Source organism: Phreatobacter stygius (assembly GCF_005144885.1).
Taxonomy (GTDB): domain Bacteria; phylum Pseudomonadota; class Alphaproteobacteria; order Rhizobiales; family Phreatobacteraceae; genus Phreatobacter; species Phreatobacter stygius.
This window is the reverse complement of sequence record NZ_CP039690.1, coordinates 508,395-564,093: the sequence shown is the minus strand read 5'-3', so window position 1 is coordinate 564,093 and position 55,699 is coordinate 508,395. Positions and strand designations below refer to the sequence as shown.

General features: G+C 67.2%; 53 protein-coding genes (2 of these 53 only partly in view). 16 read left to right on the top strand and 37 right to left on the bottom strand.

The genetic code is table 11. The annotated features are described in order from the left end of the window. Positions 1 to 1,471, top strand: the 3' portion of a protein-coding gene (locus E8M01_RS02660) for an amidohydrolase family protein (protein WP_136958691.1). 143 nt of this gene lie to the left of the window's left edge; the window shows 1,471 of its 1,614 coding nt (coding positions 144–1,614); the start codon falls outside the window, past its left edge; the stop codon is at positions 1,469 to 1,471. Next, a complete protein-coding gene (locus E8M01_RS02655; RefSeq protein ID WP_246088574.1) occupies positions 1,468 to 2,544 on the top strand; it encodes a CobW family GTP-binding protein in 1,077 nt (358 codons plus the stop codon). Before E8M01_RS02660 ends, E8M01_RS02655 begins: the two co-directional genes overlap by 4 nt. A 75-nt stretch (positions 2,545 to 2,619) precedes the next feature. Here E8M01_RS02655 and E8M01_RS02650 read toward each other — a convergent pair whose 3' ends face one another. Next, positions 2,620 to 3,840, bottom strand: a complete 1,221-nt coding sequence (locus tag E8M01_RS02650; RefSeq protein WP_136958690.1) for a helix-turn-helix domain-containing protein — start codon at positions 3,838 to 3,840, stop codon at positions 2,620 to 2,622. 82 nt (positions 3,841 to 3,922) lie between these two features. Between E8M01_RS02650 and E8M01_RS02645 the strand changes: the two genes are divergently transcribed. Then, the gene (locus tag E8M01_RS02645) at positions 3,923 to 4,231 is read left to right on the top strand and encodes a hypothetical protein (protein ID WP_211596694.1); all 309 of its coding nucleotides are present in this window, start codon (positions 3,923 to 3,925) and stop codon (positions 4,229 to 4,231) included. A 168-nt stretch (positions 4,232 to 4,399) separates the two neighbouring features. Then, on the top strand, positions 4,400 to 5,164 hold the full coding sequence (locus E8M01_RS02640) for a DUF899 domain-containing protein (RefSeq protein ID WP_136958689.1): 765 nt from the start codon (positions 4,400 to 4,402) through the stop codon (positions 5,162 to 5,164). Positions 5,165 to 5,186: 22 nt separating this feature from the next. On the opposite strand, the gene E8M01_RS02635 is transcribed toward E8M01_RS02640, so the two are convergent. Then, entirely contained in the window at positions 5,187 to 6,161 is a 975-nt protein-coding gene (locus E8M01_RS02635; RefSeq protein ID WP_136958688.1) for a helix-turn-helix domain-containing protein, read from the bottom strand. A 262-nt stretch (positions 6,162 to 6,423) separates the two neighbouring features. On the opposite strand from E8M01_RS02635, the gene E8M01_RS02630 reads away from it, so the two are divergent. Then, on the top strand, positions 6,424 to 7,278 hold the full coding sequence (locus E8M01_RS02630; RefSeq protein ID WP_170181745.1) for a T6SS effector amidase Tae4 family protein: 855 nt from the start codon (positions 6,424 to 6,426) through the stop codon (positions 7,276 to 7,278). A gap of 28 nt (positions 7,279 to 7,306) precedes the next feature. Here the strand turns inward: E8M01_RS02630 and E8M01_RS02625 are convergent, their stop codons facing one another. From E8M01_RS02625 to E8M01_RS02600, 6 genes are read right to left on the bottom strand one after another with little or no spacing between them, the layout of a single operon-like run. Then, complete coding sequence (locus E8M01_RS02625; protein WP_425467697.1) at positions 7,307 to 8,035, bottom strand: N5-glutamine methyltransferase family protein; 729 nt, start codon at positions 8,033 to 8,035, stop codon at positions 7,307 to 7,309. Between the two features lie 4 nt (positions 8,036 to 8,039). After that, positions 8,040 to 8,306, bottom strand: coding sequence for an acyl carrier protein (locus E8M01_RS02620; RefSeq protein ID WP_136958686.1), 267 nt, complete (start codon positions 8,304 to 8,306; stop codon positions 8,040 to 8,042). A 38-nt stretch (positions 8,307 to 8,344) separates the two neighbouring features. Next, positions 8,345 to 9,898 carry a class I adenylate-forming enzyme family protein gene (locus E8M01_RS02615; protein WP_136958685.1) on the bottom strand — a complete coding sequence of 518 codons (1,554 nt, stop codon included), beginning with the start codon at positions 9,896 to 9,898 and terminating at the stop codon, positions 8,345 to 8,347. Beyond that, positions 9,898 to 11,925 carry an asparagine synthase (glutamine-hydrolyzing) gene (asnB, locus tag E8M01_RS02610; RefSeq protein ID WP_136958684.1) on the bottom strand — a complete coding sequence of 676 codons (2,028 nt, stop codon included), beginning with the start codon at positions 11,923 to 11,925 and terminating at the stop codon, positions 9,898 to 9,900. Before asnB ends, E8M01_RS02615 begins: the two co-directional genes overlap by 1 nt. Before the next feature lie 5 nt (positions 11,926 to 11,930). Further along, entirely contained in the window at positions 11,931 to 12,938 is a 1,008-nt protein-coding gene (nadE, locus tag E8M01_RS02605) for an NAD(+) synthase (protein ID WP_136958683.1), read from the bottom strand. Then, positions 12,935 to 15,160, bottom strand: a complete 2,226-nt coding sequence (locus E8M01_RS02600; RefSeq protein ID WP_136958682.1) for an AMP-binding protein — start codon at positions 15,158 to 15,160, stop codon at positions 12,935 to 12,937. The genes nadE and E8M01_RS02600 overlap by 4 nt, the downstream gene beginning before the upstream one ends. Positions 15,161 to 15,493: 333 nt before the next feature. On the opposite strand from E8M01_RS02600, the gene E8M01_RS02595 reads away from it, so the two are divergent. Continuing rightward, positions 15,494 to 16,666: a cytochrome P450 gene (locus tag E8M01_RS02595; protein WP_170181744.1), complete on the top strand. Its 1,173-nt coding sequence runs from the start codon at positions 15,494 to 15,496 to the stop codon at positions 16,664 to 16,666. A gap of 185 nt (positions 16,667 to 16,851) precedes the next feature. On the opposite strand, the gene E8M01_RS02590 is transcribed toward E8M01_RS02595, so the two are convergent. The 10 genes from E8M01_RS02590 to E8M01_RS02545 form a co-directional block, all read right to left on the bottom strand. Beyond that, complete coding sequence (locus tag E8M01_RS02590) at positions 16,852 to 18,051, bottom strand: IS4 family transposase (protein WP_136958680.1); 1,200 nt, start codon at positions 18,049 to 18,051, stop codon at positions 16,852 to 16,854. A gap of 250 nt (positions 18,052 to 18,301) precedes the next feature. Then, a complete protein-coding gene (locus tag E8M01_RS02585) occupies positions 18,302 to 19,129 on the bottom strand; it encodes a creatininase family protein (protein ID WP_136958679.1) in 828 nt (275 codons plus the stop codon). A gap of 17 nt (positions 19,130 to 19,146) precedes the next feature. Continuing rightward, positions 19,147 to 19,842 (bottom strand): ABC transporter ATP-binding protein, encoded by a 696-nt coding sequence (locus tag E8M01_RS02580; protein ID WP_136958678.1) that lies wholly within the window; start codon positions 19,840 to 19,842, stop codon positions 19,147 to 19,149. Then, on the bottom strand, positions 19,829 to 20,590 hold the full coding sequence (locus E8M01_RS02575) for an ABC transporter ATP-binding protein (RefSeq protein WP_136958677.1): 762 nt from the start codon (positions 20,588 to 20,590) through the stop codon (positions 19,829 to 19,831). Before E8M01_RS02575 ends, E8M01_RS02580 begins: the two co-directional genes overlap by 14 nt. After that, on the bottom strand, positions 20,587 to 21,540 hold the full coding sequence (locus tag E8M01_RS02570; RefSeq protein ID WP_136958676.1) for a branched-chain amino acid ABC transporter permease: 954 nt from the start codon (positions 21,538 to 21,540) through the stop codon (positions 20,587 to 20,589). The genes E8M01_RS02575 and E8M01_RS02570 overlap by 4 nt, the downstream gene beginning before the upstream one ends. Then, the gene (locus E8M01_RS02565) at positions 21,537 to 22,406 is read right to left on the bottom strand and encodes a branched-chain amino acid ABC transporter permease (RefSeq protein WP_136958675.1); all 870 of its coding nucleotides are present in this window, start codon (positions 22,404 to 22,406) and stop codon (positions 21,537 to 21,539) included. Before E8M01_RS02565 ends, E8M01_RS02570 begins: the two co-directional genes overlap by 4 nt. After that, entirely contained in the window at positions 22,403 to 23,614 is a 1,212-nt protein-coding gene (locus E8M01_RS02560; RefSeq protein ID WP_215908849.1) for an ABC transporter substrate-binding protein, read from the bottom strand. Before E8M01_RS02560 ends, E8M01_RS02565 begins: the two co-directional genes overlap by 4 nt. Before the next feature lie 321 nt (positions 23,615 to 23,935). Beyond that, positions 23,936 to 25,165 (bottom strand): gallate dioxygenase, encoded by a 1,230-nt coding sequence (locus E8M01_RS02555; RefSeq protein ID WP_136958674.1) that lies wholly within the window; start codon positions 25,163 to 25,165, stop codon positions 23,936 to 23,938. A 197-nt stretch (positions 25,166 to 25,362) separates the two neighbouring features. Further along, positions 25,363 to 25,791, bottom strand: a complete 429-nt coding sequence (locus E8M01_RS02550; protein WP_136958673.1) for a nuclear transport factor 2 family protein — start codon at positions 25,789 to 25,791, stop codon at positions 25,363 to 25,365. Positions 25,792 to 25,803: 12 nt separating this feature from the next. Then, positions 25,804 to 26,502: a cysteine hydrolase family protein gene (locus E8M01_RS02545; protein WP_136964414.1), complete on the bottom strand. Its 699-nt coding sequence runs from the start codon at positions 26,500 to 26,502 to the stop codon at positions 25,804 to 25,806. 123 nt (positions 26,503 to 26,625) lie between these two features. On the opposite strand from E8M01_RS02545, the gene E8M01_RS02540 reads away from it, so the two are divergent. After that, positions 26,626 to 27,870: a LysR family transcriptional regulator gene (locus E8M01_RS02540; protein ID WP_215908848.1), complete on the top strand. Its 1,245-nt coding sequence runs from the start codon at positions 26,626 to 26,628 to the stop codon at positions 27,868 to 27,870. A 25-nt stretch (positions 27,871 to 27,895) separates the two neighbouring features. Here E8M01_RS02540 and E8M01_RS02535 read toward each other — a convergent pair whose 3' ends face one another. From E8M01_RS02535 to E8M01_RS02515, 5 genes are all read right to left on the bottom strand, one after another. Then, complete coding sequence (locus E8M01_RS02535; protein WP_136958672.1) at positions 27,896 to 29,071, bottom strand: 4-hydroxybenzoate 3-monooxygenase; 1,176 nt, start codon at positions 29,069 to 29,071, stop codon at positions 27,896 to 27,898. 178 nt (positions 29,072 to 29,249) lie between these two features. Continuing rightward, on the bottom strand, positions 29,250 to 29,702 hold the full coding sequence (locus tag E8M01_RS02530; RefSeq protein ID WP_136958671.1) for a PaaI family thioesterase: 453 nt from the start codon (positions 29,700 to 29,702) through the stop codon (positions 29,250 to 29,252). 225 nt (positions 29,703 to 29,927) lie between these two features. Then, complete coding sequence (locus E8M01_RS02525) at positions 29,928 to 31,325, bottom strand: amidase (protein WP_136958670.1); 1,398 nt, start codon at positions 31,323 to 31,325, stop codon at positions 29,928 to 29,930. Beyond that, a complete protein-coding gene (locus tag E8M01_RS02520; RefSeq protein ID WP_136958669.1) occupies positions 31,322 to 32,455 on the bottom strand; it encodes an NAD(P)/FAD-dependent oxidoreductase in 1,134 nt (377 codons plus the stop codon). The genes E8M01_RS02525 and E8M01_RS02520 overlap by 4 nt, the downstream gene beginning before the upstream one ends. 239 nt (positions 32,456 to 32,694) lie before the next feature. Further along, positions 32,695 to 33,714, bottom strand: a complete 1,020-nt coding sequence (locus E8M01_RS02515; RefSeq protein WP_136958668.1) for an alpha/beta fold hydrolase — start codon at positions 33,712 to 33,714, stop codon at positions 32,695 to 32,697. 149 nt (positions 33,715 to 33,863) lie between these two features. Between E8M01_RS02515 and E8M01_RS02510 the strand changes: the two genes are divergently transcribed. Then, on the top strand, positions 33,864 to 34,277 hold the full coding sequence (locus tag E8M01_RS02510) for an Rrf2 family transcriptional regulator (RefSeq protein ID WP_136958667.1): 414 nt from the start codon (positions 33,864 to 33,866) through the stop codon (positions 34,275 to 34,277). A gap of 54 nt (positions 34,278 to 34,331) precedes the next feature. Here E8M01_RS02510 and E8M01_RS35740 read toward each other — a convergent pair whose 3' ends face one another. The 3 genes from E8M01_RS35740 to E8M01_RS02500 form a co-directional block, all read right to left on the bottom strand. Then, positions 34,332 to 34,460, bottom strand: coding sequence for a hypothetical protein (locus E8M01_RS35740; RefSeq protein WP_281287834.1), 129 nt, complete (start codon positions 34,458 to 34,460; stop codon positions 34,332 to 34,334). Positions 34,461 to 34,585: 125 nt separating this feature from the next. Further along, complete coding sequence (locus tag E8M01_RS02505; protein WP_246088573.1) at positions 34,586 to 35,500, bottom strand: lipid A biosynthesis lauroyl acyltransferase; 915 nt, start codon at positions 35,498 to 35,500, stop codon at positions 34,586 to 34,588. 13 nt (positions 35,501 to 35,513) lie between these two features. Further along, a complete protein-coding gene (locus tag E8M01_RS02500) occupies positions 35,514 to 36,536 on the bottom strand; it encodes a zinc-binding dehydrogenase (protein WP_136958666.1) in 1,023 nt (340 codons plus the stop codon). A gap of 311 nt (positions 36,537 to 36,847) precedes the next feature. Here E8M01_RS02500 and E8M01_RS02495 point away from each other — a divergent pair, with 311 nt between their 5' ends. The 7 genes from E8M01_RS02495 to E8M01_RS02465 all read left to right on the top strand — a co-directional run bounded on the left by E8M01_RS02495 (position 36,848) and on the right by E8M01_RS02465 (position 43,788). Next, the gene (locus E8M01_RS02495; RefSeq protein ID WP_136958665.1) at positions 36,848 to 37,129 is read left to right on the top strand and encodes an acyl carrier protein; all 282 of its coding nucleotides are present in this window, start codon (positions 36,848 to 36,850) and stop codon (positions 37,127 to 37,129) included. Between the two features lie 28 nt (positions 37,130 to 37,157). Further along, positions 37,158 to 37,631 carry a 3-hydroxyacyl-ACP dehydratase FabZ family protein gene (locus tag E8M01_RS02490; RefSeq protein WP_136958664.1) on the top strand — a complete coding sequence of 158 codons (474 nt, stop codon included), beginning with the start codon at positions 37,158 to 37,160 and terminating at the stop codon, positions 37,629 to 37,631. 26 nt (positions 37,632 to 37,657) lie between these two features. After that, a complete protein-coding gene (locus E8M01_RS02485) occupies positions 37,658 to 38,860 on the top strand; it encodes a beta-ketoacyl-ACP synthase (RefSeq protein WP_211596693.1) in 1,203 nt (400 codons plus the stop codon). Positions 38,861 to 38,871: 11 nt separating this feature from the next. After that, positions 38,872 to 40,149 carry a beta-ketoacyl-ACP synthase gene (locus E8M01_RS02480; protein ID WP_246088572.1) on the top strand — a complete coding sequence of 426 codons (1,278 nt, stop codon included), beginning with the start codon at positions 38,872 to 38,874 and terminating at the stop codon, positions 40,147 to 40,149. Next, positions 40,149 to 40,898, top strand: coding sequence for an SDR family NAD(P)-dependent oxidoreductase (locus E8M01_RS02475; protein ID WP_136958662.1), 750 nt, complete (start codon positions 40,149 to 40,151; stop codon positions 40,896 to 40,898). The genes E8M01_RS02480 and E8M01_RS02475 overlap by 1 nt, the downstream gene beginning before the upstream one ends. A 25-nt stretch (positions 40,899 to 40,923) precedes the next feature. Then, positions 40,924 to 42,231 carry an O-antigen ligase family protein gene (locus tag E8M01_RS02470; RefSeq protein ID WP_136958661.1) on the top strand — a complete coding sequence of 436 codons (1,308 nt, stop codon included), beginning with the start codon at positions 40,924 to 40,926 and terminating at the stop codon, positions 42,229 to 42,231. A 120-nt stretch (positions 42,232 to 42,351) separates the two neighbouring features. Next, positions 42,352 to 43,788 (top strand): mannose-1-phosphate guanylyltransferase/mannose-6-phosphate isomerase, encoded by a 1,437-nt coding sequence (locus E8M01_RS02465; protein ID WP_136958660.1) that lies wholly within the window; start codon positions 42,352 to 42,354, stop codon positions 43,786 to 43,788. Here E8M01_RS02465 and E8M01_RS02460 read toward each other — a convergent pair. The 11 genes from E8M01_RS02460 to E8M01_RS02410 form a co-directional block, all read right to left on the bottom strand. Continuing rightward, positions 43,773 to 44,711 carry an NAD-dependent epimerase/dehydratase family protein gene (locus tag E8M01_RS02460; RefSeq protein ID WP_170181743.1) on the bottom strand — a complete coding sequence of 313 codons (939 nt, stop codon included), beginning with the start codon at positions 44,709 to 44,711 and terminating at the stop codon, positions 43,773 to 43,775. The two genes, E8M01_RS02465 and E8M01_RS02460, sit on opposite strands and share 16 nt — an antisense overlap. Continuing rightward, complete coding sequence (locus tag E8M01_RS02455; RefSeq protein ID WP_136958658.1) at positions 44,708 to 45,718, bottom strand: MraY family glycosyltransferase; 1,011 nt, start codon at positions 45,716 to 45,718, stop codon at positions 44,708 to 44,710. Before E8M01_RS02455 ends, E8M01_RS02460 begins: the two co-directional genes overlap by 4 nt. Before the next feature lie 161 nt (positions 45,719 to 45,879). Further along, on the bottom strand, positions 45,880 to 46,890 hold the full coding sequence (locus E8M01_RS02450; protein WP_136958657.1) for a glycosyltransferase family 2 protein: 1,011 nt from the start codon (positions 46,888 to 46,890) through the stop codon (positions 45,880 to 45,882). After that, positions 46,887 to 47,816, bottom strand: a complete 930-nt coding sequence (locus E8M01_RS02445) for a Gfo/Idh/MocA family protein (RefSeq protein ID WP_170181742.1) — start codon at positions 47,814 to 47,816, stop codon at positions 46,887 to 46,889. The genes E8M01_RS02450 and E8M01_RS02445 overlap by 4 nt, the downstream gene beginning before the upstream one ends. Next, positions 47,813 to 48,385: a dTDP-4-dehydrorhamnose 3,5-epimerase family protein gene (locus E8M01_RS02440; RefSeq protein WP_136958655.1), complete on the bottom strand. Its 573-nt coding sequence runs from the start codon at positions 48,383 to 48,385 to the stop codon at positions 47,813 to 47,815. The genes E8M01_RS02445 and E8M01_RS02440 overlap by 4 nt, the downstream gene beginning before the upstream one ends. Before the next feature lie 133 nt (positions 48,386 to 48,518). Further along, positions 48,519 to 49,877, bottom strand: a complete 1,359-nt coding sequence (locus E8M01_RS02435; RefSeq protein ID WP_170181741.1) for a rhamnan synthesis F family protein — start codon at positions 49,875 to 49,877, stop codon at positions 48,519 to 48,521. A 60-nt stretch (positions 49,878 to 49,937) separates the two neighbouring features. Beyond that, positions 49,938 to 51,137 (bottom strand): IS256 family transposase, encoded by a 1,200-nt coding sequence (locus E8M01_RS02430; protein WP_136958310.1) that lies wholly within the window; start codon positions 51,135 to 51,137, stop codon positions 49,938 to 49,940. Between the two features lie 278 nt (positions 51,138 to 51,415). After that, complete coding sequence (locus tag E8M01_RS02425; protein ID WP_136958653.1) at positions 51,416 to 52,564, bottom strand: DegT/DnrJ/EryC1/StrS family aminotransferase; 1,149 nt, start codon at positions 52,562 to 52,564, stop codon at positions 51,416 to 51,418. A 204-nt stretch (positions 52,565 to 52,768) separates the two neighbouring features. After that, positions 52,769 to 53,530, bottom strand: coding sequence for an ABC transporter ATP-binding protein (locus E8M01_RS02420; protein WP_136958652.1), 762 nt, complete (start codon positions 53,528 to 53,530; stop codon positions 52,769 to 52,771). 10 nt (positions 53,531 to 53,540) lie between these two features. Then, the gene (locus tag E8M01_RS02415; RefSeq protein ID WP_215908847.1) at positions 53,541 to 54,458 is read right to left on the bottom strand and encodes an ABC transporter permease; all 918 of its coding nucleotides are present in this window, start codon (positions 54,456 to 54,458) and stop codon (positions 53,541 to 53,543) included. A gap of 116 nt (positions 54,459 to 54,574) precedes the next feature. Next, a complete protein-coding gene (locus tag E8M01_RS02410) occupies positions 54,575 to 54,778 on the bottom strand; it encodes a hypothetical protein (RefSeq protein WP_136958651.1) in 204 nt (67 codons plus the stop codon). A gap of 318 nt (positions 54,779 to 55,096) precedes the next feature. On the opposite strand from E8M01_RS02410, the gene E8M01_RS02405 reads away from it, so the two are divergent. Then, positions 55,097 to 55,699, top strand: the beginning of a protein-coding gene (locus E8M01_RS02405; protein WP_170181740.1) for an FG-GAP-like repeat-containing protein. 1,782 nt of this gene lie beyond the right edge of the window; the window shows 603 of its 2,385 coding nt (coding positions 1–603); it begins with the start codon at positions 55,097 to 55,099; the stop codon falls past the right edge of the window.

Below are 55,699 nucleotides of genomic sequence, written 5' to 3'. Positions count from 1 at the left end.
CACCGTCATCGACGGCACCGGGGCGCCGCCGATCGGGCCGACCGACATCGTGGTGGAGAACGGCCGCATCGTCCTGATGAAAAAGGTCGGCTCGGCCAAGACGGTGATCAAGGAGGCGGCCCGGCCGCCCGGCGGCGATCACGAGATCGATTGCCACGGCAAGTTCGTCACGCCGGGCTTCGTCGATTGCCACGGCCATGCCGGGGTTGCCTATCATGCCGCCAATGGCTGGGTGCCGCCGGTCGACTATGTCTACAAGCTCTGGCTCGCCCATGGCGTCACCACGGTGCGCGAGATGGGCTCGTTCAACGGGCTCGGCTGGATGCTCGACCAGAAGCAGCGCTCCGAGGCCAACAGCATCGCCGCGCCGCGCCTGTTGTCCTATGTCTATTTTCCCGCCGTCAACGACATGCTGAAGACCGTGCATACGCCCGACGAAGGGCGCGCCTGGCTGCGCCAGGCCAAGGCGCGCGGCGCCGATGGCGTGAAGTTTTTCGGCGCGCCGCCGGCCATCATGGAGGCGGCCCTCGACGAATGCCGCAAGCTGGGGCTTCGCACCGGCTGCCACCATGCCCAGACCGCGGTCACCCGCATGAACGCGCTGACCACCGCCGGCTGGGGGCTGGGCAGCGCGGAACATTATTACGGCCTGCCGGAAGCCCTGTTCGAGGACCGGGTCGTGCAGAACTATCCGCACGACTATGATTACAACGACGAATATTTCCGCTTCTCGGTGGCCGGCCAGATGTTCCAGCAGGGCGCCAAGCCTGGCTCGGCCAAATGGAACGAGGTTCTGGACAAGTTCCTGGCGCTCGATTTCACCTTCGTCCCGACCTTTACGATCTATGACGCCAACCGCGACCTGATGCGGGCGCGCCAGGCCGACTGGCACAAGGCCTATACCTGGAAGTCGATGTGGAACTATTTCCAGCCGCAGCGCGGCGGCCATGGCTCCTATTGGTATCGCTGGTCGACCCAGAACGAGATCGAGTGGAAGGAAAACTACCGACTCTGGATGACCTTCATCAACGAATACAAGAACCGCGGCGGGCGGGTCTGCGCCGGCTCCGATTCAGGCTTCATCTTCCAGATCTTCGGCTTCGGTTATATCCGCGAGCTGGAGCTCTTGCAGGAGGCCGGTTTCCACCCGATCGAGGTGCTGCGCGCGGCCACCTCGCAAGGCGCGGCGCTGTGCGGGCTCGCCGACGAGATCGGCACGGTGGAGGTCGGCAAGAAGGCCGACCTCTTGGTCCATGACCACAATCCGCTGACCGATTTCAAGATGCTCTACGGCACCGGCGCGATGCGGCTGAACGACGAGACCCGCACCATCGAATGGCACCGGGCGCTGCGTTTCACCATCAAGGACGGGGTGATCTACGACACCGCCGAACTGCTCGCGGATGTCCGCGCCATGGTCGACAAGAGCTGGGAGGACGATGGGCCGACTTTGGCGGAACGGCCCAAATGACCATGAATTCGAGCAGGCATTCGAGCGCCCATGCGGCGCCCGCCTTCATCGTCCTGACCGGCTTCCTCGGCAGCGGCAAGACCACGCTCCTGCGCGATTTCCTGGACCTGCCGGAGGCGGCCGATACCGCCATCATCGTCAACGAGGCGGGCGAGATCGGCCTCGATGGCGCCGTGCTCGCCGATGGCGGCGGCGATGTTCGCTTGAGCATGCTGGCCAATGGCTGCGTCTGCTGCCAGGGCGCAAGCGATCTCGCGGTGGCGGTCGAGGCGTTGCTTCGGGTCGACCGGCCGGAGGCCCAGGGACCGCTGAGGCGCATCATTCTCGAAACCAGCGGCCTGTCGAAACCCGGGCCCGTGCTGCGCTCGCTTGGCGTGCTCGCCGAGCATCGCATGCCGGTCTCGATCGTCTCGACCTATGACGCCGCGCGCGGCCGGCAGCTGGCCGCGTTTCCCGAAGCGCTGGCGCAGTGGGCCGGCGCCCAGGCGCTGATCGTCACCAAGACCGATCTGCTCGGGCCGCAAGCGCGCGGACAAGCCGGGCGCGAGGCCGGCGCGGTCAATCCGCTCGCCCGGGTGATCTCGGGCACGCAGCGTGGCAAGGCGCTGTGGGATGCGATCGCCGCCGCCGGTCCGCGCGACGCCGGTTTCGATCCGCCGGAGACCGGTTCGGCCGAGGCCGGTGCCCATCCGCGCATCGGCGTGTTTCTGGTGAAGATGGCGGGCGAGCCGGCCTATGAGGCGCTGGCGGCCTGGCTCGACAATCTCGCCGGCCTGCTCGGCGACCGGCTGCTGCGGCTCAAAGGGCTGGTGCGAACCGGCGAAAGCGACGTGCCCTTGCTGGTCCAGAGCGTCGGCACGCTGTTTTCCATGCCGCGGCCGTTCCGGGCGGCCAAGCTCGATCGTGGCTCGTTCATCGTGGTCATCGCCCGCGACACGACCCTTGGCGACCTGCGTGGCGTGACGCCGGATCTCGGCATGGTCGTGACGACGACGGCGGCCGGCGCGTTCGGCGGGCGCAAGCTGGGTGTCGGGTCGCGGCCCGGGATGGCGGAGAGGGTGACCGCGCCGTAGAGCCTGGTCGGGGGGCGGATTGAGGTGTCGGGCAACCCGTGGTGCCGCAGATTACCAATGCGGGACGATCAGGCTCTAGTCGCTCGGCAGTGGACCGGGGAGCAGCAAGGTCGTCGGGAAACCCGGCACCGGCGGGGTCATCCAGCGCAGCGCGCGCCCGCGGCCGAACGACTGCACCTTGCCGGCCGCCGCCAGCTGGTCGAGCGCCCGCTGCGCCGTGCGCGGGCTGGCGTCGAGGGCGATCGCCAGGGCCGAGCTCGACCAGGCTTCGCCGTCGGCGAGGAAGGCGAGCACGGCTCCATGCGGCTCGTCGACCGGCGGCGCCAGCACGACGATCTCGGCCGCGTGGCGCGGCGCCAGCGCGAAGCCGCGCTTGGTCGCGGTGACGTCGGCCAGTGCCCGAAGCGCGACGCGTAGCCGCCCGGCTTCCACCCGCAGCCGCGCGCGATGGGATTCATCGGCGTGTTTGGCCCGGAAGGCGCGGGCGACCAGCACGTCCCGCGACACGTCGCCGGGCCAGGCTTCCGCCAGCGCGCGCGCCAGCGCGAACAGCACCGGCCGGGTCGCCAGCGACACCACCGTGCCGGCGTCGCGCACGACATGGCGGCAGGCGTCGACGACGAAAGCCCCGGAGGCCAGCAAGGCCTCGACCTCGGCGAGCCGGAGAGGGCGCTCCTCGCCGCGCGCGATCAGCCGCGCCGCCGGCATGTCGAGCACGCCGGACGCGCTTTCGACCTCCGCCGCCAGGCCGGGGATGCCGGCCTGGCGCGCCGCCTCGCCGGCGCGGACGAGCGCGGCGCGCGCCGCCGCCGTGTGCAGGCGCCGGATCGCTATTCCGGCAAGCGCCAGCGCATGGGCAGCCTTTGCCGCGGGCGGCAGGAGCGCGGGGTCGAGCCCGGCCAACTGGCGTTCGGCCTCGTCGAGGCGGCCGATCAGCAAGAGCCGCCGGACCTCGAGGTTGCGCGCATGCGCGGCATTGGCGTGGTCGCCATGGGTTTCGAGCGTCGCCCGCGCCGCATCGAGCACCTTGGCCGGCCAGCCGAGGTCGCGCGAGACCAGCGCGATCTCGGCCTCGGCGACGACGCAGCGCGCGCGGGCCATGGCCTCTTTCGGACCGAAGGCGCGCGCGGCACGGCGCAGCAGCGCCTTGGCCCGCACGAGATCGCCGAGCTGCGCCATGGCGATGCCGCGCAGCGCCAGCGCCGGCGCGTCGTCACGCAGCGCCACCCGGTTCAAGGCACCGAGCGGATCGCCGGCGGCCAGCGCCCGCGCCGCGGCGGTGATCAGCGAGTCCATCTGAATCCCGTCACACTTGTCACTCCCACCCCGTCGATGCCCGAGGCTACGACCAAGCATCCCGGCGGACAGGAGGTCAATGATGCGCAATCAGGTCGTTTCGCACGAGGAGTGGCTGAAGGCGCGCCCGGACCTGCGCGCGACCGACGTCTTATGCCTCGCCGCCACGCCGACCTTCGCGCTCATGGCGCTGATGACCGGCGTCCTTGGCGGCGGCCCGCTGGAGGCGTTCTGCGCGGCCGCCCAAGGCGCGCCGGTCATCAGCGGAATGGTCCTGATGTATCTGCTGATGAGCATCTTCCATGCGGCGCCCTGGCTGAAGCTGGTCGCAGGCTGGCGAAGCGGCGTTGGCGCCCGTGAAGGCTCTCCGGAACTGATCGCCTCGGGTTGAAGCATTGCATCAAGGACGGCTGACCATTGGGCAAGGCTTGATCCGACTTGCACCCTGCGCGGCCGGGACCGACGAGCCCCTGTTGAATCCCGCCACACTTGTCACTCCCGCCGGTCGAAACGCCGGTCCTAACCTGCCTCACCACCAATAGACACAGGAGCGAAGACCATGACGGCACATCAGATTGCAACACGCGGTGAATGGCTGAAAGCCCGGCTCGGGCTGCTCGAGGCGGAGAAGGAGCTGACCCGGCGCAGCGACGAACTGGCGCGGCGGCGGCAGGAGCTGCCCTGGGTCCGGATCGACAAGGACTATCGCTTCGACACCGACCAGGGCGGCGCCTCGCTGGCGGATCTCTTCGGCGGGCGCTCGCAGCTCCTGGTCTACCACTTCATGTTCGGGCCCGACTATGCGGCCGGGTGCCCGTCCTGCTCGGCGGTCGCCGACGGCTTCGACGGCTCGGTCGTCCACCTGGCCAACCACGATGTCGCGCTTGTCTCGGTGTCGCGGGCGCCGCTCGCCAAGCTGCAGGCCTATAAGCAGCGGATGGGCTGGACCTTTCCCTGGGTGTCGTCGGGCGACGGCGACTTCAATTTCGACTTCAATGTCTCGTTCACCGAGGCGCAGCAGCGCGAGGGCACGGTCGACTACAATTACCGGCGGGCGGGCCACGCCCTGGACATCACACCGGCGCCGGAGCCGGTCGTCCAGTTCGCCGCCATGTGCGGAACCGTCGCGCCGGTCTATGCGCTCGACCGGCCGGGCCTGAGCGCCTTCGTGCGCGAGGACGGCGTGGTCTACCACACCTATTCCACCTATACGCGCGGCGTCGACAGTCTCTGGGGCATGTACCAATGGCTCGACCGGGCGCCCAAGGGACGCAACGAGACCGGCGCCTGGTTCCGCCGCCACGACGAATACGGCAAGGCCTGAGCGGCCGCCGGTGGACCGGGCGTCAGTGGATCGCCTGGTCCCATGCCATGCGCCGGTAGTCGTTCGGCGCGATCCCGACTGTCCCCTGGAAAGCCCGGTAGAAGGTCGCGAGGCTGCCGAAGCCGCAGGCAAAGCCGATCTCGGTGACGCGCGTGGCCGGCTGCGCGACCAGCTGGCGGCAGGCTTCCTCGATGCGGATGGCCTGGAGCGTCGTCATGAACGACCCGCCGGTCGGCTCGAAAATGGCATGGACCTGCCGCTTGGAGATGCCGAGCATCGCGCCGGCGATCTCGGCCGACAGGTCCATGCGATGGAAATGGCGCCGCATGATCTGCCGGAGCGCATGGCGATGGGCGGTGCGCAGCGCCAGCCGGCTCGGCGGCGCGCCGCGAGCGGCAAGCGCGCGGGCGAGCAGGACCATCTGGCCCAGGGCGCCGATCGACTGTTCCGCCTCGGTCTCCGCCAGCGGCGCCGTATCGTCGAACAGGGCGGTGAGCGAGGCGGCGATCAGGTGCGAATAACCGCTGGCGCCAAGATCGAAGGATGGCAGGTCGAGGAGCTGCGCGGGCCGCGGGAAGGACGGTCCCGATTGCAGCGGGATCTTCACGGTGCGGAAGCGAAACGGCGCCTGCGTCGACGGTATGCCGGCGAAAGCGCGGTCGGAATGGCCGGCCACCAGCGTTCCGCCGGTGACGAAAAACGGCTGGTCGGTGCCGGTATCGCACCAGCCCGGCCCGGCGATCTGCTGCGAGACGACCAGGCTGTCGCCCGGCATCGCGGCAATATCCGCGGCGGTCCGGCTGACCCGATAGGCCGATGCGCTGATGGTGGCGAGCGTCGCCCCGGCAAGGGTCGAGGCCCGGAAGCTGCCGGAAAAGTCCGCCCTGCGCTCGGGTTCGAGCTCGATGGTCACGCCGAACAGCTTCTTGCCGCGCACCTCACGCCAGTGGTCGAAGCGCTCGTGTGGCGCCACCGCATCGGTGGAGAAGGCGATCATCGTCTATCTCAGCTGCGCCGTCGTCCGGCAGGGAGGCACATTGCCATTGTCACCCGGCGCCACCCCCGACGGTCAGAGGCTGCGAGTATCGGCGAGGCGGTCCGGCTTGCCAAGGGCCAAGGGGTCGCGGGACCAAGCGCCGGGGGCCGTGGCGAACCGGCCGTGGCGCTTGCGCGATCGCGACACGCCCTGGCGGCTTGTTCGCCGGGCCCGGGCTGCCATACTCTCTGGCTCCAAGGTCCCGCGGCGAGGGAGGCCTGCCATGGCATTCGCGCATATCCGGGCGAATTTCGATGTCATGTGGTCCAAGTATCCCATGCACCACGCCCTGAAGGCGGCCGGCGCGCAGGGCATAGCCGACTACATCGCCGATCTCAAGAAAGCCAATCCCGGCTCGAACCCGACGCCCTGTTGCCTGCAGATGAGCTGGGCGCTCAACGCCGCCCACCAGACCATCCCGAAGAGCAGCTACAGGCGGCCAAATGCGGTGATCAACGGCCGCTATCACATCGGCGCGGTGGACGAGCTCGAAATGTACCTGACCAGCCGCTATGGCCGGACCGAGAACGTCAAGCGCGACGGCGCCGGCAATATCAGAAGCCTGTCCGACATGAAGGACTACCTGCACGGCCGGCAGGGCATACTGGTGTTCCGCGACAACACGCCCGGCGTGCATACCGAGCTATGGGACACCGATACGATCAAGCAGAAGGCGGGTGCGCCCGGCGGCATGAGCGAAGGCCATATTTTCGGCCAGCCGCGCATCCTGTTCTGGGAGGTCGCCAACACCGCGAACCCGCCGGACGAGTGGGACCTGCCGGAGTGGCTGCTCGGCTGGTGGGTGGTCTATGACGGCAGCTATTACTGGTACTATTTTTCCGACAGGGGCATCGTCACCTATGTCGAATCCGCGCCCAAGAACACCCTGGCTCCGCCGGTCAGCATGCCGGTGAATTCCGGCCGGGTGACCACGTCCGAAACCGCGCCCCACGTCGTCATCGAGTGGAACCCGACGGATGGCGGCGCCACGGTGGAGAAGTTCAGGTACTGGGGCAACAAGCGCGAGATGAACGGCACGTCGAACCGCTTCTCGCCGCTGTTCGCCCGGAAGCTGTAGCGCCGGGGCGCCTGCGGGCGGCCGAACCTCATGCCGGCGCTTTGGCGCGCGCCATCACGACCCGGCCCTCGCCGGCGTCGTTCATGACCACGCCGATGCCCTCGTAGAGCTTGCCGCGCTCCAGGAGCATGGCGACCTGCCGGTCCTGGCCGAGGCCGACCTCGAAGACGAGGACGCCGCCTGGCCGCAGATAGCGCGGCGCGTCTTTCACCACCCGCATGTGAATGCTCAGGCCGTAGGGGCCGGCGGCAAAGGCCTCGCGCGGCTCGAGCGCCAGCAAATGGGCGCGGTCGCCCTCCAGCCGCTTGTCCGAAATATAGGGCGGGTTGCAGACGATCACGTCGATCGTGCCGTCGAGCGCCAGGCCCGAAAGGGCGTCGAACAGGTCGCCCTGCAGCACCGAGACGCGGTCCTCGAGGCCATGATGGGCGACGTTGCGGCGTGCGACTTCGACGCAGCCGTCGGTGAGATCGCTCGCCCAGACGCGCGCGCCGGCAATATGATGCGCGATGCCGCAGGCCAGATTGCCGGCGCCGCAGCACATGTCGACGACGCGTGGCTCGGCGCGGTTCATCCGGCGCAGGACATCGACGGCGGTCGCGCCGAGCAATTCGGTCTCCGGCCGCGGAACCAGCGCGCCGGGCGCAACCAGCAGTTCCACGCCCATGAACAGGGTGCGGCCCTTGCCATAGGCGCCGGCGACGTCGATCTCGCCGCTGCTCGCGACGTGGCTCGCGACGTTGATTTCTTGGCTCACGTCGTCAGCTTTTCTTGCGGGTGACGTAATGCGCGATGCCCTGGATCGAATCCAGGTTCTCCGGCCGGAGTTCGCTGTCCTCGACCGTGATGCCGAAGGTTTCCTCGATGAAGCCGATCACCTCGAGCACACCCGTCGAGTCGATGATGCCCTGGTCGATCAGCGAGGTGTGGTCCTCCAGGACATCGGCGTCGGGCAAGTAGAAGTTCGACGCCAGGAAATCCCGGATTTGCTCTCTGTAGATGCCGTCTGGTGCCTTTGTCGCTAACATTGGCTGTGTTCTCCCGTCGGTTTTGCTGCTGGCTCACGTCATGACAGGGTCTTTTTGCTGAGCTTGCCGGTATCGGTCCGCGGCAGGCTGGCGGCGATGACGACATATTTCGGGACCATGAAGCTTTCGAGCCGCCGCTGGCACTCTTTCTGGATCTGTTTCTCGCCGATGGTCCGGCCTTGCTCGATCACCACAAAGGCCTTCACCGCCTGGCCGAGAAGGTCATCGGGAACGCCGATGACCGCGGCTTCCGTGACGCCTGGAATATCCATCAGTGCGTTCTCCACCTCCTTTGGCGCGACCTTCTCGCCGCGGGATTTGATGATCTCGTCGCCGCGGCCGACAAAATAGAGGTAACCCTCCGCGTCCATCCGGCAGTAATCGCCGGTGTAGAGCACCAGCTCGCCGGGCAGCGGGCCGGGCCGGAGCTTCCGGGCGGTCGCCTCCGGCTTGCCCCAATAGCCGCGCATCACCGTCGCGCCGCGGATCACCAGCTGGCCGACGACCTCGGGGCCGACGCGCTGGTCGTTCTCGTCGACGATCCACATTTCCGTGTTCGGGATGGCGATGCCGACGCTCAGCGGTTTGCGGTCGAGGTCTTCCGGCGGCAGATAGGTGCAACGTTTGCATTCGGTCAGGCCGTACATCGAATAGACCCGGGCGCGCGGAAACAGCTCCTGGAGCAGCCGGATGTGCTTCAGCGGCAGGGCGGCGGCCGTGTTGGTGACGTAGCGAATGCTGGAGAGATCGTGATCGCCAAGGGATGAGAGCCTCGACAGCGCGGCAAAGATGGTGGGCACGCCGGGAAAGCCGGTGACCTTCTCGCTGGCGATCAGGGTCAGGACCTGGGGCGGGAAGGCGAAGGAGCGTTCGAGCACCAGCCGGGCACCGGCGCGGAACGCCATGATCATCTGGTACAGGCCGTAATCGAAGGCTAGCGGCAGGACGTTGAGGATCACCTCGTCTTCGCGCAGCGCCAGGTAGGAGGCGATCGACGTGGACGCGGCGAGCATGTTCCGGTGCGTCAGCATCACGCCCTTGGGATCGCCTGTCGACCCGGAGGTGTAGATGATGGCGGCGAGGTCGATGTCGATGCAGAGGCGTGCCGGTGCCGCGCCGCGGTCGGCCTCGACCGCGGTGTCCCAGCGCACCGCATCGGGCAGGCCTGAGAGCTCTGCGTCGCCGATCGGCCCGGAGACGATCACCCGGCGCAAGAACGGGCGGCCGCGCACCGGCTCCGCGAATATCGCGTGCAGATGGCTGTCGGTGATGAGCGCGGCTGGCCGGCAATCGTCGATGAGATAGCCGAGCTTGTCGCTCTTGGTGAGCGGATTGACGATGCAGGCCACGGCATTGGCCTTGAGCACCGCCCAGAAGCTCACCACTGTCTCGACCGTGTTGTCGGCGAAGATCATCACCCGGTCGCCGCGGGCGACGCCGGCTCCGGCCAGGTGCCGCGCGATCGCGTTGGAGCGCGCCTCGAGCTCACGATAGCTGACACGCTGCTGGCCGCAGACAAGGGCCACCTTGCCGCCGAGCTTGGAGGCGGCGTGGATGAGGTAATCGTGCAGGAGCGGTATGGCGTCGTGCATCAGATGAGGACCTCGGACCGGTGCTCGTGATCGACATCGACGCGCAATTCGACACTGCGCGCCGGCGCGGGAAGGCCCGCGATGAACTCGTGGTGCAGGAGCTGGGTCGACAGCACGCCGACCAGCGCCATGTTGTCGGAATTGGAGAGGTCGCCGTCGCCGGCCTCGGCCTGCGCCTTGCACTTGCTCAGGAGCCGGGCGACCGATGGCGGGTCGAAGACATTGGCCCGGCGCAGCGCGGTTTCCGAAAGCGCGTCGGCGACATAGGCCGGCGCATCGGAGGCGACGAAGCACAAGGCGTTGGGCGCCCGGAACGGCTGCTTCTTGCGGGTCACGATCTCCGCCGGCACGATCGGTTCGGCGACGCGCTTCAGCACGTGCTTTTCGTCGAGCACGCGCAGCTTGTAGGCGGCCGGCAGCGAATTTGCGAGCGCCATGACGTCCTCGTCCAGGAACGGGAAGCGCCCTTCGACCGAGTGAGCCATCAGCATCCGGTCGCCCTGCGAGGACAACAGGTAGCCCGACAGCAGCGTCTGGATCTCCAGATGCTGGTCCTGCGCCAGAAAGCTCCAGCGCGAAAATTCCGGGGGCAGCCGGGCGATCAGTTCGGCCACCGCGTCCCGGCGCGCCGCCTCGGCCCGCATGTCGGCGGAGAACAGCCGCTTGATGGCGCTGGTGGTGCGCCAGCGCGTGTCATGGGCAAAGCCCGGCGCCCGGTAGGCCTGGATATCCCGGCCGAAGAACTGGCGCGCCATGGCCTGCTGCTGCACCGGCGAGCGGGTGAGATAGGGGTAGAGCCGCTCCAGCAGCCGCGCCCGGAACGTCGAGGCGGGCTGGCGACCCCAGAAGCGGCGGACCTTGCCTTCGCGGAACAGGTCGTAGCCGGCGAACATTTCGTCGGCGCCTTCGCCGGTCAGCACGACCTTGACGCCGCGGGAGCGCACCAGTTTCGACAAGAGGAACAGTGGCGCCGGAGCGGTCCTGAGGATCGGCCGCTCGGTGTGGTGGATCACCTGAGGGAAGACCTCGGCGATGTCCCGGCGCGACACCACCATTTCATGGTGCTCGCTGCCGGTCGCGCGGACCATCAGGCGCTGGAAATGGGTCTCGTCATATTCGCCGTCGGCAAAGCGCAGCGAGAAGGTCTGGAAGCGCTCGCCGGCGAGGCGGCTGCCGAGCGCCGCGACGAGCGAGCTGTCGAGCCCACCGGACAGATAGCTGCCGACCGGCACGTCGGAGCGCACCATGCGGAGCGCGGTCGCGGCTTCGAGTGCGCTGCGCACCGCCTCCACCGCGTCGTCGCGCGAGCCGGCGAACTGACCGTCCTGCGGGCCCGACATCTCGGGATAGCGCGGTTTCCAGAAGGCCCATTCGCGGTGGCTGCCGTTTTCATGAATGCGGACATGCCCGGGCGGGAGCTCGGTGATCCCCTGAAACACGCCCTGCGGCGGCACGACCGTCCAGAGCGTGAAGGTCTGATCGATGCCGGCGGGATCGAAGGCCCGGGGGATCGACGCGTCGGCGGCGAAAATGGCCTTCACTTCGCTGGCGAAGTAAAGGCGGCCCCGGTGTTCGCAGAGATGCAGCGGGCAGATGCCGGTCCGGTCGCGCGACAAGACGAGACGGCCGGCGACCTTGTCCCAGATCGCCACGGCCCATTGCCCGTTCATGCGCTCGAAGGCGGCCGGGCCCCAGGCGCGATAGGCGTGGACGATGACTTCCGTGTCGCTGCGGGTGCGGAACCGGTGGCCGAGCGCGACCAGCTTTTCGCGCAGTTCGACGTAATTGAAGATCTCGCCGTTGAACACGATCCAGGTCGTGTCGCCGGTGTCGGCCAGAGGCTGCTGGCCATTGGCCAGATCGATGATCGACAGGCGGGCATGGGCAAGGCCGGCACGCTCGTCGCGGTACAGGCCCCGCTCGTCCGGGCCGCGATGCGCCAGCGCCCCGGCCATGCGCAGCAGCGCCTCGCGCGAAGGGGCCGCTCCGGCCGCACCTGTCGTGACGATCCCCGCGATGCCACACATGCCGGTCAGTCCTTCAGTGCTGAAGCGACGTGCAGGGGCGGCGCGTGCAGATAGCGCGTGCCGCGGCGCTTGCTGTCGATGTCCTTGAAGACGCTGCGGACCTGGGCCGGGGTGAGGCCGACGACCGGCGCGGCCTCGTCGGCGGAGATCTGGTGGTTCACCGCGTAGAGGCACAGGTCGGTGAGGTGATAGGGCAGGGCGAAGTAGAACTCCTCCTGGCTCTGCGGCATGGAGAACGTATCCGAGGTCGGCGGCCGCCGCCGGATCTCCTCGTCGATCCCGAGATATTCCGCGAGCTGGTAGACCTGGGTCTTGTAGAGATGCGCGATCGGCATCAGGTCGGCGATTCCGTCGCCCTGCTTGACGAAGAATCCCTGGTCGTATTCCAGGAGATTGGGCGTGCCGGCGACCGCGTAATGCAGGCGGTCGGCATGATAATATTCAGTCATCTTGCGCACGCGCTGCTTGTAGTTGGTCGCGGCGACGATCTGCAGATAGGCGCCGGACGGAAGCCGCACGGTGCGGGTTTCGCCTTCGGGGCTCTGCACCGTCAGGCGGGTCACATTGATGCCGTTGCTTTCGAGAACCGGCGCGAGCACCAGTTTGCATTTCCAGCCTTCGCCATAGTCGGGAACGACGGTCCTGATCGCCTCGATCTGCCGGCGATAGGCGCCGAGGCCCTCCAGCGCCGGCGTGATGTCCTCCAGGATGGTGTCGATGCCGAGCTGGGCCGCGATACGACGGCCGAGCCGGAGGGAATCGGCGGAGGAATGGTGCTCGGGCATGAACAGTCCCAGCACCTTGTCCTTGCCCAGCGCGCGCGCGCTCAAGGCGGCGACGACGGAACTGTCGATGCCGCCGGACAGGCCGACGACCACGCCACGGCGGCGGAACAGCCCGAGGACCTGCTTGCGCATGGTTTCGGCGATGCGCTCGACCTCGGATGGGGCATCGAGCCGCAAGACGTCCTTGCTGAATTCCTGGAACGCCGCGCTGGGCAAAGTCAGGTTCATGACCCTTTCTCCCGCTTGCCGGTTTCGGCTGGCGAATAGGTTTCGGCCACGGCCTTCTCGATAAGCGGACGGTTGGTTGCCAGATGCGGCTCGACGATGAGGTCGAGGTGACCACCGGCGATCGGCACCACGTCGAGGCGGGTGAATGCACGATCCCAGCCGAGCGCCTCGGGCATTCCCGGCCGGTTGCAGCGGAACAGGGTGGCGGTGATCGGCAGCATCGGTTTCGGTCCCGCCAGCCAGGCGAAGAAAGCCCGCGACCGCAGGACCTCCTGCAGTTCCAGCTTGATCCTGAAGCAGGTGGCGTTGAACTGCCCCTTGGGATGGCGATCGAGGATCCGGGCGAGGCGCGCCTCGCAGCCGAGCGCGACCGTGACTTTTGCGAGCGCACGGCACACCATCCGGGATGCGGTGACGCGATTGGTCCGGATCCGGTGGATTGTGCGGATCAAGGTCTCGCGATAGTCCCGCGGCTCGCCCACGATGCTGGTGTCGAGGATCCCCAGGAAGGTCACGGACCGACCGGCGGCCAGCAGCCGCGCGGCAACCTCGAAAGCCACCGCGCCGCCGAGCGAGTGGCCGAGAAGCCGGACGGAGCCGGAGGGCTGGGTCCGGTCGATTTGCCCGATTGCCGCCGTGGCGATGGCGGCGAGCGAGTTCTGTCCGCTCAAGATCTGCTGGAGCCCGGGATAGCGGACGGGCGCCACCCGGGCAACCTTGCCCATGGAGGCGGCGAAGGCCGCGAAGCTCGGGCCATAACCAACGGATCCCGGGAGCAGGAACAGGATGGGAAGCGTGTCATCCTGCCTGGGTGCGAGGCGATTGCCTGCCGGCGCGGCGGCGACCGCGCCGTTGATCTGGATCTGGCCCCCTTTGCGGCCGACGATCCGCAGAAGGCCCTGGTCATCGAGCCGGGCGAGATCGCCGGTTGCGACGATCCGGAGAGCTGGATCGTCCGGATCCGATTCCGCGGCCATGACGGTCCCGCTGTCCCAATGGCCGAGCAGGACATCCGGGCCTCTGATCAAGAGCTCGCCGCTCTCGTCAGGCCGCACCGGGCGCCCGTCTTCGTCGACGATCGCGAAGCTGAGGCCGGGCAGAAGCCTGCCGGCCGGCACCGACGGGCCGTGATCCGGCCAGTCGGGGGGCAAGAACCATTGCGCAGCGTTGGCCGCCGCCGACCCGTAGCCGATCTGGATCAGGCAGGCCTTCGAAACGGCCTGGCGCAGCGGCGCGATATCGGTCCACGACACCGCCTCACCCTCGATCCGGGCCAGCCTGAGCGACCGGAAGGCATCGACGGCGGCGTCCGCCAGGAGCGGGCGAAGCAGCGCCGGCGCCAGACAGGTGACCGTGACGCGATCGGCTCGCATTCGGCCGCGGACGGCGCGCAAGCCGACCGCTTCGACCTCGATGAGATGCAGCGTGGCGCCGCTCAAGAGGGCGGCGAGAATCTCCCGGCAACCGGCGATCGTGGCGAGGCCGGCCAGGGGAAGGAAAACGTCCTCGGCATTGATGTGGCAGGCGTCGACATAGTGCTGGACCCGCCGCAACAGGCTGCGCTGGCTGTTGACGATGCCCTGGGGGTGTCCGGTGCCGCCCGGGGTGTAGAGGACGATGGCCGGAGCCTCGACCGAGACCGAACGGGACAGGGGTGGTGCCGGCGTCCGCCGGCCTGCCGGCATGCCGCCGGCGGCGACGTCGATCCACCGGATCTTCTGCGTCCAACCCGCCTGGTCGGCACTGCCGAGGCACATGACGGCCGAGAGTCGCGCCGTGGCCGCGATCTCGTCGATCCGAGAGCGGGGGTCTCGCGTGTTGAGCGGGACCGCAGGCCTCCCGGCCGCCATGCTCGCCAGCATCGCCACGGGGTACCATGCCGAATTGGCCAGAAAGATCCCGATCGCCTGGCCATCGGGAACGACGGCGGCGATCCGGCGGGACAGCGTCTCGACCGCCTGGAGAAGCGCGGCGTAGGTCAGCCGATCGGTGCCGTCACTGATCGCGAGCTTGTCGGGATGCCGCGTGGTGACGCTCTTGAGGTGATCGACGACGGGGATATCGGCAAAATCGACGCCCATCCGCTGATAGGGGCGAAACAACGGGCCGCCTTGATCCAGCGCGTGGTCCGGGGCGTTTGACCATTTACAAGCAGCGGCGAGCTCAGAAACCGCGTGCAGATCTTGATCCAGCGGTTTTGACCGTACATGCGCCGGAGCCATGGTCAACTCCGCTGAGGGTTAAGGCCATTTATCTATCGCCCGCCATGCCGCGCTCTTCATCATTCGTTTGGATGACATTTCGCTTACAACCGGACGTCGCCTACAACCGGACTGTCGTCTCGTCCGCGACACCGGAGGCGTCGCACGGGGCGCTTCACCGAGGCCGGCGCACCCTTGGCTCTCCGGCCAGGTCTTCGGGTTCGACCGCCGCGACCTCGGCGCATGGACGGCCGCGCGCAAAGCGCTCTTGTCGGAATCCTCCGTCGTGATGGATCATCAATTCCACCGGGCTTCGCCGCCCTCAAGGCCGTCCGCCGCAAAGAGAGGCTGCCCGTGAGCACTGCCCCGCGTGTCGATATCGATATGGCCGCCTTCTGGAGCGATCCCTATCCGGCTCTGGCACGGCTGCGCCGGGAGGCGCCGATCGCCTTCGTGCCGCAGCTCGGCGGCACGGTGTTCGCCAAGCGCGACGACATCTTCGTCTGCGAGAAGCAGATCGACGTCTTCAGCTCGCACCAGCCGGAGGGGCTGATGAACCGGCTGATGGGCCACAACATGATGCGCAAGGACGGCGAGGCGCATATGGCCGAGCGCAAGGCGATCTTTCCGACGGTCTCGCCGAAGACCGTCAAGAACCACTGGACCGCCCAGTTCCAGGCCCATGCGAACCGTATTCTCGACGAGCTGGATCCGGCGGGCCGGATCGATTTCTGCCGGGATTTCGCGTTGCCGTTCTCGGCCGAATGCCTGAAGTCGATGACCGGCCTGACCCATATGCGCTTCGAGGATATGGACTCCTGGTCGCAGGCGATGATCGACGGCATCGCGAATTATGCCGGCAACCCCGAGGTCGAGGCGCGCTGCCGGGCGGCGACGGCGGGCATCGATGCGGCGATCGACGCCATGTTGCCGGTGCTCGACAAGGCGCCCGACCAGAGCCTGATCAGCGTCCAGCTGGCGGCGGGGCTGCCGATGGAGAGCGTCAGGGCCAATGTGAAGCTTGCCATCAGCGGCGGCCAGAACGAGCCGCGCGACGCCATTGCCGGCACGGTCTGGGCGCTGCTCACCCATCCCGACCAGCTCGAGCTGGCGCGGACCGGGGCGGTGTCCTGGCTGCAGGTGTTCGAGGAATATGCCCGCTGGATCTCGCCGATCGGCATGTCGCCGCGCCGGATCGCCAAGCCCTGGACGATCGGCGACATCGCCTTCCAGCGGGATGACCGGATCTTCTTCATGTTCAGCTCGGCCAATCGCGACGAGGGCTATTTCGACCGCGCCGAGCAGTTCGACGTCAGGCGCGATTCATCCAAGAGCATCGCCTTCGGCGCCGGCCCGCATTTCTGCGCCGGCGCCTGGGCCTCGCGGGCGATGATCGCCGAGGTCGCGCTGCCGACCGTGTTCGCCCGGCTGAAGGGGTTGCGGATCGTCGGGGACGAACCGGTGCGCATCGGCGGCTGGGCGTTCCGGGGGCTGTTGAACCTGCCGGTGACGTGGGATGCGGGGTAGGTCGAAAAGCACAACCGAATCAACCCTCTCCCAAAGGGAGAGGGTGGGTCCGTCAGGACCCGGGTGAGGGGCGTAAGCGCCCAGAATTGATGCCGACGCCGGCGTCGCATGCAGTCTCATCCGGAGATGGACGACCCCTCACCCGGCAGCTGACGCTGCCACCCTCTCCCTTTGGGCTACTAGATTCACACATCTTTTGCCTGGGCGAGAGCGTCCCATCCCTGCTTGGCATCGTAGAAGGATAGCCAGCCCTGTAGCATGACCATCGGGCCAGGCTTGCCGTAATATCCGGTCCAGCCACCGAGCCTTGCGCAAACCCAGGCGGCAAAGGCGAGCGAGCCCTTGGGGTGTGGATTCTTCTGCCGCTGGGTCTTGCCCTCCAGCTTGGCCGAGAGCGCCTCGAGCAAGGGCTGATCTTCCGGCTGGAAGGCATCGGTGAGCGGCCTGAGCGGGGTCTGAGGCGATGCGCCGTCACGAGCATGGACGAGTTGCTGGACGCTGACCGCGGCCACCAGCGCTGCCATGACCAGCTTGAGACGGGGCACATCCTCGGCGATGCGCAGGCCTTCGATGTCGTAGCCCTGGGTCTTCAGGGTGCGGAACAACTGCTCGATGGCCCAACGACGCCGGTAGAGCTCGGCCACCGCCAGGGCTTCGGTGATGTCGCGGACCGCGCGCGAGATCAAGAGCCGCCAGTGAACCGCCGGCTCGCCCGCCGGTGGATCGACTTCGCGGATATCGACCAGCGTCATGCCGACGCTCGCCGGCAGGGCCTCAAGTCCTGGTGTGCCGGCCTTGGGACGTGCCAATTGCGCCGCCATGAAGCGGACCGCCAGTCGCGCCTGGCGCGCCTTGCGGCCGGGCTTGGCCGGCAGGTCCAGCAGGGTCCGGCCGGCCTCAGGCAAGGCATCCACGGTGGCAAACAGCAGACCGCCATCGCCGAGGCTGCGATCTTGGGCCGCCCTGACCAGAAGCTCGATGTCCTTCGGGCGTCGTGCAAAGGCCTCGAAGATATCGCCCTCGCGATCGGCGATCACCGTCACGCTACGAGCCAGCGCCCCGATCCTGGCCGCGTCTTCGCCCCCTTCCAGCCAGCGCCGGCTCTCTTTCGCCGCCAATGGGCGGGATTTCCGCTCCCCACGCAAGCCTTTGTCGCGGCTCATGAATTGAGCATGCGCCAACCCCAGGATGGCGCCGTCCTCGGCATCCACCGCGATCATCGCATGCAACATAAGCCCACCGCCGCCGCTCGACTTGATGCTGGTGGTGTCCTGGATCGCCAGCACCGGCCGGCCGATACACCGTTCCGCCGTGCGCTCTTGCGCCGTCGCCGCCATCTCTTCGACCGTCACCGCCGGATTGCGCAGCAAACGGGTCAGGCGCATCTCGCCTCGCCGGTTGCCGCCCAGCGGCCGAATCCGAATGCCACGACCACCCCACTCGACCAGCCGGCGGTGCAAAAAGACCCCCCTTTTTCCAGCCGGCGGTCGCCAAACCGCCCCAGCCCATGCTCCTGCATCTGCTTCCTCCCGCTAGCTGCGGATCAAGGAATCAGAGCCGCATCCTCCTCGCAACCCACGATGTGTGAATGTCGTAGCCCTTTGGGAGAGGGTTAGTTCAGCTGTGCTTGCCCCCTCATCTCCCCGCCACCAGCGCCTCCGCCATGATCCTGGCCGTCTCGTCGAAGTGGCGCCAGAGATCCGGATCGACCGGGTTCGGTGCGCCGAAATAGCCGTCCGGCGTCAAGGCGCGCGCATCGGCGCCGCCGTTGCGCCAGGCCGGCAGGTCGTCGCGGGTGAGTTTGGTCGGCGGCAGGTGGCGCAGCGCCTGGTAATCGACGGTCTCCGGGAAATAGCGGACGATCGCCGCCGTCTCATATTCGTCGGCGTGAACGCCGAAGACCCCGGTCAGGCGGAAGTTCTCCAGATCCGGCCCCGGCTCCCAGGGCACCCAGATCGGCTCGGCGCCGGTCAGCCCGAGCCGCGCGAACATGCGCCAGCGGAACGGCGCATAGAGCCAGCGAAGGCCGCTGTCGCCCCGGGCATGGCGCGCCGCCAGCACGTCGCGGATCATCTCGTTATGAGCGAGGTCGCCATGGTGGCTGACGACCAGCACCTGGCCGAAGCCATTGGCCAGAAGCGAGCCGAGGATATCGTCGAGCAGCATGGCGGCGGTTTCCGGCCGGATGCGGAAACTGCCGGGAAACTCCGCCAGCACGCTGTTGATGCCCCAATAAAAGGATGGTGCGACCAGCGCTTCCGTGCCCTCGGCTGTCGCGTAACCGGCGGTCAGGCGCGCCAGGGCGTGGGCGATGAAGGCATCGGTGCCGATGGGCAAATGCGGGCCGTGGCATTCCATCACGCCGACCGGCAGGATCGCCAGGGCGCCGCGGGCGGCGGCCGCCTTGATGGCATCACCGGTCATTTCGGCCATGGTCCCGGCCATCAGCGGATCCTGTTTCATCGGGGCAATTCCTGTCTTCAGACCGCGATCCATTGCTGGACGCGGTCGAAATCGGCGAGCAGTTCGCTGGATTGGCCCGACAGCACGATGCGCCCGCGGTCGAGCACGATCGCCCGGTCGCTCAGCCGCAGCGCATCCTCGGCGCGCTGCTCGACGATGACGGTGGCAAAACCTTCGTCGCGGCGCAGCCGCTGCAGGGTCCGTTCGAGCTCCTCGACGATGACCGGGGCGAGGCCCTCGAAGGGTTCGTCGAGCAGCAGGAGTTTCGGATTGGTCATCAGCGTCCGGCCAATGGCGAGCATTTGCTGCTCGCCGCCGGAGAGCTTGTCGCCCATGTTGAGGCGGCGCTCGCTCAGCCTTGGAAACAGGCCATAGATGTCGGCAAGCCGGAAGCGCCCCGGGCGGCCGGCGATCAGGAGGTTTTCCTCGACCGTCAGCGAGGGGAAGATATCGCGCTCCTGCGGCACCCAGCCAAGCCCGAGGCGGGCGCGGGCATAGGCCGGCAGGCCGGAGACGTCGGTGCCGTTCCAGCGCAGCGCGCCGCTCATCTGCGCGGCATGGCCCATGATGCTCAGCATCAGCGTGGTCTTGCCGACGCCGTTGCGGCCAAGCACGGCAAGGCCCTCCTGTTCGTCGATGGCAAGGCTGATGTCCTCGATGACGACGGCATCGCCATAACCCGAGGCGAGGTTCTCGATCTCAAGCAGCGGCATGGTGCCCCCGGCGTCCGAGATAGACTTCGCGCACCCGCTCGTCGGCCGAGATCGCCGCGGGCGGTCCCTCGGTCAGGACCTCGCCGGCCACCAGCACGGTGATCTTTTCGGCGAAGCGAAACACCAGGTTCATGTCGTGCTCGATGAACAAGAGCGTCAGGTCGCGCGGCAAGGCGGCGATGCGCTCGAAGATCGCTTCGCTCTGGGTGGTCGGCACGCCGGCCGCCGGCTCGTCGAGAATGAGCACTTTCGGCCTGGTCGCCAGCGCAATGGCGATCTCGATCAGCCGGCGCATGCCATAGGGCAAGGCATTGACGCGGGCGCCCGCCTGCGGCCCGAGGCCGACGAGCTCCAGCAGCGCCTTGGCCTCGTCGATCGCCACGCGTTCGGCCGCGACCGAGCGCCAGAAGATGCTCGCCCGGCCGTCGCGCTCGAGGATCGCCATCAGGACGTTCTCCAGAACCGTCAGGCCGGTGAACAGCTGGTTGATCTGGAAGGTGCGCGCCAGGCCGTGGTGAACCCGGGCCGCCTGCGACAGTCGGGTCGCGTCGATGCCGCAGATGCTGACCGTGCCGGCACTGCTCGGGATGGCGCCGGTCAGGGCGTGGACAAGCGAGGTCTTGCCGGCGCCGTTCGGGCCGATGATCGCCTGGCGGCTGCCGGTCTCAACCGTCATGGAGACCTTGTTGACCGCGACGAAATTGGCGAAGCGCAGCGTCAGGTCATGGACTTCGAGGGCTGGGCTCATCGGGGCCTCCGCAGCAGGCGGCCGAGCCTGGCCGGCAGGCCGGCAAGGCCTTCGGGCAGCACGAAGACCGAAGCCATCAGCACGATGCCCAGTCCCAGGTGCCAATATTTCGGACTGAGGGCCGACAAGGCATCCTTCAGCCAGGTGAACAGGGTCGCCCCCAGAACCACGCCGGGAATGCTGCCGGTGCCGCCAATGGCAGTCATCATGACCGCCTCGGCGGAGCGCTCGAAGCCGAGCATGTCGAGCGAGGCGAAATTGCTGGTCTGGGCCAGAAGCGCGCCGGCCATGCCGGCGATGGCGCCCGACAGCACATAGGTCACCGCCATGTGCCTGGCGACGGGCGCGCCGACCGCATGCATGCGGCGGGCATTGTCCCGGATGCCGCGGAGCGCCAGGCCGAAGGGCGAGGTGGTGATCCGCCAGACCGCCAGGTAGATCAGGACCAGGACGCCGAGCGCATAAAAGAACGCCGTCTGCCCACGGAAATCGAAGGCGAAAAGGCCGGCGATCGGGCCCACCTCGAAGCTCGACAGGCCATCGGCGCCGCCGGTCAGCCAGCGCATCTTGTTGGCCGCCTCGTGAAACAGGAAATCGACGCCGAGCGTCACCAGAAGCCGGGTGAAATCATTGCCGACCACGACGATGCGGGCGAGCAATCCGGCCACCGCTCCGCTGACGACCAGCGCCGCGGCAAGCGTCACGAGCGGCTCGGAAATGCCGTGGCTGCCGAGCACCGCCACCGTATAGGCGCCGATGCCGAAGAATACGGCGTGGCCGAGCGACACGATGCCGGCATAACCCTGCAGCAGGTCGTAGGAGAGCGCGAAGGCCGCGACGATCAGGATGCTGGCCATCAGGCCGAGATAGTCCGGAAAGGCCAGGTAACAGGCCATGGCGATGGCAATGAGCACCGGCAGGGCGAGCCGGATGGGGGCTGAAGCCGTCATGCCGGTTTCCCCGCAAGGCCCTTGGGCAGGACGATCATCACCGCGACCAGGATGGCGTAGATGACGAAACCGCCAACCTCGGGCAGCCAATATTTGAACAGGGCATCGGCGACCCCGAGGAACAGGGCGGCGACGAACGAGCCGGAGATCGATCCCGGCCCGCCGATCGCCACGACCATCAGCACGATGACCAGGTATTTCAGCGGGAAGCTCGGATCGAGGCCGAGGAAACCGACGGCCAGCGCCCCGCCGAGCCCGGCGAAAGCCGCGCCCAGGCTGAAGGCGGCGGCGAACAGCCGGCCGACATTGATGCCGATGCCCTCGGCGGTCACCCGCTTGTCGACCGCCGCCCGGACCCGCGCACCGAACAGGGTGTGGTTGAACAGGGCGATGAGCAGGCCGAGCGCCACCAGGCCGCAACCCATGACGAAGAGCCGATAGCCGGAAATGGCGATGCCGAGGACGGTGACCATATGGGTCGCCCAGCCGGGCAGGGGGATCGGCTGCTGCTGCGGCCCGAACAGGATGTTGGCGATGGCGCCGGCGGCGAAGGCAAGCCCGATCGAGAACAGCACCTGCTGCAGTTCGGATTTCCGGTAGACGTGCCGGATGACGGTCAGCTCGAGCGCCGCGCCGAGCAGGCCGGCCGCGACGAAGGCGACCGGCAAGGCCAGAAGGAAGGGCAGGCCGGCCATGCCGACCAGCACCACCAGCACATAGCCGCCGCCCATGGCGAAGGCGCCATGGGCGAGGTTGATGAAGCGCATCAGGCCAAGGGTGATCGACAGGCCGATGGAGAACAGGAACAGCAGCATGCCATAGGCGATGCCGTCGACCAGGACGGTCAGAAGGCCGGAGGCATTCATTTTGCCGGATCTCTGACGGCCTCGATGGTCGCGAACGTGGTGTTGACGCCAACGCCGTTGGCAAACGCGCTGCGCCGGATATAGATGTTCTCGACGATCTCGCGGGTGGCCGGATCGATCAGCACGGGACCGCGCGGGCTGTCGAGCCTGGCGCCCTTCAACGCCGCCATGAAGACGTCGCCTTCGGTTCGCCCGCCGGTCTTGTCCAGCGTCTGGTAGATCAGCGCCATGCCGTCATAGCCTTGCACGACCCGGTAGCTCGGCACCGCATTGGCGCCGAATTTCGCCCGGAACGCCGCGAGGAAGCGCCTGTTCGCCGCATTGTCCACGTCGATCTGGTAGTGCCAGGCCGAGATCACGTCCTGGATGGCGTCGCCCATCGCCGGCAGCAGGTTGTCGTCGACGACGTCGCCGGTGACCAGAAGCTTGATGCCGGTGCCTTTCAGCCGCTCGCCGGCCTGTTTGATGAAGGCGATCGAGACGTCGCCGCCGGGATTGAAGGCGAAGACCGCGTCGGGTTTCGCTTCGATCGCGCGCTGCAGGAACGGCACATATTCCATTGCCGCCAGCGGCGTGCGGTCGCTGCGCAGGATGGTGCCGCCGCCATCGGTGAAGCCCTTGACGAACCATTTCTCGGCATCGAGGCCCGGGGCGTAGTCGGAGACGATGGTATAGACCGTCTTGATGCCGTTGCCGGCGGCCCATGTCCCGAGACTGTGGGCGACCTGCGACATGGTCACCGAGATGCGGGTGAAATAGTCCGAGCGCTGGGTCAATACCGAGGTCGCGGCATTGACGATGATGCCCGGCACCTTGGCTTCGGTCAAAAGGCCCGCGGCCGACATGGCATTGGGCGTGAAGCTGTAGCCGAGGATGATATTGGCGCGCTCGCGCAGGATCAGCTCCTGGGTCAGGCGGCGCGCCAGGTCGCCCGATCCCGGGCCCTGGTCGTCGCGGATCACCAGCCTGACCTCGCGGCCGGCAGCCCTGGTGCCGTTCATCTCCTGGAACAGCCGCATGCCGACTTCGTAATGGCTGCCCTGGTCGGCAAAGGCGCCCGACAGCGGCAGGATCACGCCGACGGTGACCGGAGCGCCGGAGGCGAAGAGGGCCCTCGGGAAGCCGGCCGCGCCGGCGGCGACAGCCGGGGCGAGGCTAAGAAAAGTCCTCCGCCGGATCGCGGCGGGCGGCATGGTGAGACGGGCCATGTGTCGGATTCCCCTTGTTGTGTCGACACGGTTCGGTTCGCCGGCGCGGCTACAGTCCGGTCGCCTCGAAATGAAGCAGGCGAGCGGCCTTGCACATAACTCAGTCGTCCTTCGAGGCTCGCAAGAGCTCGCACCTCAGGATGAGGAGGGTAGAGAGTTGCAGCAGTGACCGCGAAGAAAGTACAGCGCGATCGACAAGTCATGAGAAACGGTGATGCAATTCAACATTATTCCTCATCCTGAGGTGCGAGCTCTTGCGAGCCTCGAAGGACGGCTGACCAATATGCAAGGCGCTCCGATTCAACTCGAGGCGATCGCGCCCTAACGGGCGTCGGGCACCTGGCGCGTGGCCAGGAACTGCTCGAAGGTCTCGCCACGCATTTCGGCATAGACCTCGAGGTTGGTTTCGCCGACCAGGCGGGCGAATTTCTCCAGCACGAAGAAGTTCGCGCCCATGCGGATGAGGCCGATCCAGTCGCGCCTGGCGACCAGGCCGGTTTCCTCTGATGTCAGCCCGGCGTCCCGGCAGGCCGCGGCCTCGTCGGCCTTGAAGGCGGCGCGCGCTTCGGGCGTCCGCATGGCCCAGAAGAAGCGGTTGAGGCGGACCTTCTCCACGCCGGTGCGGATGTCGAAGGGATAGGTGCCCTCGATCGCCTCGATGCCTTCGATCTGCGGGTTGCCGGCCTGGATCTCGGTCAGGCCCGGCCGGTGCACCTGGTTCTCCTCGAAGACCAGCGTGGTCATGGCTGTGGTCGTCGCGAGATAATAGCTCTGGTGGATCTTGGTGATGTCGTCGCTGAGCGCGCCGCGCATGGTCAGCCACATGATGACCTCGGCGCTTTCGGCGCCGCCGAGGCGGACATAGTCGACATGGCGCATGCGAGCGAGTTCCAGCGGATCGCGCTCGATCAGGTCGAGGAAGCGCATGTCCCAGTCGGTATCGTTGTGGCCAGTGCGCTCGCCGTGGATCTGATGCGACAGGCCGCCGGTGCCGACGACGGCGACCGTGATGTCCTCGGGGTAGGAGTGGATGGCCCGGCGCAGCGCCTGGCCGAGCTTGAAGCAGCGCATGGCGGTCGGCAGCGGATAGCGCACGACATTGACCATGATCGGCACCACCGCGCCCGGCCAGCCGCCCTCGTGCGGCCACAGGAGCGGCAGCGGCGAGAACACCCCGTGGTCGAGCGGGCGGTCGTGGAACACCGCCAGGTCGAATTCGTCGTTGATCACCTGCTCGGCGAGGTGGGTGGCAAAGGCCGTGTGTCCCGGCAGCATGGGCAGCGGCCGGCGCCCGGCGCCCTCGTCGGCGACGTCGTGCTCGGGGGCAACCCCGATCGCGAAGGTCGGGTAGAGATCGTAGAAGAAGGCGTTGAGATGGTCGTTATAGAGGAAGACGAGCACATCGGGCTTCTTGGCGGCGAGCCAGTCGAAAGCCGGCTTGGCACCTTCAAACAGCGGTGCCCAGGCCGGGTTGTCCCATTTCTGCTTGTCATAGGCGACGCCGATCGTCGGGACATGCGACATTCCGATGCCGCCGATAATTCTCGCCATTTCGATCTCCTCCGGGCCTCCGGGCACTGTCACGGATAGCGGGCAAAAGCCGCCGCATCGGCGGCCGCGCTTGCCCGGTTCGGCCGCGCGAAACGCGGCCTCGATCCCTGACGATACCGATCTCTCGTTGTTTGCCAGCTTCAGTCGCAGCCATTGGCGGGTGAAGCCGCAAATCTCTGCAACGCTATCGAAAAGACTTATGACGACACGGCGCGGCCGGCACCGAGATCGAGCCGGTCGATGACTGTCGCGCCGCGGCGCGAGGCGAATTTCCAGGCGCCGTCCCGGCAGACCAGCCGGTCGTCGAAATGGCCGACCGACAGGCTCCCACGGCCTTCGGCCTCGACGCCGATGAGCACGGAATAGCTGAAGGCTTCCGCCGTATCGGGCCCGGTCATCGTGACCACGGTGTTGCAGACGAGGTGCCGCGCGCGCCGCGCCGGACGGGCCCGGAATGCCGCCAGGATCTCAGGGCGTCCGCCGAGCGGGCGATCGGGGGCCGAGGGCCGGGCGAACACCGCGTCGTCGGTGAAGAGGTCGGCGAGCTCCTCCCAGCGGCCGGCATCATTGAGCAGCGCGAAGCGGCGGATCACCGTCTCGATCGCATAGTCCTGAGCGCCGCTCATCAGACGAGCCTTTCAACGGAACGGGTCGACGGGGGCGGGCAGAAGCATGTCGTTCAGCAGTTCGTCGACGGTCACGACATCGCCGAAGCTCTGGAAAACGGTCGAGAATCCGACGTTGTGATCCTCGGCGTAGCGTGCCGCATTGGCGTCGGACACCATGGCCACATGGTAGTCGAGCATCATCGCGTCGCGCGCCGAGGTCTCGCAGCAGAAATTGGTCAGCATGCCGACGATGACGACATTGCGGATGCCGCGGGCCGCGAGTTTTTCCATCAGGTCGGACTTGCCGGGAATGAAGGCGCTGAAACGCGACTTGCTGGCATGGATGTCGTCAGGGCGGGCATCGAGGGCTGCGTGCAGCTCCTGGCCCGGCGCTCCCTCGGTCAGGTTGTCGCGATGGCGGGCGCCGTTCTCGGGCGTAAAAAAATAGTCGTGATAGACCGGCCAGAGGCTTTCCCCGTCCTTGCCCGCGACCATCTTGACCCAGGCCACCGCGCCGCCTCTGTCGCGCAACGCCGCCGCCAGGCGGTTGATGTTCGGAATGATGGCAATGGCCTCGGGCACGTCGCGGACGTAGAATTCCTGCATGTCGATGACGACGAGTGCGGTTTCCGCCGGTTCAAACCTGTCAAAGACGCGCAGCCGCCCGCGTTTTTTCATGACACGCTCGATGACATAAGCGGGCATTTCGAAAGGCGTCGGAGATTTCATTATAGGGTCCAAGGTATTGGTTGGCGGAATATTTGCTGTCATGCTCTGTTGTCTTGAATGATCGCACCGCCTGGCCTGGCCGGCATAGTTGAAACTTGTCATATTCCGACCTAAAAGACTTATATGGTCTCGGAACGCATGGCGCCGCTGGGGCGCGATCCCCTCACGATCAACCCGAAATATCTGCGCGCTTTCCTGACGGTTGCCCGTACCGGCAGCGTCATCCGGGCGAGCGAAGAGGTGCATCGGGCCCAATCGGCCATCACCCGCTCGATCAAGGAGCTGGAAGGCGGGCTCAATGCGCCGCTGTTCGAGCGCCGCGCCTATGGCATGCTGCTGACCGAGTTCGGCCGCGTGCTGCTGGAACGGGTCGAGGCGGCCTTTGCCGAGATGCAGGCGGCGCGTGGCGGCTTTCGCGCGCAATGCCCGCAAGGGCGCTGGAACGACAATGCGCCGGTCTTCTCCCTGTCGCTCAGCCGGCAGCGGCTGCTGGTCTTCGTCGACCTGATCGAACAGCGCCACATGGGCGCGGTCGCCGACAGCTTCGGCATTTCCCAACCCGCGGTCAGCCAGGTGCTCAGAGAGGTCGAGCAGGGCATCGGCGTGACGCTGGTCTCGCGCACCCCGACCGGCATCACGCCCAATGGGCTCGGCCTGATGCTGTCGATGCATATCCGCCGGGCGCTGGCCGAGCTGCGCAAGGCCGAGGCCGAGGTTGCCTCCTTGCAGAGCGGCGTCTCGGGCCAGGTCGTGGTCGGCACGCTGTCGCTTGGCCGCAACCGGCTTCTGCCGCGCGCCATCATCGCGCTGACCGAGACCTATCCCAACCTCAAGGTGAGCACGGTCGAAGGCACATTCGAACATCTGGCGGTGCTGCTGCGCGCCGGCGACATCGATTTCGTGCTGGGCGGGCTGCGTCCGCCCGAACATATGATCGGATTGTCCTCGGAAGTCGTGGTCGAGGACATGTTGGGTGTGATCGTCCGTCGCGGCCATCCGCTGACGACCCAGGCGGCGATCGGCTTCGCCGACCTCGAACGGGCGCGCTGGGTGCTGCCGCAGCGCGGCACCTCGACCAGGACCGCGCTCGAACTGTCGTTGCGCGAGCGCAGCCTCAAGGCGCCGAGCGTGATCGTCGAGACCGCCGACATCGCCATCACCCGGGGCCTGCTGATCGGCAGCGAATTCCTCACCGCCGCCTCGCCGCATCTGTTCCAGCACGAGATCGACGCGGGCGAGCTGGAAGTGCTGCCGCTGCCGCTGCCCGCCAGCCGGCGCGGCATCGGCATCGTGCAGCGCTCCGACAGCAAGCCGTCGATCGCCGCCCGCCTCCTGATGGAGGGCATCCGGCAGATCCACCTGCTGTGAGACTGGCTTGTGAGCTTGGCCCGGCTCAGTCGGCGACAGTGCTCAGGTTGACATATTGTTCGGCGATCAGCTTTCGCGCCGCCTCGGAGCCGGCGATGAGGTCGAGTTCGGCCATCTGCATGCCGCGCTGGAACGGCGTGTAGTGATCGAACCGGTGCAGGAGGTCGGTCAGCGATACCGAGTAGCGGATGGTCTTCCAGACCCGGTCGATGCAATCGGCGCTGTAGCGATCGAGGCCGGTGCGCGAGCCGCCGGCGAAAAAGCTCGCCATCGCGCGGGCCAGCACCCGGACATCGGCCACCGCCATGTTCAGTCCCTTGGCGCCGGCGGGCGGCACGATGTGAACGGCGTCACCGGCCAGGAACAGGTTTCCATATTGCATGGGGTGGGCGATGTAGGAGCGGAGCCGCGCGACGTCGCGCTGGAAGATCTCGCCTTCCTGGATTTCGGTCCGGCCGGCGTCGAACATCCGTGTGTGCAGCTCGTCCCAGAAGCGGGCGTCCGACCAGGTCTCCGGCGTGTCGGTCGCCGGAACCTGGAGATAGAGCCGCGACACGCTCATCGAGCGGCGGCTGCACAGGGCAAAACCCCGATCGTGATGGCTATAGGTCATGTCGGCGATCGGCGGGGCTTTCGCCAGCACGCCGAGCCAGGCAAAATCATAGCTGCGCGTATAGGTCTCGATCAGGCCTTCGGGCACCGCGGCGCGGCTGATGCCGTGAAAGCCGTCGCAGCCGGCGATCAGGTCGCAATCGAGCACCTTCGCGACACCGTCGTGGCTGTAGTGGATGCGCGGCCGGCCGCTGTCGAGGCCGTCGAGCCGGTCGACATTGGCCTCGAAGACCAGTGGGTGGCCCGAGGCGAGACGCGCGGCGATCAGGTCCTTCACCACCTCCTGCTGGCCATAGATCCGGACGCTGCGGCCGGTCAGGCCGGGCAGGTCGAGATGGATGGTGCGGCCCTTGAAACGGATATCCAGCCCGTCATCGACCATGCCCTCGCGCATCATGCGCTCGCCGAGGCCGAGATTGTTCAAGGTGTCGATGGTGCCGGCCTCGAGCACGCCGGCCCTGACCCGGCTTTCGACATGGGCCCGGCTGCGGGCTTCCAGAACCACCGTCTCGATGCCTTGCCGCGCCAGGAGATGCGCCAGGAACAGGCCCGCGGGCCCGGCGCCGACAATTCCGACCTGAGTTCTCATGGTGCCCGTTTCCACATGTCCCTGACTTGGCTTGCCGCCTTCTAACGTGGCCGGGACGGGCCGGACCAATGGAAAACCCTGCGCTCTCCTTCCAATTCGCTTATCGGCCAGGGTCGGCGCGGGACGATCCCGTGGCCTTCGGACAAGCCGGGGCGGGACTTGCCCGAACGCCAGCCGGTCACGGCCTGGCGGGCAAACCGGTCTCCGCGGCTGGGGCTTCGGCCACCATCAGGATGGTCTCGCCGGTCGCCACCAGCTTGCGCTGGCCGTCGTCCTGCAGGGCGAACAGTTCGGCTGATGTGAAGATCTGCCGGCGCCCGGCGCGCACCACACGCGCTTCCGCGACGAAGGCGCTGCCGACGGCGGGGCTCAGGCAATTGACCGAAAAATGCGAGGCCATTACCCGCCCGACCAGGCCCGCCGCGGCAAAACCGCAGGCCGTGTCGATCATCGCGCCGATCAGCCCGGCATGGAGAAAGCCGGAATATTGCCCGACCTCGGCCTTCCAGGGCATGCGCAACGAAATCTTGCCGGGTTCGGCGGCGATCAGCTCGAACCCGGCCCAGCGGTTGAAGGCCGCCGATCGGTTGATCATCTCCAGGGTGGCGATCGGATCGGCAACGGCGGTCATGGCGTGATCACTCCGGCACATCGACGGGTTCAATGTAGACCAGTCTATATAATTCTGTCCATAGCCGATCGCGGCTGCGGCGGCGTGCGGGCAGCGATACGGGGCGACGGATGGTTCGCACCGCCGCCCCCGGGACCGGCTATCTCCAGGCCTCGTTCGAAACGCCGCCGGCCGCCTTCAAGAGCGACATGGCGGCCGCGTTGAAGCTGAAACCCGTCTCGTCGCTCACGCCGGCAAGGGCAGCGGGCCGCCGGCATTGATTTCCGCCGAGCGGGCGATCCGGAGCGCCAGCGGATCGGCGAAGCGGCGGGCGACCACCTGCAGGCCGATCGGCAGGCCCGAGGCGGTCCGTCCGACCGGCACCGAGACGCCGGTCCATTCGAGATAATTGACGAAGCGGGTGAGGCCGCCGGGTGCGCCCGCCTCGTCGACCTCGGAGATCGGAACCGCCGGCACCGGCGTGGTCGGCAGGATCAGCGCGTCGATGCCCTCGAGCGCGGCATTGGCGGCGATGATCCGTTCGGACCGGCGCTCCAGGCCGGCGAACAGGGTTGGGCCGGACAGGCCGGCGCCGCCGCGCAGGCGCTTGGCGACCGGCGCGCCGAGCGGCGAGGGTTCGGCATCGGCGAGCGCGCCGTAGCGGCAATAACCCTCGACCATCATCAGCTCGCCGCAGGCGGCGGTATAGGTGGCGAGCGTTTCCGGCAGCATCAGGCGCACGACCCGCGCACCGGCCTGTTCCAGCGCGCGGGCGGCGGTCTCGATTGTCGCCGCCACCTCGACATCGACGGCCATGTCGTGGTCGAGGCTGACCAGGCCAATGGTCAGGCCCTTCACGCCGGCCTCCAGGCCGGAGACGAGGTCGAGCCCCGGCGCGCCCGAGGTCGAGGCATCGGCCGGATCCGAGCCGAGCATGACCTGGCCCATGACGGCGGCGTCGCGCACGGTGCGGGTGATCGGCCCGATCGTGTCGAAGGCGAGCGCCAGCGGCACCACGCCGGAACGGCTGACCAGGCCATAGGAGGTCTTGTAGCCGACCGCGCCGCACCAGGCGGCGGGCAGCCGCACCGAGCCGCCGGTATCGGTGCCGAAGGCGAGCGGCACCATGCCGGCGCCAACCGCGACGCCCGAGCCCGACGACGAGCCGCCGGGAACCCGTGGCACCGTGAAGTCGTGCGGATTGACCGGCGTGCCGGCGATGACATTGGTGCCCCAGCCGCCAAAGGCATATTCGACCGTGTTGGTCTTGCCGATGACGACGGCGCCGGCGGCGCGCAGCCGGGCAACCACGAAGGCGTCGTAAGCCGCGGCCGGCAAATGGTCGCGGGTGACCGAGCCGGCGCGGGTCTTCTGGCCGCCGACATCGATGATGTCCTTGACCGCCACCGGCACGCCATGCAGCGGGCCGCGGCGATGGCCCTTGGCCTGGAGCTGGTCGAGCAGCGCCGCCTCGGCGCGCGCCTCGTCGGCGAGCACGGTGTTGAAGGCCTTCAGCCGCTCGTTGTCGCGGCCGATCCGGACCAGCGCCTGGTCGACCACGGCGGCGGCCGTCGTCCGGCCGTCGGTTATGGCGGCGGCGGTCGCGACCGCGCCGAGCGCGGGCAGGGAGGCCGGATCGGTCATCGGACAGTCTCCAGAGGGGCCGGGTCGAGGCGGGTGGCGACAAGATCGGCAAGGGCCAGCGAGGCGGTCAAGCCCGGACTTTCGATGCCGAGAAGATTGACCAGGCCGGCGACGCCATGGACCTCCGGCCCGTCGACGCGGAAGTCCGGCAAGGCCATGCCGGGGCCATGCAGTTTCGGCCGCATGCCGGCATAGTCGGGCTGCAGCGCATCGTCGGCGAGGCCGGGCCAATAGGCGCGGATGGCTGAATAAAAGCTTGCGGCGCGGCCTGCGTCGACGATCAGGTCGTTTTCGTCCTCGACCCATTGGACGTCCGGGCCGAAGCGGCAGCGGCCCTGCAGGTCGACGGTGGCGTGGACGCCAAGGCCGGCGCTGTCGGGCATCGGATAGACCAGGTGCTTGAACGGCTGGCGGCCGGTCAGCGCGAAATAATTGCCCTTGGCGTACCATTGGCGTGGCACCTGGTCCGCCGGGAAACCTTGCAGGGCCTTCAGGAATTTCGGCGCGAAATGACCGCCGGCATTGACCACGTTTCTTGCCGTGATCTCGGCCGGCTCGGCGCCGCCGGTGGCGAGCACGATGCCGCCGGGCCCGATCTCGGCCGACAGGACCGGGGTTTCGAAGGCCACCATGCCGCCGGCGGCTTCGAGATCGCCCTGCAGTGCCAGCATCAGGCCGTGGCTGTCGATGATGCCCGTGGTCGCCGACAGGAAGGCCTTGACGCAGGCCACTTCCGGTTCGAGCGCACGAACCTCGGCCGGTGTCTTCCAGGCAAGCCCGGTGACGCCATTGGCATGGGCCTGGTCCCAGATCGCCTGCAGCTTCGGCAATTGCGTGTCGTCGGTCGCCACCATCAGCTTGCCGCACCTGACCGCCTCGACACCGCGGGCCGCCGCGTAGCGATAAAGCAGCTCCTTGCCGCGCAGGCAGGCGGCCGCCTTGATCGAGCCGGTGGGATAATAAAGTGCCGCGTGGATCACCTCGCTGTTGCGCGAGGAGGTGGCGGTGCCAATGGCATCCGCCGCCTCGATCACCAGGGTCTCCCGGCCGGCCAGCGCCAGGCGGCGGGCGGCGGCGAGGCCAACCACGCCCGCGCCGATGACCACGGTATCGATGGAATAGGCTGTCATGGGCTTTCAGGCACTCGTCCGGGTCAACCTGCCCTTCTTAAAGAGGCGGGACGCAAGCGGGAAGAGTGTGGTGCGGGAAGCTGGTGGGCGGTGGCGGTGGGCGAGTCCTGCGCCCGGTCGATCCAGCGTCGGTCGCCGCAAGGACAAGTCTCGTGATGGCTGAGCTTGTCCCATGTCACCCAAATTCCTTTGTCTCACAAATGGGGTGCAGTCCAGTCCACGTACCCAATTCCCTATTTTCAGTGTCTCACTTCAGGGGTCCACTCCAGGCTGGACGGGGCAAGGCCCCTCAGAAAGCCCACCAACGCCGTGTTGACGGCGTCGGGCCGCTCCTGCTGGATCCAATGGCCGCAGCCGGGCAGGACGATCGTCTCGGTGAGCCTGGGCACCAGACGTGGCATGGCGGAGATGATCTCGCGCATGCCGGGAATGCTCAAGCCGGTGTCGCGTTCGCCGACCATGTAGAGCGCCGGGACGGTGACGGCGAGGCCGCTGAGGCTCCGCTGCAGGTCCCAGTTCCGGTCCATGTTTCGATAGAGGTTGAGGCCGCCGCGAAAGCCGCTGGCGGTGAAGGCCTCGGTCAGCACATCCAGGTCGGCCTCGGTCAGCCAGGCGGGCAGGGCGGCGGGGTCCGGCAGGGAAGCGAGCAGGCCGCGCTCGCGCGAGACCATGCCGAACGGATTGGGCGTGCCGTCCTTTTCCCCGCGTGGCCCCGCGTCGCCTGATGCGGCAAAGACAATCTTGCGCAGCGCCATGCGGATATCGCGCTCGAACTCGCCTTCGGCCGCGCCGGGCGGCTGGAAGTAGAGGGTATAGAACTGCGCGTCGTCGGTCTGCGGAAACAGCTTTCCCGGAGCCATCGGCGGCGATGGCATCATCGGGACGCCGAAGGCCGCGACCGCGTGAAAGCGGTCAGGGCGCATCAGGGCCAAATGCCAGGCGAGCGTCGCGCCCCAGTCATTGCCGACGATGACCGCGGTTCTCGCATCCAGGGCATCGAGCAGGCTGACCATGTCGCCGACCAGATGGAACAGGGTGTAGCGGTCGATCTCGGTCGGCCCAGCCGTCTTGCCAAAGCCGCGCAGATCGGGCGCGACGGCGCGGAAGCCGGCTTCGGCCAGGGCTGGAAGCTGATGTCGCCACGAATATGATGTCTCGGGAAAGCCGTGACAGAGCAGCACGAGAGGGCCCTCGCCCTGCGCGGCAATGTGCATCCGCAGGCCGTTGGCCTCGACCATCAGGTGGCTCAGCTCGTTCATGGTGTCTCCGATCCAGCGGCGGTTGCCGCCTCGGGTCGATCATTGCAATTCCGCAACTAGATATGTTACGCAATGCGCCGAAGTCAATCATCCGCAACTGATCAAGTTGCGGAAATGTGCCGCCGGCCTGTTCCGGGGAAAGCCGCTCGATGAGGAAGGACAATCGCCTGTCCCGCATGCTGCATGTGCTGATCCACATGCAGTTGCGCGGCGGCAGCACGACATCCGAGACATTGGCGCTGATGCTGAACACCAATCCGGTGGTGGTGCGGCGGGTGATGGCGGGCCTGCGCCAGCACGGCTATGTCAGATCGGAAGGCGGCCACCACGGCGGCTGGACGCTCGCCTGCGAACTCTCGAGCCTGACGGTTCTGGACGTTCACCGGGCGCTGGGCGCGCCGGAGGTCCTGGCCGTCGGGCTGGCGGCCGATCATCCCGCCTGTCCGGTGGAGCGCGCCGTCACCCTCACGCTCGGCACGGCATTGCGCGCAACCGAACTGGCATTGCTCGACCGGTTGGGGCACCTGACCGTGGCGGATATCGCGGCGGAACTGGTCGTGTGAAACCGTGCGAAAGCGGCAGGCGGCGCCAGCCGGACGCGCCGGTTCGTCCGAACCTCAGTCGCTGATCAATTGGACAAAGGTCGTCGCGATCAGGCCCCAGAGCCCGATGCTGACCAGCAGCGCGATGCGCCAGGTTCCAGCCGGTCGCTCGAAAGCAACCGCGCGGTCGATCGGAACCTGCATCCTTCGGTCGTACATGGTCGCCCGTCAGTGGCGCTAGCGATGCGACAAATGCTAATACACGTTTAGGCTTTGTCCATAGGGTCAGCAACAAATCGTTACGATTGCTGTGGACAGGCGCCCGCCGATCAACGCCAGCGCCGGTGCAGCCAGAGCCATTGCTCGGGATGTTCGCGCACCCAGGCCTCGACGACATCGGTCATCACCTGCATCGAGGCCTTGACGTCGATGCGGCCCTCGGCGTCGCGCGGCAGCACGATCTCTTCCGTCGCCTCCAGCCGGAAGCGGTTGTTGGGCAGGCGGATGACCCGGGCGCCGTGGACCGGGCAGTCGAACTCGCGGGCGAGCTTGGCGGCCGTCGGGTTGGCCTTGGCCGGGCGGCCGAAAAAGGTCACGTCGACGCCGCGCGCGAGATGCTGGTCGATCAGCATGCCGATATGGTTGTCGCGCTCGAGCTCGCGGGCGAGCTGCAGCACGCCGGCGCCGCCGGAGGCGACCATCTTGCCCATGGTGCGGCCGCGGATCTTCTGGATGGCGCGCGCCACGAAACGGTTGTTGGGCATGCGGTAGAGCGCGGTCATGTCGAGGCCGTGGGCGGCGGCGGCGACCGCCGGCATTTCCCAATTGCCGAGATGGGCGGCGAAAAAGATCGCCGGCTTGCCGTCGTCGCGCAGCGCCTCGTAGAGCGGCACGTCGTCGGTGACGACGCGGCCCTCATTGGGGCGGGTCGGGTCGAAATCCCAGAGGTCGTCCATGCAGGCATATTCGCAGGCCGTGCGGCCGAGATTGTCCCAGACGCCACGCAGGATGGCCTGGATCTCGGCCTCCGACTTCTCCGGGAAGGCCGCCTTCAGGTTGGCGTGGCCGATGCGGTTGGCCTTGATGAAGCGGCCGATACGCTGCGCGACGAAGCCGCCGAGGTCGCTCGCCCGGTCGGGGCCAAGCGAGCGCACCAGCTTCAGGCCGGCGAGCACGATCATGCCGACCACCCAGTCGAGCGGCAGCATGGCCCAGGGGATGTTGTGGCGAAGCCAGCGGACCAAGTGCGCGGCCGCCTTAGATCTTCACGAGGATCTTGCCGAAGACCTTGCGGCTTTCCAGGCGGTCGAGCGCTTCCTTGAAACGCTCCATCGGCAGTTCCGTGTCGATGACCGGCGTGACGCCGTCGGCAATGCGCTTCATACCGTCGGCAATGGCGCGGATCGGCGCGCCGAAGGAGCCGAGGATCTTGTATTGCTGCTGGAACAGCTGCATCAGGTTCATCTGCACCGTGGCGCCCGAGGTGGCGCCGCAGGTGGCGAGCCGGCCGCCGCGCTTCATGCTGAGCAGCGAGCCGTTCCAGGTGTCGGCGCCGGTATGTTCGAACACCACGTCGACGCCCTTCTTCTTGGTGATCTTGCGGACCACGCCCTCGAACCGCTCGGTGCGGTAGTTGATCACGTGGTCGGCGCCGATGGCTCTCGCCTTCTCGCCCTTCTCGTCGTCGCCGACTGTCGTGATGACGGTGCAGCCGAGCGCCTTGGCGACCTTGATCGCCACCGTGCCTATCCCTGAGCCGCCGGCCTGGACCAGCACGGTCTCGCCGGGCTGAAGCTTGCAATTGTCGAACAGCATGTGCTCGACGGTGGAAAAGGTGATCGCCGCGGTGGCGGCATCGGTGAGCGACACGCCCGCCGGCACCGGCACGACAAGGCGTTCCTCCATGGTGACGAATTCGCAGGCGAAGCCGTCAATGTGGAAACCCATGACGCCGCCGACATTTTCGCAGAGATTGTCGCGGCCGGACCGGCAATAGACGCAGGTGCCGCAGGTCTTGGCGCCGAACATCACCACCGGGTCGCCCTTTTTGAAGCGGGTGACGCCGTCACCGACCGCGTCGATCGTGCCGGAGGCCTCGGCGCCGGCGACCAGCGGCATCTTGCGCTTGGCAAAGGCCATGCCGCGGAAGCCCCAGACGTCGATATGGTTCAGCGCGACCGCTGCGATCTTGATCCGGACCTCGCCGGCGGCGGGCGCCGGCGCATCCTCGATGTCCTCGAGGCGAAGGTCGCGGTCACCATGGAGGCGGAGCGCGCGCATCAGGTTCTCCTTGAATCCTATTGGCTTTCGAGAGCGCAGCGCGCTCGCTGAAAACGAGTGGCGCTGCCTAAAGGGCGGGGCGGGCGGCGTCAACTCGCAAGGGCTTGTGCGCAATTCCCTTCAAGGTCGGTGCTTGTCATGCGGGACAACCCAACTTTATGGATATTGAGCGAGGCCACAAAGGGTTGATGACCGGCTGCTGCTCCTCTATAGCAGGCCCGAATGCTAAAACGATGCCCCTCGCGGGCAACCGCCAGCTATTGTCTCGCACCATGTTCGCCGGATGGCGGCCCGCACGGAGACCCCTGATAATGTCGTCCACCTTCGAAGCCGTCTCGAAGATCATCTCGGAAACCTGCGATATCCCACTGGAGAAGATCACGCCGGAGAGCCACGCGATCGACGACCTGGGCATTGATTCGCTCGATTTCCTCGACATCGCCTTCGCCATCGACAAGGCGTTCGGGATCAAGCTGCCGCTGGAGAAGTGGACGCAGGAAGTCAACGAGGGCAAGGCCAAGACCGAGGACTATTTCGTGCTCGGGGCGCTCTGCTCGAAAATCGACGAGCTGGTCGCCGCCAAAAGCGCCTGATCTCGCAGGGCGGGGAGATCCGCGTCCCATGCGGCTTGAATATTTCCAGATGATCACGCGCGTCGTGTCTTTCGACGCGCAAGCGAAGACGCTGACGGCCGCGGCCGACGTCCCGGCGGAAAGCCCCGTGTTCGAGGGCCATTTCCCCGGTTTTCCGCTGTTGCCGGGCGTTCTGATGATCGAAGCCATGGCCCAGACGTCGGGCTGGCTGATTCTCGGGCTGAACAAGCTGACGGCCATGCCGTTCCTGGTCGGGACCACCGCGGCCAAGATGCGCGATTTCGTGCCGCCTTCGACAGCGCTCGAGGTCACCGCCCATCTGATCGGCGACGGCTCCGGTTATGCGGTGACCAAGGCGTTCATTACCCGCCAGGGCAAAAAAGTCGCGGAAGCCGAGATCAAGTTCGCGGTCAAAACCTTTCCCGATCCAAAATTCGCCCAGATGATCCGCGAGTGGGGCGAACGCCTGGAATTTCCGTTCGAGAAACTCGAAGCGGCCTGACGACGATGCGATAATAGGAGTGCTTGATGTCGATTGCCCCGGAACGCGAGGCCTGGATCACCGGGATCGGCCTTGTCACGGCGCTCGGCGAGGGGCTCGACGCGCATTGGGCGGCTCTTGGCGGCGGCCAGGATGACTGGCTGAAGCTCGATTCGACGGCTCATGCGCCCTATCATGTGCATCCGGCCGCCGCCATCGACGTGGTCAAGCAGATCCCCGATCGCGGCGATCGGCGCCAGATGGAAGCCTGGCAGCGGCTCGGCACCTATGCCGCGGGCCTGGCGCTCGACGATGCCGGCCTGAAGGACAACAAGGACCTTCTGTCGACCATGCACATGGTGGTCGCCGCCGGCGGCGGCGAGCGTGACTATGCGGTCGACGGGCAGGTGCTGAGCGGGCTCGAGACCTCGAACACGCCAGGGCCGTTCCTCAACGAACGGCTGATGAACGACCTCAGGCCAACCCTGTTCCTGGCCCAGCTGTCGAACCTGTTGGCCGGCAATATTTCGATCGTCCACGGCGTGGTCGGCTCGTCGCGCACCTTCATGGGCGAAGAAATGGCCGGCGTCGACGCGGTCCGCGTGGCGCTGGCCCGCTGCCATGCCGATCAGGGCGACCTGTTCCTGGTCGGCGGCGCCTATTCCGCCGAGCGGCCCGATACGATCCTGCATTTCGAGCTCGGCCACATGAACTGGACCAAGCCCTGGGCGCCGGTCTGGGCGCGCCAGAAGGACGGCGGCGGCACGATCCTCGGCTCGGTTGGAGCCTTCCTGGTGATCGAGGCGCGCGACCATGCCGAAAAGCGCGGCGCCAAGCCGATCGCCAGGCTGACCTCGGTGACCTCCGACCGCACCGCGCGCAAGGATGGCCAGGCCGAACATTCGCTCGCCGTCCAGTGGAACGCCATCTCGCCGCAGCTGATCCCCGGCGCCACCGTGGTGGTCTCGGGCGCGACCGGCGTCGCCGGGCCGGTCCGGATCGAGCGCGACCTGCTGGATCAAAGGCGGGTGCCGACCCGGGCGACCGGCTCGGTCATCGGCCACAGCGTCGAGGCGACCTTCCCGGCCAATATCGCGCTGGCCGCGATGATGGTGGCGCGCGGCGCGGCGGTGCCGCCGGTCGGCGGTTCGACCGATGAAGCGGCGATGACCCGCAAGGTGAAACAGGCGGTCGTGACCTCGGTCGGCCATTGGCGCGGCGAGGGTCTCGGCCTGGTCGAAGCGATCTGACGGAGGCTGACATGGCTGGCGCGATGAAGGACAGGCAGGGACGGCCGGTGGTGGTCGTCACCGGCATGGGCGTGGTCACCTCGCTCGGCCAGGGCAAGGAAGACAACTGGGCCAAGCTGACCGCCGGCCAGTCCGGCATCCATGCGCTGACCCGCTTTCCGGTGGATGGCCTGCGCACGACGATCGGCGGCACGGTCGATTTCGTGCCCTTCGACAACGCGCCCGACCTGACCACCAAGATGGCGGCGCTGGCCGCCGACGAGGCGATCGCCGAATCGAAGATCGGCGCCGAGGGCGAATTCCCCGGTCCCTTGTTCCTCGGCATGCCGCCGGTGGAAATGGAATGGCCGCAGCGCCAGGAGCTGGCGCGCGCCTCCGGCCGGCACGAAGGCATCACCTATACCGATCTCTTGAAGGGCGCCGCGTCGCAGGACTTTTCGCGCATGCAGACGCGCTTCCTGTTCGGTTCGGTCGGCGACCAGCTGGCCGACCGGTTCGGCACCAAGGGCGCGCCGATCTCGATCTCGACGGCCTGCGCGACCGGCGCCACCGCCATCCAGCTGGCGGTCGAGGCGATCCGCCGCGGCGAGACCGAGGCGGCGCTGGTGATCGGCGCCGACGGCTCGGCCAACCAGGAATCGCTGGTGCGCTTCTCGCTCCTGTCGGCCCTGTCGACACGCAACGAAAAGCCGGAGGCGGCGGCCCGACCGTTCTCCAAGGATCGCGACGGCTTCGTCATGGCGGAAGGGGCGGGCGCCCTGGTGCTCGAATCCTACGAACATGCCAAGGCGCGCGGCGCCACGATCCTGGGGGTCGTCGAAGGCTGCGGCGAGATGGCCGATTCGTTCCATCGCACCCGTTCGAGCCCGGACGGCGCGCCGATCATCGGCTGCATCCGCAATGCACTCGAGGATGCCGGCGTGACCGCGGCGGACGTGCAATATGTCAATGCCCACGGCACCTCGACGCCCGAGAACGACAAGATGGAATATGTCGGGCTGGCCGCGGTGTTCGGCGACCACCTGAAGTCGATCGCGGTGTCGTCGAACAAGTCGATGATCGGCCATACCCTGTCGGCCGCCGGCGCGATCGAGGCGGTGTTCACCCTGATGACCATCGCGCGCGGCGTGATTCCGCCGACCATCAACCATGGCGAGGCCGATCCGACGATCGCCATGGATGTGGTGCCGAATGTCGCGCGCAAGGCCGAGGTCAGCCGCGCCATCTCCAACTCCTTCGGTTTCGGCGGCCAGAACGTTTGCCTGGTGCTTGCCAAGGAACCGGCCTGATGGGTCGCGTCCTGGTCACCGGCGGCGCCAAAGGCATGGGGGCCGCCATCGTCCGGGCCCTGGCCGGGGCCGGCCATGATGTCACCTTCACGGTGCGCTCGTCGGGCGCCGCCGCCGAGGCGCTGGTCGCCGAGGTCAAGGCCAGCCATCCCGGACGCGACATCGTCGCCAGGGCGCTCGATCTCGCCGACAAGGACGCGGTCGAGGCTTTCGTCGGCGAGCTCGAACAGGGCGAGACCTATTACGGCCTCGTCCACAATGCCGGCCAGCCCTACGACCAGCTCGCCGCCGTCATGGACCAGGCCAAGGCGGAAGCGGTGATGCAGATCAATTTCTTCGCCTTCACCCGGCTGGTGTCGGCGCTGATCCGGCCGATGATGCGGGCACGCACAGGCCGCATCGTCGCCATCGGTTCGGTGACGGCGGAGCGGTCCAACCAGGGCAATGCCGCCTATGGCGCGTCGAAGGCAGCACTTGCCGCCTATTGCCGGACGCTGGCGATCGAGAGCGCCAAGCGCGGGGTTGCGGTCAATATTGTCGCGCCCGGCTTCGTCGACACCGACATGATGGCCAAATATGCCGACTACCGCGACAAGATGGAAAGCCAGATCCCGGCCGGGCGCTTCGCCAGGCCGGAGGAAATCGGCGGGCTGGTCGCTTATCTCCTGTCGCCCCTGGCGGGTTATCTGACCGGCGCGACGCTGACCATGGATGGCGGCCTGACCGCCTCGATGGGGCTGTCGCGCTGACAGGCGCTGAGCCGGATTGGAATCAATGACTCGGCCGACGCCCTCCTTCGTCTCGCGCGCCGCCTGCTGGTTCCGGGCGACCTTCGACGACCCCAGCCGTGCAGCTTTCCTGTTCGCGCCCTTGCTGGGCTTTCTGCCGCTGCCGCTCGGCAGCCTGGCAACCGTCTGGTTCTTCACCGGCGCGGCCTATGTCTCGGTGCTCTGGCTGACCGGCCGGATCGGCTGGGTCTGGCCACCGTCGACGGCCTTCGGCTGCATCGCCTGTCTGGCCTATTTCGGCGTCGAGCTGTTGTCGCCGCTGCTGTTCCCGAACCGGCTCGCCGGCTTGCTCGATGTCGGGACCACCCTGCATTTCCTGGTCTTCACGGTGCTGGTCGGCGCACTGATCCAGTCGCCGCGTATCGACGTCTTCGACCTGTTCCTGCATGGGATCAGGGCCGGCGCCATCTCGGCGCTGATCTATTCGGCCAGCGAGGTGTTCGTTTTCGGCCGCTGGCGCGCCACCGCCGGCATGGGCAATGCCATCCCCTTCGGTGATGTGGCGATCCTGGCGGCCGGCCTGTCGCTCATCGGCTTCACCAGGCTGCCGCGGCCGCACAAGCTGTTTGCCCTGGTCGCGATGGGCGCGGGCTTTGGCGCCTGTCTCTTGTCGCAGACCCGCGGGGCGCTGCTCGCCCTGCCGCTGATCGTGCTGGCTCTGGGGATCTATCTCTGGCCGACGATCCGCCGGCGGACGGCCATGGCGGTGCTGGTGCTGAGCGTGGTCGGCGTCACCGTCGGCGGCCTCGGCATCATTGCCAATGTGCCGAGCCGGCTGGCCGCCCTGAAGTCTTCGCTGGAGACCGGCCAGGCGCTCAACAGTCACGACGAGAGCACGGCGCATCGCGCCATCCTCTGGACCTATGGCGCCGAGGCTTTCCTGGCGCGCCCGGTCTTCGGTTACGGCAGCCAGAACGCGGTCGGCGAAGTGCGCCGCCGGGCCGCCCGGGATGGTTTCGACGTGCCGCCCTATCGCCACCTGCACAATGAATTCATCACCACCGCTGTCGGCCGGGGACTGGTCGGCCTGGCCGCGCTGCTGCTGCTGCTGGCGGCGCCGATCATCGTGGCGATCGGCTCGGTGCGCGACGACCGTTACCGCGACCGCGTCGCCTTCGCCATCATGCTGTCGGGCGGCTATGCCATTTTCGGCATGACCAACCTGATCTTCAGCCACGACCAGATGAACACGGTGTTCGTCTCGGCTTTCCTGGTCCTGCTGGTCGGCGTGCATCAGGCGGCGACCGGCCACACGACATTCGCGCGGCCGTCCTTCGCCGCGCCGAAACGATGATCGCCTGACGGCGCGGCCGGCCCGCGATATTGACCATTTTATCGAAAGATTCTGGCGCTTCCGGCGCATTGCCGCTAGGTCCTGGCCGGGTCGGGCCATGTCCAGGAGGGTTGGGGTACCATGTCGGATCAAGTGCGGATCGTTCCGGTGATCCTGTCGGGCGGCGCGGGGACGCGGCTCTGGCCCTCCTCGCGCGAGGCTTATCCGAAGCAGTTCCTGCCGCTGCTCGGTGATCGCTCGACCTTCGAGGACACGCTGGCGCGGGTCGCCGACCCCAAGGTGTTCACCGACCCGGTTGTCGTGACCGGCGAGGATTTCCGCTTCCTGGTGGCCGATCAGCTGGCGCGCGCCGGCGTCACCGGCCGCATTCTTCTCGAGCCGATGCGCCGCGATTCCGGCCCGGCGATCGCGGTCGCGGCCGAGCTCATCCGCGCCAGCGACCCGAACGCGGTCATGCTGGTGCTTGCCGCCGATCACCTGGTCACCGACAGCGCCGCCTTCGCCGCGACCGCGCGCGCCGGCCTCGACGCGGCGCAAGCCGGGGCGCTGGTCACCTTCGGCATCAAGCCGAACCAGCCGGCCACCGGCTACGGTTATATCCGGCCGGGCGACATGATGGACGGACGGGTGCGCATGGTCGCGGCCTTCGTCGAAAAGCCGGATGCCGAGACGGCTGAAAAGTTCCTCGCCGACGGCTATCTCTGGAACTCCGGCAATTTCCTGTTCCGTGCCGATGTGTTCCTGGGCGAGCTGCAGCGCTACGAGCCGGAGATCGCCGATGTGGCGGCCAAGGTTGCCGCGGCGACCAGGGTCGATCACGCCGGCGGCATCAGTTTCGAGCGTATCGATCGCGAGATCTTCGCGACCTCGCCGGCGAAATCCGTCGACTATGCGGTGATGGAGCGCACCGACCGGGCCGCGGTGATCGAGGCCGATTATGCCTGGTCGGACCTCGGCTCATGGAACGCCTTGTGGGAAATGTCGCCGAAGGACGCCGACGGCAACGCCGCGCGCGGTGCCGTGTCGCTGACCGATACGCGCAATTCCTTCGTCGCGAGCGAGGACATCCACACCGCCGTGATCGGCCTCGACGATGTCGCCGTGATCACCACCAAGGATGCCGTTCTGGTCGCCCGCCGTGGCGTGGCGAACGAATTGAAGGCGCTGGTCGGTGCCTTGCGCGCCGACGATGCGACCCGCCGGCTGGCCGACGAGCACACCCGCGTCCTCAGGCCCTGGGGCTCCTATGAGGGCATCGATCGCGGTGCCCGCTTCCAGGTCAAGCGCATCGTGGTGAAACCCGGTGCGCGGCTGTCGTTGCAGAAACATTTCCACCGCTCCGAGCACTGGATCGTCGTCAGCGGCACCGCCACCGTCGAGGTCGACGGCGCAGCCAAAATCCTGCGCGAGAACGAGAGCACCTATATCCCGCTCGGCGCCTGGCACCGGCTGTCCAACGAAGGCAGGATCGACCTCGAGCTGATCGAGGTGCAGTCGGGCAGCTATCTCGGCGAAGACGATATCGTCCGCTCCGAGGACGACTATAAGCGCGTCTGACCCTGCGGGCGGATGGCGAGCGCCGTCCGTCCAAGACCCTCGGCCGTCGGCTCGACCGGAGCCCAGCCGGCGGTGAGCAGAGCGGCATTGGATGCCACCAGGTCGCGGCCGAGCTGATCGTAAAGCCCGGGAGCGCCGAGGCGTATCAGCCGGCGCTCGAGCTGGAACGGCAAGCTCAGGATGCCGGGCGCCCGGCCGAGCGCTTTTCGCATGGCGGCGAGCATCGCGGGCAGCGTCAACGGCGCTCCATCGGTGACATGGAACAGCTGTCCCGGCGCTTTCGGCGCGGCCAGGGCAAAACCCACGGCCGAGGCCAGGTTGCGGTCCGAGACGAGTGACCGGCGGCCGGCAAGCCCGCCGACCGGCAAGGGCAGGGCCAACCGCGCCAGCCACGCCAGCCGGGCCATATTGGCCTTGGCGCCGGCGCCATGGACCACGGCCGGGCGCAGCACCACCGCGGCAGGAAAGGCCTCGCGCGTCAGGCGCTCGCCGGCAAGCTTGGAACGGCCATAGGCGTCGGTCGGCCGGGGCTCGTCGGTTTCGACCAGCGCCGTGTCGGCGGCGGGGCCGGCGATCGCGCGGATCGACGAGATCAGCACGACATGCCGGATGCCGGCGGCAGTCGCAGCGCGGGCGAGATCGCCGGCGGCTTGCGCATTGATGCGCATCATCCGGTCTTCGCCGGTTCCGGGCAACTGATGGGCAAGGCCGGCGGCATGGACCACCGCATCGAGCCCTTCGAGATGCGGCCGCCAGTCGACGGGATTGTCGAGATCGGGCAGGGCCCATGGCGTGATGCCGGGCCGTGCCGATATCATCCGGGGGTCGCGGGCACCGGCACGCAGCTGATGGCCCTGGCTTGCCAGAAATTCCGCTATGGCGGCGCCGACGAAACCGCTGGCGCCGGTGACCAGGACCCTCACGGGCCGGTTCCGGTGGACGGCGCCTTGCGCCGGATCCAGCCGGTGATCGGCAGCACGACCCAGCCAAGGCCAACCACCAGGCAGCCAGCCTGCACCACCGGATGCGGGGCGGCGAGAGTGACCAGCGCCAGCACGGCGGTGGCGGAAGCGACCAGCGCGACCGTCGCCGCGACCCGGCGCACCGGCAGGCCGCTGTCGACGGCGCGCTGATAGCCGTGGTCGCGATGCGGTTCGGCGACGTTCCGGCCGCGCCGCAGCCGGTCGGCGAGCGTGATCGTCGCATCCGCCACCGGATAGAGCACGATCAGCAGGCCGGCGGCCAGGGCGCCCTCGGCGCTGAGATGGATGGCCAGCCAGCCGATGACGAGGCCGAGCGGCAGGCTGCCGGCATCGCCAAGGAAGATACGCGCAGGATGGCGGTTCCACAGCCAGAAGCCGGCGACCGCGCCGAAGCCGGTGGCCGCGGTCAGGCCGGTGGTCGCGCTGGCCAGCGACAGGGCGCCGGCGATGGCCGCGGCGGCCAGCGCCGGAGCCGCATGGGCCGCGCTGATCTCGTCGATACCGTCGATGAAATTGACGATATTGACCATGGCCAGCAGGGCGAGGGCCATGACCGCGCGCTCGGCCCAGAACAGGCTCTCGACCGGCACGAGGCGCAGGCTCGCCGGCAGGCCGGCGACCGCGACGACGCAGCAGAGCGCCTGCAGGCCGAGCTTGAGGCGCCAGCGCAGCGGCCTGATATCGTCGGCAAAACCGAGCGCCGTCAGCCCGAGGACGGCGAACGCGAGGCAGGCCACGTCACGGGCCGGCCGCGTGCCATAGGCGATCAGAATGATCACCAGCGCGGCTGCCACCATGGCCAGGCCGGCGCCTTGCGGCACGGGCTGGCGATGCGACGAGCGGCCATTGGGCCTGGCAAGCGCCAGGCGCGTCAGCAGCGGCCGCGACAGGGCGATCAGCACCCAGGTCGAGATGGCGGCGACAAGCGCGGCATAGGCTGAAAACATCGGGAGATCGAAGGTGAAGATGGTGAGGACCCCTTCAGTGGCACCTTGCGCGAACCCCCTTCGACTAGCCGCGCCGGCGTGCGGCCGCAAGGCCCTCGCCGGTGCGGCCCCGGTCTTGCGCTCGGGACAGCGCCGCCTGCCGTTGTCCGGCGCCCGCAGGACTAACGCAGGCGCTTGATCCGCCGGCCAACGGCGCGCAGGCTGGCGGTCAGGCGCCAGGAGGTGCTGGTCCGCATCGCAGCCAGTTGTGCGCTCGCTTCGGCGTATCGCGCCCGCAGATCGTCGTGCGGCTCCCTGGCCGCGGCCAAGGCCGCCGCTAGCACATCGCGTTCGCCGGTAACGGTGGCGATGCGTGCTTCGGCTGCGTCCATGCCCTGGCGCGAGGCTTCGACCAGGCCTTGCAAGCCATAGAAATCACGGGCCGTTCGCCGCTGCGCATGCTGTCGGAATCGGTCGCCTTCGGCGGGCGACCTGACGATCCGTGCGTGACGGGCGATTTCGTCGTGGCGCTGAGCGGGTGTCCAGTCTTTGCGCAGGGAGGCCGGAAAATGGATCGACGTGACCGTACCGAAGCGGGTGCCGGCCGTGATGTCCGGTCGCGCCAGGAATTTCCGCCACATGAACAGATCGGTGGCAAGGCTTGATGGCGCCGGAGACCAGCCGACGGGAAGCCGGCGGTAGGCCTCGAGCCGGTAGCCGGTGACGGTCGGCCCGAAAATATTGAAAGGCGTGGTTCGCATCCGGTGCTGGATGGCGGGATCGGCGAGGTCGGCCACGAGCACTTGGGCGCCGCTGCCGGGCGTCACCGAAACGTGGGGCAGGTTGCCGAACTCGAAATCGGCGAGAAGGCGCTCGATCTCCTGGAGATGATCGGGAAACCAGAGGTCGTCATCCGGAATCTGGCAGACCAGCCGGCCGGCGGCCTGCCGGAGCGCGAGATCGCGATAGGCTTCGCCATGTCTCTCGCCTTTCGGGTGTTCGAAGACACGGATGCGTCGGTCGCCGGCCGCGGCCGTCCTTGCGGCGTCGACCGTCTCCTGTGGCGCGCCGTCGCAGATGATGAACAGCTCGAAATCGCCGCGCGTCTGGGCAAGCACCGAAGCGATGGCGTAGGGCAGCATTTCGGGCGAGCGGGTTATCGGCATGAGGATGGTGAAGACCGGTGTGGTCATGGCGCCCTCCGCGCGTCGATCGCCAGCGTGGCTTCGATCTCGGTGATGCGTTCGACCACGCGCAGCCCCTCGCAAGCCGTGCTCATCGGCGGCGGCCCACCGGCGACAAAAGACAAGAAGGTCTCGATCTCGGCCTGCAGGGGCATTTTCCGGCCAACCTCGATGACGCGCTCGGCCGCGCCGGTCCGGCCTGGCGGCCCGATCCGGGCAAAGACCTTGTCGTCATAGCCGTCGCGCAGCTCGATGGCGCCGTTGCGCCCCACGACGAGGCATCTGCGCTGGTGGCCGGGGCTCGCAATCCCGATGTCCATCGAGACGCTCGGCCCCCGGTCGCCGGCAAGCTGCACGGTGAAACCGAGATCCGGCTCTGCGGGGTGCATCACGGTGGTGCTGCGCAGCGGCGGGATCTCTCCGATCAGATGCTGCGTGATCGACAGGTCGTGGGGCGCCAGGATCCACAACGCGCTGACATCGTCATGGGGATTGCCCCAGCCCCAGCGCTGGGTGCGGATGGCCAGGACCTCGCCGATCGCGCCGGCCGAAATTTCGGCCCGCATGGCCTCGATGCCAGGGTGATAGCGCCACTTGTCCATGACAAACAGCCGATCGCCGGCCGCGGCGGCCAGGCGCCGCGCGCTGGCGAGATCGGCGGTCATCGGCTTCTCGACGAAAATCGGCCGTCCGGTCGGCAGCAGTTGTTCGAGCACCGCCGCATGGGTTGCGGTCGGGGTCGCGACCACATAGCCGTCCATCGGCCCGAGGGCCAGGATATCGCGCTCGGCAGTGCGGGCACCGAGCGCCAGCGCCTGCGCCAGGGTGGCATCGGTCGGCGCGGCGACATGCACCTGCGCGCCGGCGCTCGTCAGGTCGCGCAGGATCAGCCTGCCCCACCGGCCGCAGCCGATCAGCCCGATGCGAAGGGTCACGCTCGAGCCCCGCTTTGCCAGTCGGCGATCATGGCGGAATAAGAGCCGGCGGTCGTGTCACGCTCCGACAGCAGCGGATCGTCGCACGGCCATGGCAAATCGAGTTCGGGCGCATTCCACCGGCAGCCGAGTTCGTCGCTGCCGTCGAAATAGTGGCTGACCGCGTAGAGGGTGATCGCCGGCTCGGCGAAATAGAAGCCGTGGGCGACCCCGACAGGGATCGCCACGACATGCAGGTCCTCGGCCTGCAGGCGCAGCAGCAAGGAGACCCCGAGCGTCGGCGATCGCGGCCGGATGTCGTGCAGGCCGAGGATCATTTCACCGGCCGCCATGGCCAGGTAGTCGGTGTGCCAGCGATGGGTGTGAACGCCGCGCAGAACATTCGCGTTCGAATGCGTCATGTTCCATTGCAGCGGTCGTGGCCCCAGGTCCCATTCGTCGCGGAACAGCTCGGTAAAATCGCCGCGCGTGTCCTTGTGCGTGCGCAGCGACCTGATGCGCACGCCGTCGGGAACAGGCAAGTGTTCCGCCAGAACGGACCGCGCCGTCAAAATCGCATCGATGATCATCGAAATCCTCAGGCCAGGGACCTGCGGGTTAGCGCATCGGCATCATCGGGTCCAGGCCGCCGGCGCCCCGGCGCCGGCGACGAGGCGGTTCTCCACTGCAGCGTCCGGGGCGACCCATGCGCGACGACCGGGGTTACCGCCCGGCGATATGGCGCTCGATCATCTCGACGGAGCAGGGGCTCTGATCGTCGATGCAGTAGCGCCAGTCGGGTGCAAACGGCATCCGCGCCGGATTCTTGACGATCAGCTCGGTCTTGATGAAGGGGAATTTGAACGTCTTGACCAGCACCGACGCCAATTGATGGGTCGGGTTCAGGGGAAAGTTGAACAGCCGCCGGCGCAACCCGTAGCGGTCGCGGATGCGTCTCGCCTCCTGCAGGTCGTGGATCCCGGCGGATGGCGGCTGGTCGATGGCGAAATTGGCGAACAGGTCGGGGCAGACGACGGACAGCTCCAGCTGTGCCTCGATGTCATCCAGCACGGCGTTCTCGAGCGTCTCGTGATCGATGACGGCGGCAACGAAATGGCGTTGCCGCATCGCCGACGTCAAGCCGATCTCGCCGCGCTGGATGAGGATCCATTTGCTGAATGAAACCCGCAGCTTGCGCAGAAAGGCGGTCAAATCCTCGGTGGCCCGGCGGCCGTGACCCAGCAGGAAATAGGACTGCAGATGAGCGCCACCCTGCAGGCTTTCGGTCAAGCCGAAGATCCCCTCGCTTGCCAGGCATTTCTCGATCCAGGGACCGAGCGGCGAGATGGGGCCGATATTGGAGTCGTTGGTCAGGAGGAGGCTGTCGAGGCCGGTTGTCTCGCCAGCCAGCAAGCGAAGCGCATCGGCCCAGGCGCCAAAGTCCAGCCCGTGATTGTCCCGCCGGATGACGGTTGCGCAAAACCCGCTCAGTCGCTCCAGGTCAGGTTTGGAGACACCGGCCGACATCGACACGAAGACGATCGAAAACCCCGCCTGCCGATAGGCGCGCAGCTGTTCGAGCACCATGTCCGAAACGACCGAAGTCTTCGAATAGGATGCGAAGAGGCAAAGCCGGCGCGGCCGTGACCCATCCGGAAACAGGGGATGGTTGTGGTGCACCTCCGGCGGCGCGAGGCGCATCAGAGAGGATTTGAGCAGCAGGTCCTTGCATGACCCGCCGACAATATCCCTGACATTGTCGAGGTGAAGGAACAGCCGCGAATAGCGCGCCCTGAGGCGGGCAAGCGGCGTCCGTCGGCGGGTCCGATAAGAATAGTCCTGCACGCGCCGCATCAAGGTTGCCTCAAGTTCCTGGACGAGACGAAAGCACTCGCGTCGACCCGACCGGGTTTCCATAGAGGACGGTCTGGCTACAGACAACTCAATGTTCTTGCGCGTCGCAAGATGAGCCAAGTTTGCGCAAATTGAGAATCGTATTGACCTTGTGGTGGCAGGTGATCTGGCCCGCGACCTGTCGATCCTTGCGGCCTGAATCCGGGACGTCTTACTGAATAGGGTCATGTCCCGTAGCGTGGTGTAGCTGGCGCAAGGCCCCACGATCACCGGCATAGGCCGGGCTGGTCAGGCTGCCACGGCTGGCAGGCCGACACTAGGATCATCGCTCAGGCCGGCCATGGTTTCCAGGGTCATGTAGCGGGCCCGCTGGACGGCCCATTCATCGTTCTGTTCGAGCAGGATCGCGCCGACGAGCCGGGCGATGGCGGCCTCGTTGGGGAAGATGCCGACCACCTCGGTCCTGCGCTTGATCTCGCCGTTGACGCGCTCCAGCGGATTGGTGCTGTGGAGCTTCGCCCGATGTTGCGTCGGGAAGGTCATATAGGCCAGCACGTCGGTCTCGGCGGTATCCATCAGAGCCGCCAGTTTCGGCACCGTTGGCCTGAGCTGGTCGGCGACCCGGCGCCATTGCTGGCTGGCGGCGGCGGCATCGTTCTGGGCGAAGGCGGTGGCGATGAAGGCTGAGACAACGCGCCGCCCGCTGCGGCCGGCATGGGCGAGCGCATTCCTCATGAAGTGCACGCGGCAGCGCTGCCAGGTCGCGGTGAGCACCTTGGAGACCGCCGCCTTGATGCCTTCGTGGCTGTCGGAGACGACGAGTTTTACGCCGCGCAGGCCGCGTCTGGCCAGTTTGCGCAAGAACGCCGTCCAGAACGTCTCTGCCTCGGAGGGGCCGATATCCATGCCCAGCACCTCGCGCCGACCGTCGCCGCTTACACCGACCGCCACGATCACCGCCACCGAGACAATCCGGCCGGCCTGGCGGACCTTCACATAGGTCGCGTCGATCCACAGATAGGGCCAGTCGCCCTCGATCGGCCGGTCGAGGAACGCATGGACGCGCTGGTCGATTTCCTCGCAGAGCCGGCTGACTTGGCTCTTCGAGATGCCGCTCATGCCCATCGCCTTGACCAGGTCATCGACCGAGCGGGTCGAGATGCCCTGGATGTAAGCCTCCTGGATCACCGCGGTCAGCGCCTTCTCGGCCAGCCGGCGCGGCTCCAGAAAGCCCGGAAAGTAGGAGCCTTTGCGTAGCCTCGGGATGCGCAGCTCGACCGTGCCGGCGCGGGTCTCCCAATCCCGCTCGCGATAGCCATTGCGCTGGGCCAGGCGGTCCGGGCTCTTCTCGCCGAAGCCGGCGCCGGCAAGGCCGCTGACCTCAAGCTCCATCAGCCGCCCGGCGGCAAAGCCGATCATCTCGCGCAGCAAATCGGCGTCGGGGCTCTTCTCCAGCAGCCCGCGCAGGTTCATCATCTCGTCGGTCATCGGTGGATCTCTCGGTTCGGGGTTGGTCGTCGCAACCCAAACCTAACCGGCAACCGCCGATGACCACCCGTCAGTTACACCACCAGTCGGGACACGACCCTGAATAGTCGGACTTCGAGGCCCACGGGCCGCGCCAAGCGAGGCGCAGCCAGCGCTGCGTGGTGCCGAATCCCGGCCGAGCGGGTTCTCCGGCCGCGGGGCCGGGAATCGGCACGCCGCGCCGCGGCGGCGTCACGCCCTGCCGGCTCTGCCGGCAACGGCCTGTCGGATTCGCACCTTCAGCTGAGCGCCGCCCTGACGCTCGCGATGATGCGGTCCTGCAGCGTCTCGTCGAGATAGGGGTGCATCGGCAGGCTGATGACTTCGCCGGCCAGCCGGTCGCTCACCGGCAGTCCGTTGCCAGCCACGGGATAATGCCTGTAGGCGCCTTGCTGGTTCAGGGGCTTGGGATAATAGATGGCGGTGGGCACGCCCTGGGCCTTCAGGCGGTTCGCGAATTCGGCCCGGTCGGCGCCGCGCAGCTTGACGGTATATTGGGCCCAGGACGAGACGCAGCCCGCCAGAACCAGCGGGACATCGACGATGTCGCTCAAAGCCGCGTCATAGCGGGCGGCGACGCGGTTGCGCGCGTCGACCTCGTCCGGGAATATCTTCAGTTTTTCCAGGAGAACCGCGGCCTGGATCGTGTCCATGCGGCCAGTCATGCCGACGCGCTGGTTGTCGTATTTGTCCTCGACATTCTGGCCGTGGATGCGGATCGAGCGCAGCAGCGCGGCCAATTCGGCATCGTCGGTGAAGATCGCGCCGCCGTCGCCGTAGCAGCCGAGCGGCTTGGCCGGAAAGAACGAGGTCGTGGTGGCCATGCCCATCATGCCGACCTTGCGGGTCTTGTAGGTGGCGCCGAACGACTGGGCCGCGTCCGACAGGATCCACAGCCCCTCCTCGGCACAGACCGGCTCCAGCGCGTCGTAATCGGCCGGCTGGCCGAACAGGTCGACCGGGATGAAGCCGACCGGCCTGAGGCCGAGTTCCCGGGCCTTGCGGATGCCGAGCACAACGGAGGCGGCATCGACGTTGAACGTGTCGGGGTGGACGTCGACGAAGACCGGCGTGGCGCCGAGCCGGACGACCACCGAGCCGGTGGAGACGAAGGTGAAGGCCGGGCAGAGCACGGCGTCGCCTGATTTCACGCCCTTGGCCATGAGGGTGATCAGCAGGGCATCGTCGCCGCTGGCGCAGGTCACCGCCTCCTTGCTGCCGCAGAATTCGGCGAGCGCCTGTTCCAGCGCGAAGACCTCGGGTCCCATGACATAGGCGCCGTGATTGACCACTTTCAGGATGGCTTCATCGACGCTTGTCCCCAGCCGGCGGCGCTGGGCGCCGAGATCGATGAACGGGATGGGGCTGAGCGTGGCGGCCTGGGTCATCGGGGGCGGTCTCTTGGCTGGCTGGGGCGGACCGGCCGGGGCCGGGCGCTCAAAAGAAAGGCTCTTGGACGCCGCAACTAGACGCGTCGGGCGCCAATCCCAAATCACTTTGTCTTTCCGCAGGTGACGGGCGGCCCGGCCGTCGGCGCTCCGGCATGGCGGCGGGGCGGACCGCGGCGGTCGGCGGATGCGGGTGAGACCGTGCTAATTTGCCGGCTGGTCCGCCGGTTCGTCGCTGGATCGCGCAAGGATGTCCTCGAGCGGACCCTCAGCGACGATCTGACCTTGTCGCAACAGGACCGCCCGGTTGCAGTACTGGCGCAGCGTGGCTGGACTGTGGGATGCGAGCACCAGGATGCGGGCGCGCGACAGCATCTCGTCCAGCCGTTTCTTGGCCTTTTCGACAAAGCCGATGTCGCCGGCGCTGATCATCTCATCGAGCAGGATGATGTCCGGCTGAACCGCGGTCGAGACGCCAAAAGCGAGGCGAAGGACCATGCCGCTCGAATAGGTGCGCATCGGGAGCTCGAGATAGGCACCGAGCTCGGAGAAATCGGCAATTTCGGGCACCATGGCGTTTGCGTCCGCGAAGGTCATGCCCAGGAAGACGCCGCGCAGCACGATGTTCTGCCGGCCGGTCAACTCGTAATCCATGCCCATGGTGAGATCGAGCAGCGACGAGACCTTTCCCTCGATTGTCGCGCTGCCTGACGACGGTTCGTAGGCGCCGCTCATCACCCGCAGCAGCGTCGACTTGCCCGCGCCGTTATGGCCGACGAGGGCAAGCCGGTCTCCGGGGCGCACTGTCAGATCGATGCCGCGAAGGGCCTGGACAGTGACACGATGACCTTCGCCCTTGCCGACCTTGCCGCCGACACGACGGAGAATGTCGTTACGCAGGGAACGGCCCTGGGCATTGTAAATCACGAAATCGACGCCGGCGTTTTGGATGATGATGGAGGCCACCGGCTTCTGCTCACAGCCAATAGACGATACGGGCACGAAAGCGCGTAAAGAGCGGGAGGCTCGCTGCCGCCAGCAGCAGGATCGCCGCGACAGCCAGCGAATAGGTCCAGGCACTGGGGACAATACCGCGCAACGGCTCCGCCACAATATGCAGGAACGCGGCAAATGGATTGTAGTTGACGACCCATGCCGCCTTACCGCGCAAACTCTCGGCGGGCCACATCACGGGCGTGATCAAAAACGCGATCTGGATGATGCTTTGGATGATCTGCGGCAGGTCGCGGAAGCGCGTGCACAGCAAGCCCAGCAGGAGCGCCGTGAAGAAGCCGGCGATCAGAATCAGACCGAGCCCGAGCGGAACCAGCAACCACGTCCAGGAGGGCCAGTGGCCCATGGCCAGGAAACAGATCGGCACCAGGATTATATTGTGCGCGAAACTCATGGTGTTGCGGACGAGGATACGCATTACAAAGACTGTTCTCGGGAGCGGCTCCTGGCGGAGGAAGCTCTCGGACTGCGTGAAGATTGTGCCGCTCTCGCCAATGATCCCCGCGATGAGAGCCCAGACGACCATGTTGGCCGCGATATAGGGAAGGAACTGCTGGATCGGCTGGTTGAACAGCATGCTGTAGACCAGGCCGATCGCGATCACGAAGATCGCCATGCTCACGGTGATCCACAACTGGCCGAGCCGCGACCGCGCGTAGCGCGAGCGGATATCGCCGGTGCCGAGCAGCCACCAGATCCGCCATTGACGGATTCCCGACGTGATGTCGCGGAAGGCGCGCCTTCGGTCGTCAGCGGACAAGGAAGTCAGCACTATCGATCCTTCGGAAGTCGCCAAATTTGAAACCGTCGCCGCCGAAGCTGCGATGCTTGGCTCTCCCATAGCAGAGCTGTTGGGAAAAAGGCGGCGAGAAATGGTCAAGATCGGCACTCTGGCGAACTCTCACTGATCGTAGCGGCGACCACGGTTCTGATCCAGAAGCGGGCTTCGGCTTCGGAAGCGACCTGCCTCTCCCGAGGTGACGGCGGGCTCGGTCGTCAGCGACCTGGCTTGGCCGCCAGCCGGGCCCGGGCGGCGGCCGCGAGGGCGTGCTGGGGGTGGCGGGCGATGACCATGTCGAGCGCCGCGGCGGTACCGGCGCGGATGGCGGCATCGAATTCCTCGCGGATCGCGATGTCGCCGTCACGTGCCCGTGGCGGGTCGTCACGATCGGGAGCGAAAGGGCCTGGGCGATCGGGCATTGGGGGCCTCGGCGGGATTGACGGGGAGGGCGAGAATGGGCAGAAGGCGGGCCGCCGCCTGTGCCCCGGGCGCGCCGGCCCGCCGGAGCTTCAGGCGGCTGTCAGCAAGAGCATGCTAGCGCGGCGATGGTGGCGCGGCGAGGGGTCCAGCTTGACCCTGATTCCCGCCAAATGCCCAGCCGCGGGATGGCCAGTTAACGTTTCGGCAAGGTCGGCGGTGCCATGGTGCCGCCGACGCCGGCATTGCATTGCCCTTATCCTTCAAGACGACATGGAGCGCCCATGTGCCTTGCCTGTTCGCTCATGTCCGGAAATCCCGTGCTTGCGGGCCTGAGGCATGACGGGGCCGCCGGTTTCGCCGCCACCGCCACCGGTGGGCCAATGGCGGCGGCGGCAGCCGGCGACACCGCGCAAGGGGGGACTGGCGTCCAGAACATCGATGGCCTGCTCACCGGCCAGAAGTGGGACAGCACCACACTCAGCTTCATGTTTCCGACCCGCAGCTATTTCGACGCGGGCTATTACGACCAGAATGCGCTGCAGGGGTTCCAGGTGGCCACCGCCGCCCAGCAGACGGCGGCGCGGGCGGCGTTTGCCGGTTATGCGGCGGTTTCGGGCCTGCGCTTCACCGAGGTCAGCGCTGCCGGCATTACCGGGCCGAATACGCCGGCCGTCGACATCACCATTGCCCGCTCGACCTATCCCGCGACTGCCTTTGCCTACTACCCCTATGACGATCAGGTGGGCGGCGACGTCTGGCTGGGCATCAATGGCGGCAACGGCAGTCCGGCCAAGGGCAATTACGGCTGGCACACCATGCTGCACGAGCTCGGCCATTCGCTGGGCCTGAAACACGGCCAGGAAACCGGCGGCCCGGGCAATATCGCGATGACCGCCGACCGGGATTCGATGGAATTCTCG

Excerpts from the sequence above, each read along its gene's own strand:
- E8M01_RS02655 (WP_246088574.1), top strand. The coding sequence starts at position 1,468 with ATGACCATGAATTCGAGCAGGCATTCGAGCGCCCATGCGGCGCCCGCC.
- E8M01_RS02650 (WP_136958690.1), bottom strand. The coding sequence starts at position 3,840 with ATGGACTCGCTGATCACCGCCGCGGCGCGGGCGCTGGCCGCCGGCGAT.
- E8M01_RS02645 (WP_211596694.1), top strand. The coding sequence starts at position 3,923 with ATGCGCAATCAGGTCGTTTCGCACGAGGAGTGGCTGAAGGCGCGCCCG.
- E8M01_RS02640 (WP_136958689.1), top strand. The coding sequence starts at position 4,400 with ATGACGGCACATCAGATTGCAACACGCGGTGAATGGCTGAAAGCCCGG.
- E8M01_RS02635 (WP_136958688.1), bottom strand. The coding sequence starts at position 6,161 with ATGATCGCCTTCTCCACCGATGCGGTGGCGCCACACGAGCGCTTCGAC.
- E8M01_RS02630 (WP_170181745.1), top strand. The coding sequence starts at position 6,424 with ATGGCATTCGCGCATATCCGGGCGAATTTCGATGTCATGTGGTCCAAG.
- E8M01_RS02620 (WP_136958686.1), bottom strand. The coding sequence starts at position 8,306 with ATGTTAGCGACAAAGGCACCAGACGGCATCTACAGAGAGCAAATCCGG.
- E8M01_RS02615 (WP_136958685.1), bottom strand. The coding sequence starts at position 9,898 with ATGCACGACGCCATACCGCTCCTGCACGATTACCTCATCCACGCCGCC.
- asnB (WP_136958684.1), bottom strand. The coding sequence starts at position 11,925 with ATGTGTGGCATCGCGGGGATCGTCACGACAGGTGCGGCCGGAGCGGCC.
- nadE (WP_136958683.1), bottom strand. The coding sequence starts at position 12,938 with ATGAACCTGACTTTGCCCAGCGCGGCGTTCCAGGAATTCAGCAAGGAC.
- E8M01_RS02600 (WP_136958682.1), bottom strand. The coding sequence starts at position 15,160 with ATGGCTCCGGCGCATGTACGGTCAAAACCGCTGGATCAAGATCTGCAC.
- E8M01_RS02590 (WP_136958680.1), bottom strand. The coding sequence starts at position 18,051 with ATGCGCCTGACCCGTTTGCTGCGCAATCCGGCGGTGACGGTCGAAGAG.
- E8M01_RS02585 (WP_136958679.1), bottom strand. The coding sequence starts at position 19,129 with ATGAAACAGGATCCGCTGATGGCCGGGACCATGGCCGAAATGACCGGT.
- E8M01_RS02580 (WP_136958678.1), bottom strand. The coding sequence starts at position 19,842 with ATGCCGCTGCTTGAGATCGAGAACCTCGCCTCGGGTTATGGCGATGCC.
- E8M01_RS02575 (WP_136958677.1), bottom strand. The coding sequence starts at position 20,590 with ATGAGCCCAGCCCTCGAAGTCCATGACCTGACGCTGCGCTTCGCCAAT.
- E8M01_RS02570 (WP_136958676.1), bottom strand. The coding sequence starts at position 21,540 with ATGACGGCTTCAGCCCCCATCCGGCTCGCCCTGCCGGTGCTCATTGCC.
- E8M01_RS02565 (WP_136958675.1), bottom strand. The coding sequence starts at position 22,406 with ATGAATGCCTCCGGCCTTCTGACCGTCCTGGTCGACGGCATCGCCTAT.
- E8M01_RS02560 (WP_215908849.1), bottom strand. The coding sequence starts at position 23,614 with ATGGCCCGTCTCACCATGCCGCCCGCCGCGATCCGGCGGAGGACTTTT.
- E8M01_RS02555 (WP_136958674.1), bottom strand. The coding sequence starts at position 25,165 with ATGGCGAGAATTATCGGCGGCATCGGAATGTCGCATGTCCCGACGATC.
- E8M01_RS02550 (WP_136958673.1), bottom strand. The coding sequence starts at position 25,791 with ATGAGCGGCGCTCAGGACTATGCGATCGAGACGGTGATCCGCCGCTTC.
- E8M01_RS02545 (WP_136964414.1), bottom strand. The coding sequence starts at position 26,502 with ATGAAATCTCCGACGCCTTTCGAAATGCCCGCTTATGTCATCGAGCGT.
- E8M01_RS02540 (WP_215908848.1), top strand. The coding sequence starts at position 26,626 with ATGGTCTCGGAACGCATGGCGCCGCTGGGGCGCGATCCCCTCACGATC.
- E8M01_RS02535 (WP_136958672.1), bottom strand. The coding sequence starts at position 29,071 with ATGAGAACTCAGGTCGGAATTGTCGGCGCCGGGCCCGCGGGCCTGTTC.
- E8M01_RS02530 (WP_136958671.1), bottom strand. The coding sequence starts at position 29,702 with ATGACCGCCGTTGCCGATCCGATCGCCACCCTGGAGATGATCAACCGA.
- E8M01_RS02525 (WP_136958670.1), bottom strand. The coding sequence starts at position 31,325 with ATGACCGATCCGGCCTCCCTGCCCGCGCTCGGCGCGGTCGCGACCGCC.
- E8M01_RS02520 (WP_136958669.1), bottom strand. The coding sequence starts at position 32,455 with ATGACAGCCTATTCCATCGATACCGTGGTCATCGGCGCGGGCGTGGTT.
- E8M01_RS02515 (WP_136958668.1), bottom strand. The coding sequence starts at position 33,714 with ATGAACGAGCTGAGCCACCTGATGGTCGAGGCCAACGGCCTGCGGATG.
- E8M01_RS02510 (WP_136958667.1), top strand. The coding sequence starts at position 33,864 with ATGAGGAAGGACAATCGCCTGTCCCGCATGCTGCATGTGCTGATCCAC.
- E8M01_RS35740 (WP_281287834.1), bottom strand. The coding sequence starts at position 34,460 with ATGCAGGTTCCGATCGACCGCGCGGTTGCTTTCGAGCGACCGGCTGGA.
- E8M01_RS02500 (WP_136958666.1), bottom strand. The coding sequence starts at position 36,536 with ATGCGCGCGCTCCGCCTCCATGGTGACCGCGACCTTCGCCTCGAGGAC.
- E8M01_RS02495 (WP_136958665.1), top strand. The coding sequence starts at position 36,848 with ATGTCGTCCACCTTCGAAGCCGTCTCGAAGATCATCTCGGAAACCTGC.
- E8M01_RS02490 (WP_136958664.1), top strand. The coding sequence starts at position 37,158 with ATGCGGCTTGAATATTTCCAGATGATCACGCGCGTCGTGTCTTTCGAC.
- E8M01_RS02485 (WP_211596693.1), top strand. The coding sequence starts at position 37,658 with ATGTCGATTGCCCCGGAACGCGAGGCCTGGATCACCGGGATCGGCCTT.
- E8M01_RS02480 (WP_246088572.1), top strand. The coding sequence starts at position 38,872 with ATGGCTGGCGCGATGAAGGACAGGCAGGGACGGCCGGTGGTGGTCGTC.
- E8M01_RS02475 (WP_136958662.1), top strand. The coding sequence starts at position 40,149 with ATGGGTCGCGTCCTGGTCACCGGCGGCGCCAAAGGCATGGGGGCCGCC.
- E8M01_RS02470 (WP_136958661.1), top strand. The coding sequence starts at position 40,924 with ATGACTCGGCCGACGCCCTCCTTCGTCTCGCGCGCCGCCTGCTGGTTC.
- E8M01_RS02465 (WP_136958660.1), top strand. The coding sequence starts at position 42,352 with ATGTCGGATCAAGTGCGGATCGTTCCGGTGATCCTGTCGGGCGGCGCG.
- E8M01_RS02455 (WP_136958658.1), bottom strand. The coding sequence starts at position 45,718 with ATGTTTTCAGCCTATGCCGCGCTTGTCGCCGCCATCTCGACCTGGGTG.
- E8M01_RS02450 (WP_136958657.1), bottom strand. The coding sequence starts at position 46,890 with ATGACCACACCGGTCTTCACCATCCTCATGCCGATAACCCGCTCGCCC.
- E8M01_RS02440 (WP_136958655.1), bottom strand. The coding sequence starts at position 48,385 with ATGATCATCGATGCGATTTTGACGGCGCGGTCCGTTCTGGCGGAACAC.
- E8M01_RS02435 (WP_170181741.1), bottom strand. The coding sequence starts at position 49,877 with ATGACCCTATTCAGTAAGACGTCCCGGATTCAGGCCGCAAGGATCGAC.
- E8M01_RS02430 (WP_136958310.1), bottom strand. The coding sequence starts at position 51,137 with ATGACCGACGAGATGATGAACCTGCGCGGGCTGCTGGAGAAGAGCCCC.
- E8M01_RS02425 (WP_136958653.1), bottom strand. The coding sequence starts at position 52,564 with ATGACCCAGGCCGCCACGCTCAGCCCCATCCCGTTCATCGATCTCGGC.
- E8M01_RS02410 (WP_136958651.1), bottom strand. The coding sequence starts at position 54,778 with ATGCCCGATCGCCCAGGCCCTTTCGCTCCCGATCGTGACGACCCGCCA.